This window comes from Breoghania sp., assembly GCF_963674635.1.
GTDB lineage: Bacteria > Pseudomonadota > Alphaproteobacteria > Rhizobiales > Stappiaceae > Breoghania.
This window is the reverse complement of sequence record NZ_OY771475.1, coordinates 3,492,223-3,542,500: the sequence shown is the minus strand read 5'-3', so window position 1 is coordinate 3,542,500 and position 50,278 is coordinate 3,492,223. Positions and strand designations below refer to the sequence as shown.

At 62.2% G+C, this 50,278-nt stretch carries 47 protein-coding genes (2 of these 47 running past the window's edge); 23 read left to right on the top strand and 24 right to left on the bottom strand.

The window, feature by feature from the left end:
- The 3 genes from ABGM93_RS15470 to ABGM93_RS15460 all read right to left on the bottom strand — a co-directional run.
- Positions 1-751, bottom strand: partial view of a TRAP transporter substrate-binding protein gene (locus ABGM93_RS15470; protein ID WP_321501017.1) — the 5' portion only. It extends 287 nt beyond the left edge of the window; the window shows 751 of its 1,038 coding nt (coding positions 1-751); its start codon is at positions 749-751; its stop codon lies beyond the left edge, outside the window.
- A 182-nt stretch (positions 752-933) separates the two neighbouring features.
- Positions 934-1,434, bottom strand: a complete 501-nt coding sequence (locus ABGM93_RS15465) for a MarR family transcriptional regulator (RefSeq protein WP_321501015.1) — start codon at positions 1,432-1,434, stop codon at positions 934-936.
- A gap of 48 nt (positions 1,435-1,482) precedes the next feature.
- A complete protein-coding gene (locus tag ABGM93_RS15460; RefSeq protein ID WP_321501013.1) occupies positions 1,483-2,283 on the bottom strand; it encodes a crotonase/enoyl-CoA hydratase family protein in 801 nt (266 codons plus the stop codon).
- Between the two features lie 351 nt (positions 2,284-2,634).
- Between ABGM93_RS15460 and ABGM93_RS15455 the strand changes: the two genes are divergently transcribed.
- Positions 2,635-3,861 (top strand): lytic murein transglycosylase, encoded by a 1,227-nt coding sequence (locus ABGM93_RS15455; RefSeq protein ID WP_321501011.1) that lies wholly within the window; start codon positions 2,635-2,637, stop codon positions 3,859-3,861.
- 18 nt (positions 3,862-3,879) lie between these two features.
- Here ABGM93_RS15455 and ABGM93_RS15450 read toward each other — a convergent pair whose 3' ends face one another.
- The 4 genes from ABGM93_RS15450 to ABGM93_RS15435 all read right to left on the bottom strand — a co-directional run bounded on the left by ABGM93_RS15450 (position 3,880) and on the right by ABGM93_RS15435 (position 6,605).
- A complete protein-coding gene (locus ABGM93_RS15450) occupies positions 3,880-5,052 on the bottom strand; it encodes a M20 aminoacylase family protein (protein WP_321501009.1) in 1,173 nt (390 codons plus the stop codon).
- Between the two features lie 147 nt (positions 5,053-5,199).
- Positions 5,200-5,892 carry a methyltransferase gene (locus ABGM93_RS15445; protein WP_321334153.1) on the bottom strand — a complete coding sequence of 231 codons (693 nt, stop codon included), beginning with the start codon at positions 5,890-5,892 and terminating at the stop codon, positions 5,200-5,202.
- A complete protein-coding gene (locus ABGM93_RS15440) occupies positions 5,889-6,314 on the bottom strand; it encodes an EVE domain-containing protein (protein WP_319774497.1) in 426 nt (141 codons plus the stop codon). Before ABGM93_RS15440 ends, ABGM93_RS15445 begins: the two co-directional genes overlap by 4 nt.
- Positions 6,315-6,317: 3 nt before the next feature.
- Positions 6,318-6,605: a YciI-like protein gene (locus ABGM93_RS15435; RefSeq protein ID WP_321501007.1), complete on the bottom strand. Its 288-nt coding sequence runs from the start codon at positions 6,603-6,605 to the stop codon at positions 6,318-6,320.
- Positions 6,606-6,816: 211 nt separating this feature from the next.
- On the opposite strand from ABGM93_RS15435, the gene ABGM93_RS15430 reads away from it, so the two are divergent.
- Positions 6,817-7,644 carry a hypothetical protein gene (locus ABGM93_RS15430; RefSeq protein WP_321501005.1) on the top strand — a complete coding sequence of 276 codons (828 nt, stop codon included), beginning with the start codon at positions 6,817-6,819 and terminating at the stop codon, positions 7,642-7,644.
- A gap of 30 nt (positions 7,645-7,674) precedes the next feature.
- Here ABGM93_RS15430 and cysN read toward each other — a convergent pair whose 3' ends face one another.
- The 4 genes from cysN to galE all read right to left on the bottom strand — a co-directional run bounded on the left by cysN (position 7,675) and on the right by galE (position 12,659).
- Positions 7,675-9,585, bottom strand: a complete 1,911-nt coding sequence (cysN, locus tag ABGM93_RS15425) for a sulfate adenylyltransferase subunit CysN (RefSeq protein ID WP_321501003.1) — start codon at positions 9,583-9,585, stop codon at positions 7,675-7,677.
- The gene (gene cysD, locus ABGM93_RS15420; protein ID WP_319774929.1) at positions 9,585-10,436 is read right to left on the bottom strand and encodes a sulfate adenylyltransferase subunit CysD; all 852 of its coding nucleotides are present in this window, start codon (positions 10,434-10,436) and stop codon (positions 9,585-9,587) included. The genes cysN and cysD overlap by 1 nt, the downstream gene beginning before the upstream one ends.
- A 211-nt stretch (positions 10,437-10,647) precedes the next feature.
- Positions 10,648-11,394, bottom strand: a complete 747-nt coding sequence (cysQ, locus tag ABGM93_RS15415; protein WP_321505938.1) for a 3'(2'),5'-bisphosphate nucleotidase CysQ — start codon at positions 11,392-11,394, stop codon at positions 10,648-10,650.
- Between the two features lie 275 nt (positions 11,395-11,669).
- Entirely contained in the window at positions 11,670-12,659 is a 990-nt protein-coding gene (gene galE, locus ABGM93_RS15410) for a UDP-glucose 4-epimerase GalE (RefSeq protein ID WP_321501001.1), read from the bottom strand.
- A 178-nt stretch (positions 12,660-12,837) separates the two neighbouring features.
- Here galE and galU point away from each other — a divergent pair, with 178 nt between their 5' ends.
- The 4 genes from galU (at position 12,838) to ABGM93_RS15390 (ending at position 16,821) form a co-directional block, all read left to right on the top strand.
- Positions 12,838-13,713, top strand: coding sequence for a UTP--glucose-1-phosphate uridylyltransferase GalU (gene galU, locus ABGM93_RS15405; protein WP_319774502.1), 876 nt, complete (start codon positions 12,838-12,840; stop codon positions 13,711-13,713).
- Positions 13,714-14,249: 536 nt separating this feature from the next.
- Complete coding sequence (locus tag ABGM93_RS15400) at positions 14,250-14,588, top strand: P-II family nitrogen regulator (protein WP_319774503.1); 339 nt, start codon at positions 14,250-14,252, stop codon at positions 14,586-14,588.
- A 21-nt stretch (positions 14,589-14,609) separates the two neighbouring features.
- Positions 14,610-15,980 carry an ammonium transporter gene (locus ABGM93_RS15395; protein ID WP_321500998.1) on the top strand — a complete coding sequence of 457 codons (1,371 nt, stop codon included), beginning with the start codon at positions 14,610-14,612 and terminating at the stop codon, positions 15,978-15,980.
- 196 nt (positions 15,981-16,176) lie between these two features.
- Complete coding sequence (locus tag ABGM93_RS15390) at positions 16,177-16,821, top strand: LysE family translocator (protein WP_321500996.1); 645 nt, start codon at positions 16,177-16,179, stop codon at positions 16,819-16,821.
- A gap of 7 nt (positions 16,822-16,828) precedes the next feature.
- Here the strand turns inward: ABGM93_RS15390 and ABGM93_RS15385 are convergent, their stop codons facing one another.
- A complete protein-coding gene (locus ABGM93_RS15385; protein WP_321500994.1) occupies positions 16,829-18,070 on the bottom strand; it encodes a response regulator in 1,242 nt (413 codons plus the stop codon).
- 248 nt (positions 18,071-18,318) lie between these two features.
- Between ABGM93_RS15385 and ABGM93_RS15380 the strand changes: the two genes are divergently transcribed.
- On the top strand, positions 18,319-19,278 hold the full coding sequence (locus tag ABGM93_RS15380) for an AEC family transporter (RefSeq protein ID WP_321500992.1): 960 nt from the start codon (positions 18,319-18,321) through the stop codon (positions 19,276-19,278).
- Positions 19,279-19,315: 37 nt separating this feature from the next.
- Positions 19,316-20,224 (top strand): LysR family transcriptional regulator, encoded by a 909-nt coding sequence (locus tag ABGM93_RS15375; protein WP_321500990.1) that lies wholly within the window; start codon positions 19,316-19,318, stop codon positions 20,222-20,224.
- 44 nt (positions 20,225-20,268) lie between these two features.
- Here ABGM93_RS15375 and ABGM93_RS15370 read toward each other — a convergent pair whose 3' ends face one another.
- Positions 20,269-20,943: an enoyl-CoA hydratase/isomerase family protein gene (locus tag ABGM93_RS15370; RefSeq protein ID WP_321500988.1), complete on the bottom strand. Its 675-nt coding sequence runs from the start codon at positions 20,941-20,943 to the stop codon at positions 20,269-20,271.
- Between the two features lie 1,274 nt (positions 20,944-22,217).
- Between ABGM93_RS15370 and ABGM93_RS15365 the strand changes: the two genes are divergently transcribed.
- Entirely contained in the window at positions 22,218-23,171 is a 954-nt protein-coding gene (locus ABGM93_RS15365; RefSeq protein ID WP_321500986.1) for a crotonase/enoyl-CoA hydratase family protein, read from the top strand.
- Between the two features lie 58 nt (positions 23,172-23,229).
- On the opposite strand, the gene ABGM93_RS15360 is transcribed toward ABGM93_RS15365, so the two are convergent.
- On the bottom strand, positions 23,230-25,704 hold the full coding sequence (locus ABGM93_RS15360) for an ATP-binding protein (RefSeq protein ID WP_321500984.1): 2,475 nt from the start codon (positions 25,702-25,704) through the stop codon (positions 23,230-23,232).
- Positions 25,705-25,877: 173 nt separating this feature from the next.
- Positions 25,878-27,956 (bottom strand): EAL domain-containing protein, encoded by a 2,079-nt coding sequence (locus ABGM93_RS15355; protein ID WP_321505936.1) that lies wholly within the window; start codon positions 27,954-27,956, stop codon positions 25,878-25,880.
- A gap of 859 nt (positions 27,957-28,815) precedes the next feature.
- On the opposite strand from ABGM93_RS15355, the gene ffh reads away from it, so the two are divergent.
- The 10 genes from ffh (at position 28,816) to ABGM93_RS15305 (ending at position 38,058) form a co-directional block, all read left to right on the top strand.
- Positions 28,816-30,309, top strand: a complete 1,494-nt coding sequence (ffh, locus tag ABGM93_RS15350; RefSeq protein ID WP_321334181.1) for a signal recognition particle protein — start codon at positions 28,816-28,818, stop codon at positions 30,307-30,309.
- 101 nt (positions 30,310-30,410) lie between these two features.
- Positions 30,411-30,821 carry a 30S ribosomal protein S16 gene (rpsP, locus tag ABGM93_RS15345; protein ID WP_319774515.1) on the top strand — a complete coding sequence of 137 codons (411 nt, stop codon included), beginning with the start codon at positions 30,411-30,413 and terminating at the stop codon, positions 30,819-30,821.
- A 93-nt stretch (positions 30,822-30,914) separates the two neighbouring features.
- Entirely contained in the window at positions 30,915-31,496 is a 582-nt protein-coding gene (gene rimM / locus ABGM93_RS15340; protein ID WP_321500981.1) for a ribosome maturation factor RimM, read from the top strand.
- Positions 31,493-31,792: a putative quinol monooxygenase gene (locus ABGM93_RS15335; RefSeq protein WP_321500979.1), complete on the top strand. Its 300-nt coding sequence runs from the start codon at positions 31,493-31,495 to the stop codon at positions 31,790-31,792. Before rimM ends, ABGM93_RS15335 begins: the two co-directional genes overlap by 4 nt.
- Before the next feature lie 3 nt (positions 31,793-31,795).
- A complete protein-coding gene (gene trmD / locus ABGM93_RS15330) occupies positions 31,796-32,509 on the top strand; it encodes a tRNA (guanosine(37)-N1)-methyltransferase TrmD (RefSeq protein WP_321500977.1) in 714 nt (237 codons plus the stop codon).
- 144 nt (positions 32,510-32,653) lie between these two features.
- Positions 32,654-33,007 (top strand): hypothetical protein, encoded by a 354-nt coding sequence (locus tag ABGM93_RS15325; protein WP_321500975.1) that lies wholly within the window; start codon positions 32,654-32,656, stop codon positions 33,005-33,007.
- Between the two features lie 125 nt (positions 33,008-33,132).
- Entirely contained in the window at positions 33,133-33,597 is a 465-nt protein-coding gene (gene rplS / locus ABGM93_RS15320; RefSeq protein WP_319774520.1) for a 50S ribosomal protein L19, read from the top strand.
- A 485-nt stretch (positions 33,598-34,082) separates the two neighbouring features.
- Entirely contained in the window at positions 34,083-35,495 is a 1,413-nt protein-coding gene (gene leuC / locus ABGM93_RS15315; RefSeq protein ID WP_321500972.1) for a 3-isopropylmalate dehydratase large subunit, read from the top strand.
- 260 nt (positions 35,496-35,755) lie between these two features.
- The gene (locus ABGM93_RS15310) at positions 35,756-36,313 is read left to right on the top strand and encodes an HNH endonuclease (RefSeq protein ID WP_319774931.1); all 558 of its coding nucleotides are present in this window, start codon (positions 35,756-35,758) and stop codon (positions 36,311-36,313) included.
- Between the two features lie 317 nt (positions 36,314-36,630).
- The gene (locus ABGM93_RS15305) at positions 36,631-38,058 is read left to right on the top strand and encodes a pilus assembly protein TadG-related protein (RefSeq protein WP_321500970.1); all 1,428 of its coding nucleotides are present in this window, start codon (positions 36,631-36,633) and stop codon (positions 38,056-38,058) included.
- Between the two features lie 107 nt (positions 38,059-38,165).
- Here the strand turns inward: ABGM93_RS15305 and acs are convergent, their stop codons facing one another.
- The 6 genes from acs to ureC form a co-directional block, all read right to left on the bottom strand.
- A complete protein-coding gene (gene acs, locus ABGM93_RS15300; protein ID WP_321500967.1) occupies positions 38,166-40,115 on the bottom strand; it encodes an acetate--CoA ligase in 1,950 nt (649 codons plus the stop codon).
- 270 nt (positions 40,116-40,385) lie between these two features.
- Entirely contained in the window at positions 40,386-41,009 is a 624-nt protein-coding gene (ureG, locus tag ABGM93_RS15295) for an urease accessory protein UreG (RefSeq protein ID WP_319774527.1), read from the bottom strand.
- Complete coding sequence (locus tag ABGM93_RS15290; RefSeq protein ID WP_321505934.1) at positions 41,006-41,719, bottom strand: urease accessory protein UreF; 714 nt, start codon at positions 41,717-41,719, stop codon at positions 41,006-41,008. Before ABGM93_RS15290 ends, ureG begins: the two co-directional genes overlap by 4 nt.
- Entirely contained in the window at positions 41,712-42,269 is a 558-nt protein-coding gene (locus ABGM93_RS15285) for an urease accessory protein UreE (protein ID WP_321500965.1), read from the bottom strand. The genes ABGM93_RS15290 and ABGM93_RS15285 overlap by 8 nt, the downstream gene beginning before the upstream one ends.
- A gap of 72 nt (positions 42,270-42,341) precedes the next feature.
- The gene (locus ABGM93_RS15280; protein WP_321500963.1) at positions 42,342-42,839 is read right to left on the bottom strand and encodes a hypothetical protein; all 498 of its coding nucleotides are present in this window, start codon (positions 42,837-42,839) and stop codon (positions 42,342-42,344) included.
- Between the two features lie 35 nt (positions 42,840-42,874).
- Positions 42,875-44,587, bottom strand: coding sequence for an urease subunit alpha (ureC, locus tag ABGM93_RS15275; protein ID WP_321500960.1), 1,713 nt, complete (start codon positions 44,585-44,587; stop codon positions 42,875-42,877).
- A 231-nt stretch (positions 44,588-44,818) separates the two neighbouring features.
- On the opposite strand from ureC, the gene ABGM93_RS15270 reads away from it, so the two are divergent.
- Positions 44,819-45,115 carry a hypothetical protein gene (locus ABGM93_RS15270; protein ID WP_321500957.1) on the top strand — a complete coding sequence of 99 codons (297 nt, stop codon included), beginning with the start codon at positions 44,819-44,821 and terminating at the stop codon, positions 45,113-45,115.
- A gap of 16 nt (positions 45,116-45,131) precedes the next feature.
- On the opposite strand, the gene ABGM93_RS15265 is transcribed toward ABGM93_RS15270, so the two are convergent.
- From ABGM93_RS15265 to ABGM93_RS15255, 3 genes are all read right to left on the bottom strand, one after another.
- Entirely contained in the window at positions 45,132-45,437 is a 306-nt protein-coding gene (locus ABGM93_RS15265) for an urease subunit beta (RefSeq protein ID WP_321500952.1), read from the bottom strand.
- Between the two features lie 75 nt (positions 45,438-45,512).
- A complete protein-coding gene (locus ABGM93_RS15260) occupies positions 45,513-45,815 on the bottom strand; it encodes an urease subunit gamma (protein WP_321500942.1) in 303 nt (100 codons plus the stop codon).
- A gap of 37 nt (positions 45,816-45,852) precedes the next feature.
- A complete protein-coding gene (locus ABGM93_RS15255) occupies positions 45,853-46,728 on the bottom strand; it encodes an urease accessory protein UreD (RefSeq protein ID WP_321500937.1) in 876 nt (291 codons plus the stop codon).
- Between the two features lie 418 nt (positions 46,729-47,146).
- Between ABGM93_RS15255 and ABGM93_RS15250 the strand changes: the two genes are divergently transcribed.
- From ABGM93_RS15250 to ABGM93_RS15240, 3 genes are all read left to right on the top strand, one after another.
- Entirely contained in the window at positions 47,147-48,499 is a 1,353-nt protein-coding gene (locus ABGM93_RS15250) for a D-alanyl-D-alanine carboxypeptidase family protein (RefSeq protein WP_321500935.1), read from the top strand.
- Positions 48,500-48,534: 35 nt separating this feature from the next.
- Positions 48,535-49,716, top strand: coding sequence for a GTP-binding protein (locus ABGM93_RS15245; RefSeq protein ID WP_321500933.1), 1,182 nt, complete (start codon positions 48,535-48,537; stop codon positions 49,714-49,716).
- Between the two features lie 323 nt (positions 49,717-50,039).
- Positions 50,040-50,278: the beginning of a TylF/MycF/NovP-related O-methyltransferase gene (locus ABGM93_RS15240; protein WP_321500931.1), read on the top strand. It continues 496 nt past the right edge of the window; 239 of the gene's 735 nt are visible here — the first part of the coding sequence; the start codon lies at positions 50,040-50,042; its stop codon lies beyond the right edge, outside the window.

The following is a 50,278-nucleotide window of genomic DNA, read 5'->3' as shown; positions in this document are numbered from 1 at the left end:
CATAGGCGTCCTTGTTCATGGTGAAGACAAAGAAGGCGGTATAGAGCCCCCGGGGCCCGGAAAATTCGGTGTGAGCGTCCACGAGTTCGGTGATGCGCAGGGGCCGGGTCACTTCCCAGGGAACGACCGTCCCGTCGATGACGCCTTTCGAGAGCGCCTCGGGAGCGGCCGTGATCGGCATTCCGACCGGCGAGGCACCGAGTTCCCCCAGGAGTTCATTGACGATCCGCGAAGGGCCACGCAGCCGCTTGCCCTTAAGATCGGCCAGATGCGCCACGGGCTCACCGCGCATATGCAACACGCCCGGACCATGGACGTGAACGGCAAGCACATGGGTATCGGCATATTCATCGCGCAGGTGCTTGTCATAAAACTCCCAGGCGGCTGCGGACGTCGCCTCCGCATTCTGGGCCGTCATGAAGGGCAACTCGAAGGTTTCCGACTTGGCGAACCGTCCGGGTGCATATCCCGACAGTGTCCAGGTCAGCTCCACCACCCCATCCTTGGTCTGATCGTAAAGAGCAGGCGGCTTGCCGCCGAGCTGCATGGCGGGGAAATGCTGGACGGTGATGCGCCCGCCCGATTCCGCCTCGATCTTGTCGCCCCATGGCTTGAGTACCTTGGCCGGGATGGCCGCCTGAGGGGGCAGCATCTGATGGAGCTTGAGGGTGACTTCCTGAGCGCTCGCCACATGGGTGAGCGCCAGCAATGCGGCACCGGCAAGCCCGGCGCGCATGAATGGCATGGTCATAATGTTATCCTCCCAAAGAACCGCAACCGGCAAACACGAACGCAAACGACCGATCCGGTATCCGCGCGCCTCCCCGCGCACGGTGTGCCTTCACTGTAGCGAAGTTTGTTCTGCCAGTTAACAGTTTTAATGGAGAATGTTCGACCGGGTGAAAACACGCCCCGTCCCAGCCTGTGCAGGCCTCAGATCACGCGCATGAGCAAGCCGCGCAACTGCGCCTGCTCTTCCTCGCTGAGGCTCCCAAGCAACCGCGCTTCGTGTTCGCGGATGGCCGTGGCCGCCTTGTCGCGCAGGCGCCTGCCCGCAAGCGTCGCCCGCAACGCATAGGCGCGCCTGTCTCCCGGCACGCGATGACGACCGATAAGCTCCCGTCCCTCCAGATGATCGACGATCAGCACCACACCCGAACGTTCGATTTCAAGCGCGCGCGCGAGCTGGCTCTGACTGATGTCGGGATTGTCCACGATGATGGACAACGCCGAGAATGTCCCCGGCCGCAGGCCCAGATGATCAAGGCTGGCAAGGAAGTCGCCATGGATCGTCAGATAGGCACGCTTCATGACATAGCCGATGAACTCGCCCAGAACGCCGGGCTCAACACTGCCCGGTTCCGTGGAACCGGCATCCTTGAGCTTGTTCCCTGCGGGCTTTTCGCTGCCCGCATTATCCGTCTTTCCGGCCATGGTCCGCTTTTCCGCCTAGGTGCACAGTGTTTTCGGGTTCGTTGAAAGTCAGGTGAAGCTCGGTTTGCGCTTTTCCAGAAACGCCTTCAATCCCTCGCGCGCATCATCGCTCGTCTGGGACAAGGCCGCGCACAGGCTTTCGGTGAAAAGGCCGTCTCCGCGCGCCATGTCGTCAATGCGCGAGAGAGCCTGAATCACGATGTAATTGGACAGGGGCGCATTGCCTGCGATTGTACGCGCCAGGTCGAGCGCCTGAGCCCGCGCGCCGCCCGGCTCGCTCATGTAATGCGCAAGGCCGAGTGAGACGCCCTCTTGCGCACCATATTTGCGCCCCGTCAGCATCATTTCCACCATCCGGTCCGCCCCCAGGATACGCCCGATGCGCACGGACGCTCCGCCGCCGACAAAAATGCCGCGTCGGCCTTCGGGAAGCTGGAACACCGTGCCCGGATCGGCGACCCGGACATGGCAGGCCGCCGCAAGCTCAAGCCCGCCGCCCATGACCGCCCCTTCAAGCGCGGCGACAACCGGCAGGCCGCCAAACTGGATGACATCCATCACCGAATGCCAGTGCCGGGAATGGCGCATGACCGCCTCGGCGGGCCGCTCCACATGTTCGGAAAGATCGAGCCCGGCGGAAAAGTGCCCGCCTGCGCCCGACAACAAGACAACGGCCACGCCTTCAGGCGGCGCGGCAAAGAAAGCCCGCAGAGCTTCAATCAGCGTATCGTTGAGCGCATTGCGCTTCTCAGGACGCTGCAAGGTCAGATGCGCGATGCCCTCCTCCACATGAACGGAAAGAGGTTCGCATGCGACTTCGGCCTTCTCAGCCATCCCGATCTTCGCCATCTGGCATCAGTCTCCCATTTGTTTCAGGCTCTCCCGGCAGGCGCAAAGAGCACTTGCCCCGAACGGCCTTTCCCTCGCCCGTTTCGCCACGATTGTAAATGCAAAATACTGTTAACGCACTGAACAAATTTTATGCCAGCGCCACACGGCTCTGGACGGCGACCGGGTCCGGGCGACCGCACCCGGCATGAAAGAGGAAAAACGTGCGAAGGGCCCCTAATGATGGGAAAACACGGAACCGGAACGTGAACGCCGTCCCTTTCGCCGTCGTTCAGCCGCAATGGACGGTAACCCTTGGTGTGGCGCGATGTTGCGCGCATATGAGCAGTCCCCTCGAAGGAAGAGCAGGTGATGACCGCAATCCGATCCGGCCTTGTTGCCCCCATTGCAGCCCTTGCCGCCACCTTTGCGGGCGGCTTGGCGACATTGCCCCAGCCCGCTTCCGCAGCCTCCGCTGTCGCGCTGGAGGCCTGCGTCAGCGACATCCGCCGCGATGCCGTCGCCGCCGGCGTACCCCAAAAGCTGGCCGATCAGGCCCTCGGTGGCGTCAAATACGACGAGAAGGCTGTTCGATTTTCCCGCACCCAACCGGAATACAAGACCGAGATCTGGGACTACATGGCCTTTCTGGTCGACGCCAAGCGCATCAGGGACGGTCGCGCCTTGATGAAACGACACCAGACGCTGCTTGCGCAGGTACAAAAGCAGGTCGGCGTGGATCGCCATATCGTGGCCGCCCTCTGGGGCGTGGAGACGGATTACGGGCGCAAGAAGGGCGACTTCTTCATCCCCCACGCTCTGGCCAATGTGGTGTGCCTGTCGGGACGACGCGCGTCCTATTTCAAGGGCGAGCTGATCACGGCCCTGAAGATCGTGGCGGCAGGTGATCTGCACCTCAAGGATCTCCAAGGCTCCTGGGCGGGCGCCTTCGGCCAGACCCAGTTCATGCCCTCGACCTATCGCAGGCTGGCTGTCGATTTCGACGGCAACGGACGCAAGGACCTCGTCAACTCCGAAGCGGATGCGCTGGCCTCCGCCGCGAATTACCTCAAGAAAGCGGGCTGGAACAACCGCCTGCCATGGGGCTTCGAGGTGCATTTGCCGAAAGGTTACAGCGGGCCGAGCGGGCGCAAGAAGCGCGCGTCGCTTTCGACATGGGCAAAGCGCGGAATTACCCACATCGATGGCACGCCGGTGCGAGGCGCCTATTCCGCCGGGCTGCTCCTGCCGGCCGGGCGCAACGGACCGGCTTTTCTTGTGACGAAGAATTTCGATGCGCTTTATTCCTACAATGTCGCGGAATCCTATGCGCTCGCCATTGGCCACCTGTCGGACCGTCTGCGCGGCCACGGCCCGCTGGAAGCCAAATGGCCGACCGACGATCCGGGCCTCTCGCGCGCTCAGCGCCTCGATCTGCAAAATCGTCTGCTGCTGAACGGCTACAATATCGGCAGGGCGGACGGGCTCATCGGGCCCGTCACGCAGGATGCAATCCGCAAGGCTGAAATCCGCTTTGGCATGGAACCGACGGGCCGCCCGGGCACGAAGATATATCGCGCCCTTGGCGGAAACAGATAGCCAACGCCCGCTCGCGGCCTAGTTCGCCAGCGGCAGGGCCTTTTCGACCAGCGAAACCCAGAACGAGCAGCCATGCGGAATGGCGCCGTCGTCGAAATCATATTTCGCGTTGTGGAGGTCGGCGGAAGACCCGTTTCCGACGAACACATAGGCGCCGGGGCGTTCTTCCAGCATGAAGGAGAAATCCTCACTCGCCATCATTGGCTCGATTTCCGAATTGACCTTCGTCTCACCGGCGACCGCACGCGCCACATCGGCGGCGAAATTCGTGCATCTGGCGTCGTTCACGGTGACCGGATAGTCGCGCCAATACTGGATTTCACTCGTTGCGCCGTATCCTTGGGCGATGGAGGTCACCAAGGCACGGATTCTCTCCTCGGCGAGATCGCGCATGGCAGGGCTCAGCGTCCGCACCGTTCCGCGCAAGGTGACCCGATCGGGAATGATGTTGAAGGCCGTACCCGCCAGAAATTGCGTGACGGAGAGAACCGCGCTGTCGAGCGGATCGGCATTGCGCGAAACCACCGATTGCAGCGCCACCACGATCTGGGATGCGATCACCACCGGATCCACGCCCAGATGAGGCTTGGCCGCATGGCCGCCGCGTCCGGTGAGCGTGATCTCGAACTTGTCGCCAGAGGCCATGATCGGCCCGACGCACATGCCGAATTCGCCAACCGGCATGCCCGGATAGTTGTGCATGCCATAGACCTCATCGATGTTCCAACGCGGCATCAGATCGTCGTCGATCATCGCGCGCGCGCCGCCACCGCCTTCCTCGGCCGGCTGGAAGATCACCACCACTGTACCGTCGAAGTTGCGGGTCTCCGCCAGATATTTCGCAGCACCCAGCAGCATCGCGGTGTGCCCGTCATGACCGCAGGCATGCATCTTCCCCGGCACCTCGGAGGCATAGTCCTTGCCGCTTTCCTCCGTGATCGGCAACGCGTCCATGTCCGCGCGGAGCCCGATGGTCTTGCCGCCACCGCCATTGCGGCCCTTGATGACGCCGACGACGCCTGTGCGCCCGATCCCGGTGACGATCTCATCAACCCCGAACTCCCGCAGCTTGTCCGCCACGATGCCCGCAGTACGAACCGTGTCATAGAGCAGCTCCGGATTGCGATGGAAGTCGCGACGCCAGGCGGCGATTTCATCGGACAGTTCGGCAAATCGATTGATGATCGGCATCGGATACCTCGGCACATGAAGCGGGAAACGGGCAGGAGGCCGGAGACGACGTCTCGCCACGTCAAGGCGCGCATTTCACGCTGCGCCGCGATAAGGCGCAAGCCTCGCGCCCGCATTTTTTTTGGCCTGCCCTGCCCGTTCCTTAAGCTACGCTTGGCCCGCCCTGACCGGCTTCAGCCGATAAACGGCGGTGCGCTTGATTTCGGCATCTTCCAGTACCCGCGTCACCGGCACCGAATAGACGGCAATCTCGTCAAGCCGCGTCTTGGGAAGGTAACTGCGCCCCGGACAGCCAACCAGCACCTCGGTGCCTCGGGCCTGCGCCCTGTCGATCCACGCCAGCACCCTTTCGGCAAGCGGACGCTCATAAAAGACATCGCCGCACAACAGCACATCGACATCGGGATCCTCATCGAGGATATCGCGGGTCTCGCGCACGAGATCCACGCCGTTCATTTTCGCGTTGAGCAGGATCGCATCCTGCGCGAAGGCGCAGATATCGACGGCGGTCACCTCCGTGGCGCCTGCCATTGCCGCGGCAATGGAGACCATTCCCGATCCGGCGCCGAAATCGAGCACGCGGCGGCCTTTGACCAGACCGGGATTGTCGAGCACGTAACGCGAGAGAGCCTGCCCGCCGGCCCAGGCGAATGCCCAGAACGGAGGCGGCAGGGCCATATCCTCCAGCTCCGCCTCAGTCTTCTCCCAAAGTTCCACCACCTCGGTTGCCAGATGCAGGGAAATTTCCGGCACCAGAGGCGGGGTCAGCAGTTCGGTGTTTTCAAGAATGAAGTCGCGTCGGTCTTCCGCGGTTCGAATCGTTCCCAGAACGCCATTCATGGAGCCTCCGTCAGTCCACCCATCTCACAGACAATCTTCCACTCTTCTTCTGTAACAGGCTGCACCGAGAGGCGCATCGACGTGACCAGCGACATTTCCGCCAACCGCGGCTCTTCCTTGACGGCGGCCAGGGTCACAGGTTTGGGCATGTCACACACGGCCTTGATGTCCACGCATTCCCAGCGCGGGTCGTCGGTGGTGCTGTCGTGGTGCGCTTCGGCGCACACTTCCACGATGCCGACGACCTCCTTGCCCTCGTTGGAATGGTAGAAGAAGCCCTTGTCGCCGATCTTCATGGCCCGCATGTTGTTGCGCGCCTGATAATTGCGGACCCCGTCCCACTCCTCACCCTGTTCGCCCTTGGCCTTCTGCATTTCCCACGACCACTTGAAGGGCTCTGACTTGAACAGCCAATACGCCATGGATCAGGCCTCCGGGTTCTTGACCGCCCAGACCCACGGCCGGGCCTCGACGCCGGAAAAAAGTCCCGCCTTGGCGTAAGGATCGCTGTCGGCGATGGCCAGCGCCGCGTTCTTGTCGGCCGCCTCCACCATAACAAGTGAGCCGCAGGGCTTGCCGTCTTCTCCGAGGAAAGGGCCTGCGAATTTCAGCGCATCGCCAAGACTTTCCAGAAAGGCCAGATGGTCGGGGCGGGTATCGAGCCGGATCTGAAGGCTGTCCGGTTTGTCGGTGCACAGAAGCGCAAAAAGCATGAAGGTTCTCCCGAAATGTGTTTCGGCACACGCTAGAGCATGCGTCGTGCGAGTGAAATCACCTCCAGCGGCAAAAGCGTCTTTCCGAAAGAAACTGCCCACACGTTCTGTTGCGGCACCTCCTGTGTGGGCGGCTATTCCGGCACCATTGCGGCCCTCCGGTTATTCACCGATGATGCAGCCGCAACAGGAATCATGCCTCGGGGGACCGATGTTCAAGGCCATTCTGAAGGGGAGTGTTCAGCTCTGCCTTTCCAATTTCGACAATCTCATCAAGGCGGCAGGCACATGGACCGTGATCCTGATTCTCGGCGGATTGGCATTCGGAGCCCTCGGGTCCATTGGCGGCCCGATTGCAAATGACACCATGATGGTACGGAACGTGGGGGCATCCCTCATCCAGACCCTGCCCATGCTCTTGTTGCAGGTTGTCGCGGCGTCCTCGATCGCGGTTGCCTGGCACCGGTTTGCATTGCTTGGAGAAGCCCCAGCCACCTTCCATGTCAGGTTCGGCAAGTCCGAGTTTCGCTATGCTTTGTATTACCTCCTGTTCCTGCTCTGCGTATTTGCGATGTCAGCAGTCTTCCTCTTGTTTGCCAGCCTGGTGGCAATGCTCACAGGTGGTGGCAATCTGGAAAGCACAGCATTTACCGGTTTGGGGATCGCCATGATCCTGAGTTGCCTCTTCATGGTTCCGATCTGGGCCCGCGTGAGCCTCATGCTGCCCGCAGCAGCCGTCGATGAACCGATGGGTCCCGTGCGAGCCTACCACTTCGGACAGGGCATGGGCTGGGCCATGACCTTTGCCAGCATCTGCCTATTGATCCCGTTCGTCCTGCTGGATCTCGCCATTCTCTGGATATTGGCGACCATTGGCGCAGGCTTGCCCCAGCTTTTCGTGGTGATCCAGTTCCTCCTGCTCAAGGGACTTGAGCAGATCATCATCACCGTCCTGCTTCTCTCCGTGATCACCGTCGCCTACGCCCTGGCACGGCGCAGATACGAAGCGACCGCCGGACCCATCGATCCGGCGGCCTGATTCTCGATCGGTGCTGAATGAAGCCCGCGGCTAGTTGATGATGCCCCGTGCCTTCAGCTCCTCGATGATCGTGTCGGCCAGCACCTCCGGATCGGTCCCGGTGGTGTCGAGGCGGATCTCGGCGTTCTCCGGTGCCTCATAAGGCGAATCGATGCCGGTGAAGTTCTTGATCTTGCCTTCGGCGGCCTTCTGATAAAGCCCCTTCGGATCGCGCCGTTGGCATTCGGCCAGCGGCGTATCCACGAAGACCTCGATGAACTCGTCCTCTTCCACCAACTCGCGCGCCATCCGGCGCTCGGACTTGAACGGCGAGATGAAAGACACCAGCACGATCGTGCCGGAATCGACGAAGAGCTTCGCCGTTTCCGCCACGCGGCGGATGTTCTCCACCCGGTCCGCATCGGTGAAACCGAGATCGCGGTTGAGACCGTGGCGGACATTGTCGCCATCGAGCAGATAGGTGTGGTTGCCCGAAGCCAGCAGCTTGCGCTCAACCGCATTGGCGACCGTCGACTTGCCCGACCCGGAAAGCCCGGTGAACCACAGGACCGCCGGCTTCTGCCCCTTCAGCGCCGCACGCGCGTTCTTGTCGACATCCAGCGCCTGCCAGTGAATGTTCGTGGCGCGGCGCAGGCCGAACCAGATCATGCCCGCCGCCACGGTCGCGTTGGTCAACCGGTCGATCAGGATGAAGGACCCGGTGTCGTGGTTCGATTCATACGGATCGAAGGCGATCGGGGCAGACAGCGACAAGTTGCAGAAGGCGACCTCGTTGAGGTCGAGCTTCTTCGCCGCCAGATGCTCGAAGGAATTGATGTCGATGCGGTGCTTCAGCTCGCTCACCGTCGCGGTGACCGTGCGCGATCCTGACTTCAACAGATAGGTGCGCCCCGGATAAAGCGGCTTGTCCGTCATCCAGATGATGTGGGCGGCGAACTGGTCGGACACTTCAGGACGGCTTGCAGCCGACGCGATGATATCGCCGCGCGAAATATCGATCTCATCGGCAAGGGTCAGCGTGACCGCCTCGCCCGCTCGGCCCTCTTCCAGATCGCCATCCATCGTGACGATCCGGTCGATGCGGCTGGTCTTGCCCGATTCGGCCACCACCACGTCATCGCCCGGACGCACCACACCGGAGGCGATCGTGCCGGAATAACCGCGGAAATCCAGATTTGGTCGGTTCACCCACTGCACCGACATGCGGAACGGACGCCGGTCGAGATCGTCGGCGACTTCCACCGTCTCCAGATGCTCGATCAGCGTCGGGCCGGAATACCAGGGCGTTTTCTCGCTGCGCCGGGTGACATTGTCGCCAAAGCGCGCCGAAATCGGCACCGCGACAAGGCTGTCGAAATCGAACGAGGCGGCGAAATGCGAGAACTCGTCGCGAATCTCCTCAAAGCGCGCTTCGCTGAACTCCACCAGATCGATCTTGTTCACCGCCAGCACCACATGACGGATGCCGAGCAGCGAGGCGATGAAGGCATGGCGACGCGTCTGGGCCTGAATGCCGTGACGCGCATCGACCAGCAACACCGCCAGATCGGCGGTCGACGCGCCGGTCGCCATGTTGCGGGTGTATTGCTCGTGGCCCGGCGTGTCGGCCACGATGAACTTGCGCGCTTCGGTGGCGAAGAAGCGATAGGCCACATCGATGGTGATGCCCTGCTCGCGCTCGGCCTCAAGGCCGTCCACCAGCAAGGCAAAGTCGATGTCTTCGCCCACGGTGCCGTGTTTGGCGGAGTCCTTTTTCAAGGAGGCGAGCTGATCCTCAAAGAGCAGCTTGGAATCATAAAGCAGCCGCCCGATCAGGGTGGACTTGCCGTCATCGACCGAGCCACAGGTGAGAAAGCGCAGCAAACCCTTGGTTTCCTGGCCTGCGATGAATTCGGCAAAGGCTTCCGGCTCCGCCGCCGCGATGGTGTCGAGCGTCGCCATCAGAAATACCCCTCGCGCTTCTTCTTCTCCATGGAGGCCGCTTCATCGTGATCGATCAGACGACCGGACCGCTCCGACGACCGGGCGATCAGCATCTCGGAGACGATTTCCGGCAAGGTGGTGGCCTCCGATTCGATGGCCCCCGTCAGCGGATAACACCCCAGCGTACGGAAGCGGACCATGCGCTCCTGGGCAACCTCGCCCGGGTTCATCGGCAGGCGCTCGTCATCGACCATGATCAGCATGCCGTCGCGCTCGACCACCGGTCGGCGCGCCGCATAATAGAGCGGCACGATGGGAATGTTCTCCGCCAGGATATATTGCCAGATGTCGAGCTCGGTCCAGTTGGACAGCGGGAAGGCGCGGATCGATTCCCCCTTGGCGACGCGCCCGTTATAGAGCCGCCACAGTTCCGGGCGCTGGTTTTTCGGATCCCAGCCGTGCGACGCGGAGCGGAACGAGAAGACGCGCTCCTTCGCCCGGCTCTTTTCCTCGTCGCGGCGCGCGCCCCCAAAGGCCGCATCGAAACCGTGTTCGTTGAGCGCCTGCTTGAGCGCCTCCGTCTTCATCACATGCGTATAGAAGGACGAACCGTGATCGAACGGGTTGATGTTGTCGGCCAGCCCTTGCGGATTGGTGTGCACGATCAGGTCCAGCCCCAGGCGCTTCACCGTTTCGTCGCGAAACGCGATCATCTCGCGAAACTTCCACGTGGTGTCCACGTGCAGAAGGGGAAACGGCGGCTTGGAAGGATAGAAGGCCTTCATGGCAAGATGCAGCATGACGCTGGAATCCTTGCCGATGGAATAGAGCATCACCGGGTTGCGGAACTCTGCCGCCACCTCACGCATGATCTGGATGCTCTCGTTTTCGAGACGCTTCAAATGCGAGCTGCGATCAACCGACACGGGATAACAAACCTGTTTTCTTGGCCCCCTCACGAAAGCGCGAGGACGGGGCGTGCACCGGAGCTCCGGCGAAATACGACATGACCACGTTGTTCAATTCGTAATCCTAGTGACCATTGTGCCTGTATCAAAGGATGCGAAACGGCACAGTTTCTCACGAGGAAGAAACAATTTCCCGGTCGCCGGCGGCAATGAAGTATGGATTTGCGAAGTCGCTGTCATGCGACTGATTGCGCTTGCCATAGTTGAGCGGCGCGCCATCCTCGGTAACGACCACGCCCCCCGCGGCCCGCAGAACCGCATCGGCGGCAGCCGTATCCCATTCCATCGTGCGCCCGAAACGCGGATAAAGATCAGCCGCACCTTCCGCGACACGGCAGAACTTGAGCGATGATCCGGCGGATTTCAGATCCGCAACGTGCAGGCTGTCGATATAGGTGGAGGTCTGCTGGCTCATATGCGAGCGGCTGGCCAGAACCGTCAGACCGGCTTTGGGCGCGGCGCGGACCGAAATCTGTTCGGCTTTCCCGCACACCCCGTCCGCAACGCGGGCCCGCCAGGCCCCTTCGCCGGAAACACCCCAGAAGATCTCGCCAAGCGCCGGGGCATAAACGACCCCCGCCATCGGCGTACCGCCTTCGACCAGGCCGATATTCACCGTGAACTCGCCATTGCGGGAAATGAACTCGCGCGTGCCATCCAGAGGATCGACAAGAAAGAAGGCATCGCTGGGCGGCGGCACGCGGCCCGCGGAAACAGCCTCCTCCGCGACGACCGGAATATCCGGCACAAGCCGCGCAAGCCCTGCCAGAATGATCGCCTCAGCCTCCGTGTCGGCCTTGGTGACAGGTGACCCGTCTCCCTTCTCGGTAACGTCAATCGCATCCTTGTAGATGTTCATGATCGCCGCACCGGCCGCTATCGCGACATCGCACAACGCGGCCACATCGCGTTTTCCGATGGGGGTTCCGTCTGCTCCGGCAGACGTCGAGGGGGTCGGGGTTTCTGTCTTTTCGAGCGTCAAGACACTCTCGCTCCAGTGTTTTCGGGCCCGCAAGGGCGCCAGGGCGCAGACCCGCCGCAAGCAGCGAACCTAAGCTCTGGCGGGAGCCTCTTTCAAGTCTTCAAATCCGCACCCGCGCTCGCAGACAGCGCAGCACATGCGGCGTTTCCGCTTCAGCAAGCCTTGTTGCGTTGCGCAAGATGCCTCTCCCAAGCCAGTGCGTGGCTTACGATGGTGTCGAGATCATCGTAACGCGGGCTCCAGCCGAGCTCATGCCGCACCGCTTCGGCAAGCGCCACGACCTTTGAGGAATCACCCGCGCGGCGGGGTTCTTCCAGAACCTCGATGTCGCGGCCCGATACACGCCGGACCGCATCAATCACCTGTCGCACGGAATAGCCTTCGCCATATCCGCAATTCAAGACGACGCTCGACCCACCGGCGCGAAGCCGGGCCAGCGCGAGGCGGTGCGCTTCGACGAGATCGGCCACATGAATGTAGTCGCGCACACCCGTGCCATCCGGGGTGTCATAGTCGGTACCGAAGATGGACAGCCGCTCCCGTTTGCCAAGGGCCGCCTCGCAGGCAACCTTGATCAGATGGGTGGCCTTCGCGGTCGACTGGCCTGTCCGTCCCTCCGGGTCGGCCCCGGCCACATTGAAATAGCGCAGCGCGGTATAGGCGAAATCATGGGCAGCGGCAGTGTCCGCCAGCATGATCTCGCTCATGAGCTTGGACGAGCCATAGGGCGAGAGCGGGCGCAAGGGCGCGGTTTCGGCCACCGGCACCGTTTGCGGATCGCCATAGACCGCCGCCGTGGAGGAGAAAATGAAGTTCTTCACGCCCGTCTCCACGCAGGCCTCGATCAGGCTGCGCGTGTTGGACGTGTTGTTGCGATAATATTTGAGCGGATCGGCAACCGATTCCGGCACGATCACGGACCCGGCGAAATGGATGACAGCATCCACGCCCTCAGCAAGCACTTGATGCACGAGGTCAGTATCGGCCAGATCCCCCACAACCAGCCGGGCCGCACCGGCAACGGCCCAGTCGAAGCCGGTGGACAGATTGTCGAGAACGACAACCTCTTCGCCGGCCTCGACAAGGTTCACAACCATGTGGCTGCCGATATAGCCGGCACCGCCCGTCACCAGTACTGCCATTTCATTCTCCCGATGGCCCAAACTCGGCCCGTATTTTTCCTTAGCACGGTTTTCCCGCCAATCGGCAGTTGCCAGCTTGTCCCACGGAACGGTATGGCCTGCCGCTTGTTATTCTTGAGCCGCCTGATTAGCTTGCGCTGAACCGGTGGTCCAACACCGAATTAGTCAGGACATTCTAATGCCCGCACCCATCCGCAAAGCCGTTTTTCCCGTTGCCGGCCTCGGCACGCGCTTCCTGCCCGCCACCAAGGCCGTGCCCAAGGAAATGCTGACCGTGGTCGACCGCCCGATCATTCAGTACGTGGTGGATGAGGCGCGCGAAGCCGGGATTGAACACTTCATTTTCGTCACGGGCCGCAACAAGCACGTCATCGCCGACCATTTCGACATGGCCTATGAGCTGGAGCAGACCCTACGCGACCGTGGAAAGCAGGAGGCGCTGGATCTTCTGGAAGAAATCCGCCCCGCTCCGGGCACGGCCAGCTTCACCCGGCAACAGGAACCGCTCGGCCTTGGCCACGCGGTGTGGTGCGCGCGCGAGATGATCGGACACGAGCCCTTCGCGGTGCTGCTGCCGGATGTGCTGGTGAAAGCCGGACGCGGCTGCCTTGGCCAGATGATCGACGCCTATGAGAAGACGGGCCGCAACATCATTGCGGTGGAGGAAGTTCCCGAAGACCAGACCCACCATTATGGTGTCATCGACATCGAAGGCGAAGGCAAGGACGGCCTCTATGAGGTGCGCGGTATGGTGGAAAAGCCGAAGCCCGGCACGGCACCCTCCAACCTCATCATTACCGGGCGCTACATTCTTCAGCCGGAAGTCTTCGGGTTCCTCGAAAACCAGGAAACCGGTGCGGGCGGCGAAATCCAGCTCACCGATGCGCTGCTGAAACTGATGGAAACGCAGGGCATGAGCGGCCTCGCCTTCGAAGGCAAGACCTATGATTGCGGCTCCAAGATCGGCTTTCTCGCGGCCAATGTCGCCTATGCGCTGGGCCGAGAGGATATCGGCGAGGAATTCCGCGCGACCTTGAACGAGCTGCTGGACTGACCTTTCCGTAAACCCCGACTGCGAGCGGGCGCGATTGCCACCTTGGTGTCCGCTCCGCCACACCGATACGCTTTGAGTGCGAAGCGCCCGGACCTCGGTCCGGGCGTTTTTTTTCGCGCTCCGCGCCGGGGATTTCGCGATGCACCCCGCACATTCGTGAATATCACGATGCAAATCCTGCGATCGCCCAGTTTTTAATCACACGCCAAAGCGCATTTTGCATATTTTTCGTGCAGCCCGCAGGCCCTGCCGCTTTTTTGGCCACCCCCCATCCCCCCTCTCCGCAAAACTCATCCATTTCTCTTTTCATTCAGAGACTTGGGTCTGCTTTTCCGTGCCCATTCCGACGGATTTCCGTACGGGAATCCGACTTGGCACGGACCTTGTTAGAGAAGGGACGGTAACAGCCGCGAGGCTGGAGCCCGGGGGGGCGGTGTCAGGGGGCACTGGTCCTGGATGAAGACGACCAAGGGAACACCATCCGGAACAGGCCGCAGCGGCTGCGGGCGGCAGCAGGAGAGTAACGGGAACCAATCATGAAAATCGTCATGGCCATTATCAAGCCGTTCAAGCTGGACGAGGTGCGCGACGCCCTCACGGCAATCGGCGTGCAGGGACTCACCGTCACCGAAGTGAAGGGCTACGGCCGCCAGAAGGGCCACACCGAAATCTATCGCGGTACGGAATACGCGGTCAGCTTCCTTCCGAAGCTCAAGATCGAAGTCGCGGTTGCGAGCGGCATGGTCGACCAGGTGCTGGAAGCCATTTCCGGCGCGGCCAAGACCGGCCAGATCGGCGACGGCAAGATCTTCGTCTACTCGATCGACCAGGCCGTCCGGATCCGAACCGGCGAAACCGACGCCGAAGCACTGTAATCGCTCAACGAGGAAACAGTCATGAAGACCTCCATTTCATTCGGTCGCTCCGCGTCGGCACTTGCCGCCAGCGCTTCGGCCGTAGCCATTGCCGGCCTTGTCGGCGTCTCCGCCGCCTTTGCCCAGGACACCACCGCCGAGGCCGCAGCCGCGCCCGCGGTCGGCCCTGAAGTCGCCTACATCCTCAACACCCTGCTGTTCCTCATCGGTGGCTTCCTGGTGATGTGGATGGCCGCGGGCTTCGCGATGCTCGAAGCCGGCCTGGTGCGTTCCAAGAACGTGTCCATGCAGTGCCTGAAGAACATCGCCCTCTATTCCGTCGCCGGCCTGATGTTTTGGATCACCGGCTACAATCTCATGTATACCGGCGTCGACGGCGGCTACATGGGCTCCTTCGGCCCCTATTCCTTCGATCCCGTCGGCGGCAACGCGCTGGATACCGGGTATTCGACCGCGTCGGACTGGTTCTTCCAGATGGTGTTCTGCGCCACGACCGCCTCGATCGTCTCCGGTACGCTGGCCGAGCGCATCAAGCTGTGGCCGTTCATGATCTTCACGGTCATCCTGACCGGCATCTTCTATCCGATCACCGGTTCCTGGCAGTGGGGCGGCGGCTGGCTGTCCGAGATGGGCTTTTCCGATTTCGCCGGCTCCTCGCTGGTGCACTCCGTTGGCGGCTGGGCGGCTCTGTCAGGTGCCGTGATCCTCGGCGCGCGCAAGGGCAAGTACGGCCCCGGTGGCCAGGTGACCCCGTTCCCGGGCTCCTCCATGCCGCTGGCGACCCTCGGCACGTTCATCCTGTGGCTCGGCTGGTTCGGCTTCAACGGCGCTTCGCAGCTTGCCATGGGCACGATCGGTGACGTTTCCGACGTCTCGCGCATCTTCGCCAACACCAACATGGCCGCCGCCGCCGGTGTCGTCGTCGCGATGGTTCTGACGCAGATCCTGTACAAGAAGGTCGACGTGACCATGGCGCTCAACGGTGCGCTGGCCGGTCTGGTCTCCATCACCGCCGAGCCGCTAGCCCCGACCGTGCTGCAGTCCGTCATCATCGGCGGCGTCGGTGCCGTGATCGTCGTCTTCGCCGTGCCGATGCTCGACAAGCTCAAGATCGACGACGTCGTCGGCGCAATCCCGGTTCACCTGCTTGCCGGCATCTGGGGCACCTTCATCGTGCCGTGGTCCAACGCCGAAACCTCCTTCGGTACGCAGATCGTGGGCATTGCCGCCATTGGCGCCTTCACCACGGTGGCCAGCGTCATCGTCTGGCTCATCCTGAAGGCCACCGTCGGCATCCGCGTCGGCGAGGAAGAAGAAGCCCTCGGCCTCGACAAGGTTGAAATCGGCGTGGAAGCCTATCCCGAGTTCGGGACCGGATCCCAGCGGATGTAACGTTCTCTCCAAGCGAATCGAACCAGTTCGTTCGATCACCTGGCCCGGGCTCTCAAGCCCGGGCCTTTTTGCTTTCTCGGGCGCGCCTGAGAGCCCTCGCCCACGATCACAGCCGCGTTGCACCGCCTGTCGGTGGAGCGTATGTTCCGCTTCCGCAAATATCCTGGAAAATCGTGAAAGAAGGGCGGGCGCCCCCATGGACTTTCTTCCCGACACGACCGTTCTGCTTGCCTTTTCGGCTGCCGCGATCACCCTGACGCTGACGCCGGGACCCGACATGACGCTGTTTTTGAGCCGCGCGCTCATTCACGGTCGGCGCTCTGGCTTTGCCGCTCTTGCGGGGGCCTCGACGGGGCTGATCATTCACACCTTGCTGGCGGCCTATGGCCTCTCCGCCCTTCTGGCAGCCTCGGCCACGGCGTTCCGGCTCGTCACCATCGCCGGTGCGGTCTATCTGGCCTGGCTGGCCTTCCAGACGCTGCGCCATGGCTCGGCCCTGACCCTTGAGACGGCAGACACCACGTCAAGCGGGGGACTTGCGCGGTCATGGGCAACGGGCCTCGGCATCAACCTGCTCAACCCGAAAATCGTGCTGTTCTTCGTGACCTTCCTGCCCCAGTTCGTGAATGCCCACGATGAAAACGCCCGCAGTCAGCTTGTCTTTCTGGGTCTCTATTTCGTGGTGCTGTCCCTGCCCTTCACGATCACGATCATCGCGCTTTCGGAAAGGTTCTCCGCGGCTCTCAAGCGCTCGCCGCGCGCCATGCGGGTAATGGACTGGACCTTTGCCGGGATCATGGGCGCCTTCGCGCTGCGCATTGCAGCCACGCTGACACGCTAAGGGCGCGTCAGCCTGCGGGCTGTTTCCCTGCCCGTGACGCCGCCGCTGCCGTCAACGCCTTGAACAGATCCGCCGGAGCGAAGGGCTTGCCGAGAACGCAGCAAAAGCCCGCCTTGCGGCTGCGGGCTGTGTCGGCAGGCCGCATACCCGCCGTCAACGCAACGATCGGAATATCGCCGTCTTCCGTTCTTTCGCGCAGCCGCATGGCCGCCTCGATGCCGTCCATGCCGGGCATCTGAAGGTCCATGATCACGACATCGAAAGCCTCCTGACCGGCAGCCTCAAGCGCCGCAGCACCGCTGTCGACCGCCTTGAAGGACATGCCGAAGGAATCGAGAAAGGTCGTGATCAGGAGCCGGTTGACCGAATTGTCGTCGACCACCAGGACCTTGAGCCTGACCAGCTCCGGCGCCACGTCATCATCTGCAATCGCGTCCGCGTCCTTGACGAGATCCCCGACAGGCACACAAGGCACCTCCAGCGTGAAGGTCGTGCCATGGCCGTAGTCGCTCTCGACGTCGAGGCGACCGCCGAGGCGCTGCGCCAGCGTCCTGGAGATCCAGAGCCCCAGCCCCGATCCGCTCCGCAGGCGCTGTCCGGACGCACCCTGCCGGTAGGGCAGGAAAAGCGTCGAAAGCTCCTGCGGGTCAATCCCTGGCCCCTCATCGCAGACCGTCACCAGAAGATGGCGCTCTTCGTCGCCCAGATAGCGCGCATTCACCTTCACATGCGGCTTGCGGCCATCGGGCCGCCTGCCCCCCGCCTTGCCGCCCCCCGGTTCGCCGCGCGGCTTTCCGGTGAACTTGATCGCATTGTCGATGAGATTGGTGAGAATCCGGCGCACGGCATGCGGATCTCCCGTCGCAGGTCCGTCGAGCCCATCGGCAAGGGTCAGCTTCAGCTCCACATTGCGTTCGTCTGCAAGGGGGCGGAACAATGCTGCCAGACCCGTGAGCGCTTCTGCAGGGTTCCACACCAGCAGCCCGGTCGGCTCCGGTGGAACCTCGCCCGCCTGATCGAGCAGTTCCGTCGTCAGCTGGTTCAAAGCGGCGGCGGCCTGCTGCAGTGTATCCACATAGGCGCGCTGGTACTGATCCAGCTCGGTTGCGGCCAACAGGTCAGCCGTCGCCGAAACGGCCCCCAGCGGAGTGCGGATATCATGCAGAATGACGGCCAGCGCCAGCGCGGTCTTGGTTTCGTCCTCCGGCGCCAACGTCGTTTCGTTTGATCCGGTTTCGCCCTCTTGCACGGATGCCCGGCCTTTTCTGATTTGAGATCTGCGCGAATCGTACCAGCGCAAGGCCTTCGTTGCGAGGCCACACACCGTGGTATGCCTTATTTGACGCGTGTTACATTCTGACCTAATCCATTTAATTGATAAAATGGACATTTTGCCCAACCGCCAGGCGTACGGCACCGGGCTGTTAATCGCTGTTCGTGCAGTAGGCACCCTCAAGACAGGCGCGCTTTCCCAAAGCCCCACTGACCCGGCCCAAGATGTTCTCGTTCGATATCCTCACCATCGTCTTGCCGATCTTCCTGTTGATCGCGGTCGGCTATGCGGCTGCGTTCAGTGGCGTGCTCGACGTATCTGTCGGAGATGCCCTCAGCAAGTTCGTGAACACGATCCTGATCCCGGTTCTGCTCTTTCGCACACTGGCAACGGCGTCCTTCAACGGGGCGTCCCCATGGGCGCTTTGGGGAGCCTATTTCTCCGCAGCAGGGCTCGTCTGGGCGGTTGCGACCGTCCTGAGCCGAAAGCTCCTGCGTCGTGAGGCGCGTTACTGCGTCATTGCGGGGATCGTGTCCGCCTTCTCCAACACCGCGCTTGTGGGAATTCCCATTATCTCCACGAGCTTTTCCGAGGCCGGTCTCGTGCCGCTTTTCGTCATCATGTCGGTTCATCTGCCATCGATGACGATCGCCAGCACGTTGCTGATGGAGCGCGCGGCGGTCGCGGACGGAACGAAGGCTGCGGCTCCCCTCGGCCAGACGCTGGTTGCCATCGCGCACAACCTCCTGACCAACCCCATCGTGATCGGAATCATCTGCGCGGTGGCCTGGCGGCTAACCGGACAGCCCATCCCCGAATTGCCCGCCAACGTCCTCAGGCAACTGGCCGGAGCGACCATTCCCGTCGCCCTGTTCTCCCTCGGCATGAGCCTGCGTCGATACGGGATCCGCGGCAATGTGGCGCCTGCCATCCTGGTCAGCGCCCTCAAGGTCATCGTCATGCCGGCCATGGTCTGGGCCTCCACCACCTATGTGTTCCACCTGCCCGCGCTGTGGGTGCAGGTCGCGACCCTGACGGCCGCCTGCCCGACCGGCGTGAACGGGTATCTTTTCGCCGCAAGCTTCGGCACCGGCCATGCGCTTTCCGCCAACACGATCAGCCTGACGACGGCCACCTCCATTGTTAGTATTGGTTTCTGGATGCATTTCGTCGGCGTGATGTGATGATTCGCCGGAACACAAGGAGAGCGCAGCAACACCCATGGACCAACTGACCCGCATGCGTTGTTTCATTCAGGTGGTCGATGCCGGCGGTTTTTCCGCTGCTGCCCGTGAAATGGGGCGCTCCAAGGCGCTCGTTTCGAAATATGTCGGCGAGCTGGAGGACGAACTCGGCGTTCGTCTGCTCAACCGCACCACCCGCAAGATCTCCACCACCGAAGCTGGCCAGGCCTATTACCGTGAGGTTTCGGATATTCTCCAGCGCATCGACGATCTCCAGAACGCGATGCAGGACACCAGCCAGACCGCTCGCGGCCTGTTGCGCGTCTCCGCCTCACGCGCCTTCGGTGATCACGATCTTTCGCGCGCCGTCATGGCCTTTCTCTCCGAGAACCCGGACATTTCCGTCGATCTGAAACTGGAAGACCGATTCGTCGATCTGGTGGAGGAGGGGTTCGACGTCGCCATCCGGCTGACGGAGCTGTCCGATTCGAGCCTGATTGCCCGCAAGCTCGCCCCGTTCAGGCAAGTGACCGTCGCCTCACCGCAATTGCTGGCGATCCATGGTGTGCCCCAGGAGCCGACCGATCTCGCCGATCTGCCCTGTATCATCGACACCAATTATCGCTTTCGCGCCAACCTTGCCTTTCGCACGCCCGAAGGCGAACGCACATCCGTCACGATCAAGGGTCGGGTGGAGGTGAACAGCGCGGAAGCCGCAAGACAGGCGGCCCTTGCCGGACTGGGGTTCGCCCGCACACCCCATTTCATGGTTCGCGACGACATCTCAGCCGGACGACTGGTTTCCATGCTGGAGGACTATCAGTCGAACGATGCCGCAATCTGGGTCGTCTACCCCCATCGCAAGCACCTGTCGGGCAAGGTGCGCGCCTTTGTCGATTTCCTGGTGGCGTGGTTCGAGCGCGAACAGTTGCGCGGGGCCTACTGACGGGCGTCCGGGGCGCTGTTGCCGCCTGACGCTGCGCGGGATCTTCAACCGGCGGAGAAGGCCCGCATCCGCGCGATCACTTCCGGCAAGGCGATTCGCTCCACGTATTTCACGCGCTCCGCCTCCAGCCCGCGGGCGATTTCCAGGCGCCTGTCCTCAGACCGGATCAGGGCGCGCGCAGCGACCAGCGCGCCAGTTTCCTTGGCGCGCAATGTCTCCACCTGCTGGCGAAGCTCCGCATTGAATTCCTCGCGCGCGGGAACCGCCGTCACCAATCCCAGCGCATGGGCCCGCCACGCTTCCACTTTCCGGTTCAGGAGCTGGATCTCAAGCGCGCGCGCTTCCCCGATTCGCTTGGGCAGGATCGCCGTCCATCCACCGATGGGCGCAAAGCCCATCTCCGCGCAATAGGGCTGCGCAAAGGTCCCCTCGCTCATCACCACGATGTCGCTGGCAAGAAGAAAGCCGATCGACCCGCCGGTCACTGGCCCGCGTACGGCGGTCACAACCGGCGCCGGGAAGGCCATGAGGTCGAGAATTGCGCCGTTCAAATGCCCAACGAGCTGATCGGCATAGGCGCGCAGCCGGTCCGGGTCATCGGCATGCTGGAGATGACCGGAAATGTCCGTGCCTGTCGAAAAGGCCTTGCCGGACGCATCAAGGATCAAGACACGCGGAGACTGAGACGCGGCTTTCGCGAGTGCATCCCGGAATCGCATAATCAACGCCGGCACCAGAGCGTTCGCGCGCTCGGGCCGGTTCAGCGTCAAACGCACACAATCGGATTCACACCTGTAAACAACGAGATCATCGGCATGTTCCGGCCCGGAAGCCGCGTTTGCCTCGGATGCGACCTGCATAATCACCTACCGTTACCAATCATTGGCAAAATGTCCTTGAGCGGGTCTGCCCCGATCCTCGGCCTGATCCCGCATCAGATCATCGACCGGGCCGCCCGCCCCAAACGTCCCTCGCCCCGCGCGGTTCTGCGACGTCGGTCAGGACAGGACCACAACTCGCCCTCTATCCTGGCTCCTGTCGTAGCACACCCGCCACCCGGCTTTGAACCTGAGCAAGATATCCGGACACCGCGGGTTGAATGAGACGGTTCGCAAATGCTCCTCCCGTCCTGACGCGCCCTTGACGTATTACCCGCCAAGCGGCCGCCTTCAGCGCCTCGGCCAGGAGGCTTCACCGTCAACCCATCCCGAAATATCGAGGATTCAAGCCAGACAGGCCCCGTCGGCGCGCTGTCCGCGAACGAGACCGCTCATCCAACATGATACTATCCTCAAGGGCTTGCGATAAACACCAGAAATGCAAAGCAGCCTTTCTTATACGCATGCGCCAGAAGACACTGCCACGTCACCCCCCGCGCCTCCCCACCAGCCTCTTTCACCACATAAGGCCCGCATGCGTTCCCTTCCGACCATCATGAGGGGAAAAATGATTCAAGGTTAACGCGCGGAAAGATCAGTCATCACGGCCACAAGCCCCGCCCTTGACGATGAATTTGACCGGACCAATCAACCCCAATCGCTGCGACTGCCGCACTGGAAACGCGCAAGATCGAGGGTAAGGATATTTCCGGAATAAAACTAAACACGCGTTTAAAATTTAATAATAACAACATCTTACACTGTTTTTCTGACAAAGTCGTACCTCTGATCTACCCACGGCTTCTCTGCAACATATTCGTCACGACGTAACTCTAGGTGGTTTTCCGTCAGATAGTCGTATGCACATGTTTTGACCAGACACTGCGATTTCATAACAAGTACTCCCACTTGCTTTTATTAACCTTTCGTGCACCATAAATCGTGACTGCCGGAGACTGTTCGACGGCGCCCGAGGGCGTATGGGGACAGGAGGTGTGGCGCCAACCGGCAAGATTATCCATTCGGTGACGTGACCGGTCCGCCTGTGGGGCGCAGCGCGTTTATATTCAGTACCGACCCGGATCGGGCCGGATCATGTTGGGTGTGAGGTTCCGATGACGCCCCCTTACCGTCCTGACGGCGCAGATGCCGTTCCTGTTCCGGACGTGGCTGCGTTTCCCCGCAGCACGATGGAAGAGGACGTCGCGGCTGAGCATTACGACGAGATCGACGTCCGGCTCGATCCACGCACCAAGACCTATTGGTGCATGATGCGTCCGGACGGGCGTCCGAGCTATACGCCCGGACTTTTGGCCGACCTGAGCCGCATGCAGGGTTCCATTCCCAGGCTCTTTGCCCGTCACGCACGCTCCGGCGAAGAGCCGATGCGCTATTTCGTCGTCGGGTCCCGAATTCCCGGAATTTTCAATCTGGGCGGAGATCTGGCCCTGTTCGCCCATCACATACGGCAGGGAAACCGCAAGCACCTGTCCACCTATGCCCGCGCCTGCATCGACGTCGTCTACAACAATGCCGTCAACTACGAGTTGCCCATCGTGACGATCGCGCTCGTTCAGGGCGACGCACTGGGAGGCGGCTTCGAGGCGGCATTGTCCTGCGATATCATCGTGGCTGAGCGCGGCGCGAAATTCGGCCTTCCGGAAGTCCTGTTCAACATGTTTCCCGGCATGGGAGCCTATTCGTTCCTCGCCCGTCGGCTGGATAGCGTGCAGGCGGAACGCATGATCATGAGCGGCAAACTCTACACCGCGCAGGAGCTTTTCGACTTCGGGCTCATCGACATTCTGGCCGAGGACGGCAAAGGCCGACTGGCGGCGGAGGAATATATCCGCCGCAACACCAAGCGGCAGAATTCCCACAGCGCAATCTATCGCACCCGTCGGCGTGTCAATCCGATCACCTATGAGGAGTTGCGCGACATCACGGATATCTGGGTGGACACCGCCTTGCGCCTCAGCGAACCGGACCTGCGCAAGATGATGCGCCTCACCATGGCGCAGGACCGTCGTCGGTCGGCTGTCGAAACCCACGCCGCAGAGGCGGTCTGAACAGGCGCCCAGATCTCTCAAGGGTCTGAAAACCGAAGGCCTCGCGCGCAGCGCGCGCTCAATCGCCGAGGTTGGACTGGCTCGTGTCGCGCAGGCGTTCGTTGAGCACCTCGCGCACACTGGAGACCTCCAGTTGCAATTCGCGCAGGCGTTCAAAGCCGTGACGCATGAACTCGTCCTCGTCGATCACTTCCAGACGGGAGCAGATCGAGTAGATGCCCTGCGCACCGATATTGGCCGCCCCGCTGCGCATGGCATGCGCCTGGCTCTGGAAGCCCTCCAGATCGCTCTCCTCGCAAAGGGCGGACAGCTGGTTCAACGTCTCTTCCGTATCACTGACGAAACCGCCGACAACTTCCTCGACGAATTCGGCCCCGCCAAGCTCCCAGAGGTTTTCCAGCGTATGCAGGTCAACCACGGCGCGACCGCTTGCGCGGAATTTCGGGTGCGCCGAAAGTCTCGCGACATTTTCGCCCTCCGTATCGGGAATGGAGTCCACATGTCCGACATCGTCGGCAATGATCTGCTCCATCTTGCTCAGCAGAACGGCCGGTTCGACCGGCTTGGTGATGCACTCCACCATTCCCGCCTCCAGACAGCGCTCCCGCGCGCTCGGCGTCGCATCCGCCGTCAGCCCGACAACCGGCACCGCCCTGCGACCCAGCGAGGCAAAGGCATAGAGCTTCATCGCCTCGATCCCGTTCATCACCGGCATGTTGAGGTCCATCAACACGATGTCGAAGCTGTGTCGGCTCAGCGCATCGAGCGCCACCTCGCCATTCTCGGCGATCTCCACATCATGACCGGCCTTTTCCAGGATCTTGGCGATGACCTTCTGGTTTGTCGGATTGTCATCAGCAACCAGAACCGCGCGCCGGCGACTTGAGATCAGCGGCGCGTTCTCGTCGCCGGACTTGCGGCTGACCCCCGTGACAACGGACATCTGCAAGGCCCGGCGCACCAGCGCGGGGTCCGGCTCTCGCGGAAGAATGGTGACAAATGCGCTGCGCCGCCAATCCGCAGGAATATCGTCGATTTTGTCCGAGATCAGGACCAGCGTGGGCGCAATCATCGGATCTTGCCCCGCCATCGCCTCGGCCAGGCTGCGCGCATCGTCGCCCAGGTCCCGCTCGTCGAGGAAGACGATGCAGCGACGGATCCCCTCCTGCGCCGCCTGTCGCATCAACCCCACCAGATCGGCCGCCCGGTCCGTCAGGGAAACGCCAACACCAAATTCGCTGAGCTGCTCCTTCAGAAGATCCTGCAGCCCGACATCTTCGCTCAGGGCGATGACCTGCCCGTCCCGCAACCGCGGCAGCCAGACGGCTTCGTTCTTGGTTGCCCCGAACTCCAGTTCGAACCAGAAGGTGCTGCCGCAATCCGGCGCGCTTTCAACCCCGATGGCGCCACCATGCAACTCGATCAGGCGCCGAACGATCGCAAGCCCCAGCCCTGTGCCCCCGAAGCGGTTGATGATCGTGTTGTCGGCCTGACTGAAATGCTCGAAGATCCGCGACTGCGCTTCCTTGGCGATGCCGATGCCCGTATCCGTCACCTCAAATCGGAGCCGCAGGCGCTCATGCGCATAGATCGGTTCTCTGTTCAGCACCGAGATGGCGACATCGACGGAACCGCTATCGGTGAACTTCACCGCGTTTCCGGCCAGATTGATCAGAATGTCGGACAGATGCCGCGCATCGCCGCTCAGGCGTTGGGGGGTGCGCGCGCTCATGTGGATCGAAAAGCGCAAGCCCTTGGCCTCCGCCTGTACCGCCACCGTGGAACGCACCTTGGCGAGCACGTCATAAAGCTCGAAGTCATTTGCCGTGCTCGGCATCTGCCCGGCCTCGATTCGCGAGAAATCGAGCACTTCGTTGATGAGGGTCAGAAGCGAATTGGCGGAGTTGCGAACCGTGGCCGCCATGTCTTTCTGTTCATCGTCCAGGCGCGTGCGCTGAAGCATGTCCGTCATGCCGAGGATGCCGTGAAGCGGCGTCCGAAACTCATGACTGACAGCGGCCAGAAACTGGCTTTTCGCCTCACTCGCCTGTTCCGCCGCCTTCTTGGCCTGCGACAGATCCCGGATAAGCTTGCTGGCGTAGAGCGGCAGGGCGATGATGCCCAGCAGAAGGCCGACCGCGATCCCGGTATTCGCCATCCAGTATGGTGAGTTCACCAGCGCGACGATGAAACACGGCACTCCGATGGCCATCGCGATGCGCAGGCTGCGCACGCCGAAACGAAAACCGTTGCCGAGAATGACCCACAGGTAGATCGGATAAAGCGCGGCGGTCGCCTCGCCGCCCACATAGAGACCGTAGCTCAAGCCCCCCAGATCGCAGAGCATCGCAACGATCCGGCGTGGCTCGTGCCGCTTCGGGTGATGGACCAGATGCGCCAGCAGGGCGAAGGACGCCACCGCATAGACAATATTGGTGATTACCGGCCCGGTCAGATCGACATCGTAGAGCGTCTTGGTGGCAGCGAGATAGAGCCCGATCAGCGAGGAGATGGCCACGCGATTATAGGCCATCTCATGTTCGCGATCGTCACTGGAACGCAATCGCGCCCACAGGGCCCTCATGCGGGCACAACACACGATTGCAACGCCGGCTGTGCGCCTGTCGAATTTTCTGCGATCCGAAGACATGCTACTCGTATCCTCAGCTCCCCCACCAACAACACGGTGTGAAAGCGCGTTTCTCCTCAGGCGGAATGGACGAGCCGGGCTTTGGGCCTGAACAGCTCGACGAACGTCTCCGACGGCTGAGGCCTTCCGAAATAGTAGCCCTGGACCTCGTTGCAGCCTTCCTTGCGTAGGAAGTCGGCCTGCTCCTCGGTCTCCACGCCCTCTGCCGTCACCGACAGGTTGAGGCTCTTTCCAAGACCGATAATCGCCTTGATGATTGCCGCGTCGTTGGGATCGGTCTCAAGATTGCGAATGAAACCCTGATCGATCTTGAGCCGGGCGACCGGGAACCGCTTGATGTAGCCGAGCGAGGAATAGCCGGTGCCGAAATCGTCGATGGAGAACCCGACGCCGAGCTTCTGCAGATAGAGCAGGTCCTCGGTCACCACGTCGGAGTTTTCCATCAGGATGTTTTCCGTCAGTTCCAGATCGAGCCGCTCCGCCGGAAGGCCGCTGGTCTCCAGCAATTCGATCACCAGCGCGCGCATGTTCTGCTTGCGGAACTGAACCGGCGACAGGTTGACCGCAATACGAAGCGGCGGCAGTCCCTCATCGGTCCACGCCATCGCCTGCCGACAGGCTTCGCGCATCACCCATTCGTTGATCGGAACAATCTGTCCGTTCTGCTCGGCCAGCGGCAGGAACACACCGGGCGAGATCAGGCCCTTTGTCGGGTGTTGCCAGCGCAAGAGCGCCTCCGCGCCGACGATCTCTCCCGTCGCCAGATCGACCTGCGGCTGGTAGAAAAGCCGGAATTCCTCGCGCTGAAGCGCGCGGCGCAGGTCGGCCTCCAGCACGATCGCATCGCGTGCCCGGTCGGCCATCCCCGCGGAGGAAAACTCGTATCCGTTGCCGCCATTCGACTTGGCCCGGTACATCGCGAGATCCGCGCTCTTCATGAGCGAATCCACATCCCCGCCGTCATCGGGATGCATGGAAATGCCAATCGAGGCGGTCGGGTTGATTTCGTGCCCCTCAAAGAACAAGGGCTGGCCGATTACGTCGATGATCTTTTCGGCCAGTTGCGTGGTCTCCGACGGCCCTTTCACGTCGCCCATCAGAATGGCGAATTCGTCTCCGCCGAGCCGGGCGACCATGTCGCCTTCGCGAACCGTCACGCGCAAACGCTGCGCGATCGCCTTCAGGAGCCGGTCGCCGACCGAATGGCCGAGCGCGTCGTTGACGCTCTTGAAGCGGTCGATGTCGAGCATCTGCAGACCGACCTTGCGATCGCCGCGCCGCGCCCGTGCGATTTCCTTGCGCAGCTGATCGCGGATCAACGTGCGGTTGGGAAGCCCCGTCAGCGCATCATGACGCGCGATATGCTGGAGATGGTTTTCGGCCGCCTTGCGATCGGTGATGTCGAGCGAGGAGGTCAGGATGCCGGTAATCGTGTTGCTCTGGTCCTTGAGCGGCGACTTGGTGGTCAGGAACACCCGCCGCTTGCCCTGCGCGTCGTTGAGTTCTTCCTCATAGGAGTTGAGCGGCTTGCCGCTGGTCAGGACCATGCGGTCCAGCGCCTTGTTGCGGCTGGCAGCCTCTTCGCCCAGCACATGGGACGAATCGTGGCCGACCACGCGTTCCGGATCGAGACCGGTGACCTTGCTGTGATAGGCGTTCACGAAGAGAAACTTGCCGTCGCAATCGGTTGCGCTGATCAACGCGGGCACAGTGTCGATGACCTGGGCCAGCTGATCGCGGCTGTCGCGGATGGTGCGCGCCAGTTCCTGCTCGCTGACTTCCAGCTCCCGTTCCAGATTGTTCGCCCTGTCCGCCAACAGAAGCTGCTGTTGACGCAATTTCAGCAGATTGCGTGCCCGCGTCACGAATTCACGATGATCGACCGGGCTTTGCAGGAAATCGGTCGCGCCCGCATCGAGCGCGGCGATCCGGTAGGCACGATCTTCGAAAACGGTGATGACGATGACCGGCACGTCGACAAGAGCGGAGATCCGACGCATGGCCGAAATGAACTCCGCCCCGTCCATGTGCGGCATGTTGTAGTCGGTGATAAGCAAATCGGGCGTATTCTCGCCCAGCCATTCCAGCGCCAGGCGCGGGTCGGCAAAAGCCTTCACCTCGGTTCCCGCCTCGATCGAGGCGGCAATTCGGGTGAAGATCTGCCGGTTGGTCGGTTGATCGGTTGATCGTCAACGATTACGACGAGCGACATCGAACAAACCTGCTGCTTTCGGCGGCCCGTCTTTCCCAAAGAAAGGTCGGGTGCGGTTTTAAAGATAAATCCGGCAGAAATCCTGCAAGACTGCCAGCGTTCCAAGCACGGAGCGCAACAGCACGCTCACGCAATTCATCGCGAGGCTGACACAAGAACCTTAAGAAGTATTACCGAGCAACGTCATAAGGACGATAGTTTGCGATCTTATCTATGAGGTCGGTTTTCATCTTTCTCTTCATGCGCGTTGTCCGTACAGATTCAGATGAAACGCCCCCTCTGTTTCGGCCCCTTCAGTCTCCCCGCCCGCCCGTTTCGACATATGATGGCCCGGGACGCGAGAAATTGACGGGCGCGGCAAGGAAACACACGGGGATCCGGCGCGCGCCCCGCGCCGTGTCCCTCACCCCGCCCTTTGGCTTGACTCCGGGCCGCCCTGCCCGTATTTTCCGCGCAACTCCTCACATGGAGAGACAATTCGACCAGCCGACCGGGGCCCGCTCAGGTATAAACAGAGCCCGGAGGTCAACATCCGCCAGCGAGTTTCGCCCGCGGATGTCGTCGTCGTTTGTGCATTGTCGCGTCCGGGAAATGCCCGGATCGTCGGACACGCACTTGCGGCGAAAACCCCGTGGCTGGTTGCAGGTCTCTTCCAGGGAACCACATTCAGGCATGCGGGCCTCCCGCCTTCCTGAAACAGCCGACCGGCTCTTTGACGGACCTCACGCGAAACACAGCGTGCCATTGAAGAGCGATCGACCAGACAAAGACTTGAGACGGATATGTTCGAGAGCCTGTCAGACCGCCTGAGCGGTATCTTCGACACCCTGACACGCCGCGGCGCGCTGAGCGATGCGGACGTGACAACGGCGCTGCGCGAAGTTCGCCGCGCGCTGATCGAAGCCGATGTCTCGCTCGATGTTGTCCGCTCCTTCACCGACAAGGTCCGCAACCGCGCCATCGGCCACGAAGTGGTGAAATCCGTCACCCCGGGCCAGATGGTGGTCAAGATCGTCCACGATCAGCTCGTGGAAATGCTGGGCTCCGAAGCCGCTCCCATCGATCTGAATGCCGCGGCTCCGGTCGCCATCATGATGGTCGGCCTTCAAGGTTCAGGTAAGACGACGACTTCGGGCAAGATCGCGCTCCGGTTGACCAACCGTGAGAAGCGCAAGGTCCTGATGGCCTCGCTCGACACCCGCCGTCCCGCCGCCCAGGAACAGCTGAAGGTTCTGGGCGAGCAGAACGGCATCGACACCCTGCCGATCATTGCAGGTCAGTCGCCGACCGAGATTGCCCGGCGCGCCGAAACCGCCGCCCGCCTCGGTGGCTATGATGTCGTGATCTTCGATACCGCCGGCCGCACCCACATCGACGAACCGTTGATGGTGGAGATGGCCGAGATCAAGCAGATCGCCAAGCCGCACGAAATCCTGCTGGTGGCCGACAGCCTGACGGGTCAGGACGCCGTGAACCTTGCGCGCAGCTTCGACGAACGCGTCGGCATCACCGGCATCGTGCTGACCCGTATGGACGGCGACGGGCGCGGCGGCGCGGCCCTCTCCATGCGTGCTGTCACCGGCAAGCCGGTCAAGCTTGTGGGTACGGGCGAAAAGTCCGACGCGCTGGAAGAGTTTCACCCCGGCCGGATCGCCGACCGTATCCTCGGCATGGGCGACATCGTCTCGCTGGTGGAAAAGGCTTCCGAGGCCATCGACGCGGAAAAAGCCGCGAAGATGGCGAAGAAGTTCAAGAAGGGCGAATTCGACCTCGACGACCTGTCCGACCAGCTCCAGCAGATGGAAAAGCTCGGCGGTATGTCCGGCATGCTCGGCATGCTGCCCGGCATCGGCAAGATGAAGAAGCAGCTCGACGCCGCCAATCTTGATGACAGCGTCCTCAAGCGGCAGCGCGCCATCATCTCCTCAATGACCAAGAAGGAGCGTCAGGCCCCGAAGCTGCTCAATGCCAGCCGCAAGAAGCGCATCGCGGCAGGCTCCGGCACCCAGGTGCAGGACGTCAACAAGCTGCTGAAGATGCACCGCCAGATGGCCGACATGATGAAGGCCGTCGGCAAGAAGAAGGGCGGCATGATGGGCGCGCTCGGCGGGATGATGGGCGGCGGCGGCATGCCCCAGATGGATCCGGCCGAGATGGAGCGCCTGGCAAAGCAGATGGGCGGCCCCGGCGGCATGCCAAGCCTGCCTCCCGGCGGGCTGCCTGGCATGCCCGGAGGCGGCTTTCCCGGCCTTCCCGGCATCGGAAAGAAGAAATAGCCCGATTTGGAAATTCCGCCCTGTCGCGATCGATCGTGACAGGGCGGCACGTGAATACCGAAACAAGACACAGATAACGATCTCAAGAAGGACTGATATCCATGGCCCTCAAAATCCGCCTCGCCCGTGGTGGCTCCAAGAAGCGCCCCTACTACCGTATCGTCATTGCCGACGCGCGCTCCCCGCGCGATGGCCGTTTCCTGGAAAAGGTTGGTTCCTACAACCCGCTGCTGCCGAAGGATTCCCCGGAGCGCGTCGTGCTGGTGACCGAGCGCATCCAGCATTGGCTGGACAACGGCGCACAGCCGACCGATCGCGTCCTGCGCTTCCTTGATGCTGCCGGCCTTGCCAAGCGTCCGGCCCGCAACAACCCGAAGAAGGCCCTGCCGGGCAAGAAGGCGCAGGAGCGTCTCGAAGCCAAGCGTCAGGCCGAGGAAGAAGCGGCTGCCGCTGCTGCCGAAGCCGCCGCGGCTCCGGCCGAAGAGGGTGGTGAGGAAGCTGCCGCCAGCTAAGCGGCTCTTCATAACTGCACGATTTGAGACGGCGCCCGCGTCCGGCATTCGACCGGCGCGGGCGTTGTTGCCTTGAACGGGAAAACACAGCCCATGGCCTCTTCCGACCGTGTCCTGATGGCCGAGATCGGTGCTGCCCACGGCATTCGCGGCGAAGTCCGGGTCAAGCCTCACGGTGACGATCCGATGGCTTTGGCGGACTATGGGCCGCTGGAGACCGAAGACGGATCCCGCAGCTTCGAGATCCTGTCATTGCGCCCGCAAAAGCACATGCTGATCGTCCGCTTCAAGGGCGTGAATGATCGCAACGCTGCCGAAGCCCTGACGCGCACGAAGCTCTATGTGGCGCGCGAAAGGCTCCCCGAGCCGGACGAGGACGACTTCTACCACGCCGACCTCATCGGGCTGCCGGTCTATGACGAAAGTGGTGAGCTTCTCGGCAAGGTCGCGACCATCGCGAATTTCGGCGCAGGCGATCTTCTGGAAATCCGCCCCATCGGTGCCACCAGCTTCTTTCTGCCCTTCACGCGCGAGGCCGTGCCGGAAATCGATCTGGCGAACGGACGCATCCTCGCCGTCCCGCCCGAAGGCCTTTTCGCCCCCGGGGAGCCGGAGCCGCAGGATGGCATGCAGGGCGATGAAGCGGCGGACGATGCGGGAACGCCTGCGTCATGATCATCGTATCCGGCACGTTTCGCATGGATCCGGAACGGATCGAAGACTGGCGTTGCCACGCATCGGCAATGCTGGCCGCAACGCGAGCCGAGCCCGGTTGCCGCGTCTATTCCTACGCCCATGACGCGGAAGACCCCGGCCTCATCCGGGTCTACGAGGAATGGGAGAACCGCGAGACGCTGGCCGCCCATTTCAAGACCCAGCACATGAAGGTGTGGCGGGAAGCCCTTGAAGAACTCGGAGCCTATGCGCGCAATCTGCGCGCTTATGAGACCGACGAAGGGGAACCTGCCTGAGCCATGTTCCGCGCAACCGTCCTCACCCTCTATCCGGAAATGTTCCCCGGACCTCTTGGTCTCAGCCTGGCCGGAAGGGCGCTGGAAAATGGCGCCTGGTCGCTTGAGGCCCGCAACATCCGCGATGTGGCGACCGACCGTCACCGCACGGTCGACGACACGCCCGCCGGAGGTGGCGCCGGAATGGTGCTCAAGCCCGACATCGTGGCCGCGGCAATCGATGCCGCCTGCCCGGATGGCGACACCCGCCCCCGCCTCCTGATGAGCCCCCGCGGCAAGCCCCTTGACCAGACGCGTGTGCGCGAACTGGGCGCGGGGGAAGGAGCGGTCATTCTGTGCGGACGGTTTGAGGGCGTGGACGAGCGGGTGATCGAGGCGCGCGGATTGGAAGAGGTCTCCATCGGAGACTACATCCTGTCCGGCGGCGAACTCGGTGCGATGGTGTTGCTGGATGCGATCGTGCGCCTCTTGCCCGGTGTGATGGGCAATGCGGAATCCGGCGAGACGGAGAGCTTCGAGACGGGCCTTCTGGAACACCCTCATTATACGAGGCCGCAAGTCTGGGAGGATCGGCCAATCCCGGACATTCTCCTTTCCGGCGACCACGGCCGAATTGCCAAGTGGCGGCTGGAAAAGGCTCAGCATCTGACCCGGCAGCGCCGCCCGGACCTGTGGCAGAATTACGCACCCCCTCAAACCGGCAAGAAACGCAAATAGAGCCTGCCCGGTCCGCCAAGACACGGGATCTTGAGAGAATTTTCTTATCCTTTTGCGCCCATGATGCTCTGACAAGGCGCTTTCGCCCATGCCAAGGCGTTTTCCCCGGCATCGGCAAAGGACATTTTTCTCAAGGATACTGCGATGCCCATCATTCACGACGCCCCGGACTTCCCCGGTTTTTCCCGTGCATTCCTGGAGAAATTCGTCGATTCCATTGCCCTCGCCCTCGCCCTCAGGAACCACTTTCATTCCAGCGGGGACAACATCGTTCAGGATGATCTGGATACCCTGCATTCCATCTGTTTCAATGGGTTGACGACATTGGAGGATCCCCAGCCGCTGGAGGTGGACGGCAGGCAGGCCCATGTTCATTACGGGTTTTCGGATGCCCTGCATCAGCCATCGGAAATCCGCCTTTCCGACGACCGCGCGCTGCTTCATGGCGCACTGGATGACGAGCTGCTCGCCAACGCCATTCGAAAAGCGCTGCTCTAGGCGGTTTTCCGCGAAAAACCGCATGACTTTGGCACAAAGCTCCTGTATACGACGCGCCTTGAGCCCCGCCGTGTTCTCACGTTGGGGGCCAATCCTATCGTGACACGAAGAACGAGAGACTTGTCATGAACATCATTGAACAGCTCGATGCCGAGCAGATGGCGGAGATCGCCGAAAAGCGCCAGATCCCGGCGTTTTCCCCCGGCGACACGATCCGCGTGAATGTCCGCGTTACCGAAGGTACGCGCACCCGTGTGCAGGCCTATGAAGGCGTCTGCATCGCCCGTTCCGGCGCCGGCCTGAACGAGAGCTTCACGGTCCGCAAGATTTCCTATGGCGAAGGCGTCGAGCGTGTCTTCCCCATCTACTCGCCGCTCGTCGAGGGCGTCGAGGTCGTGCGCCGCGGTAAGGTCCGCCGCGCCAAGCTCTATTACCTGCGCGGCCGCCGCGGCAAGTCCGCCCGCATCGCGGAAGCCACCAACGTTCGCGCCAAGCGCCTGAACGAAGAGCAGCGCAACGCCGCTATCGAAGCCAAGGCTGCCGCCGAAGCTGCGAAGAAGGCCGCTGCGGAAGAGACGAGCGCGGAATAAGCGCCGTTTGAGGTTTGAGCCGGGCCACGGCCCGGTTCGCACCAGCGCCCGCCCTCACCCGAGGCGCGGGCGCTTTGTTTTTGGCGAGACGCATGATGCGCTCGCTCACCGCCTGAAGCTTTGGCGCGCCAGCCTTGCGCAGCGGGCCACAGACACGCGGTTATCCTTGAAACTGCTGCGCCGGACAGTCATATTGCCCGCCAGTATCTCAAATGGGCAGCCCCATGAACCGGGTCATGACACAGAGCTTGAATGCGAGGCGGGCGAGCCAATGCGCCTGCCCGGGTGCGTGTGCGCCGTCGGCATTCGCCCTGTTTCACGATCACGCACGCCTGCCCTGGCGTTTTCACGCCCTTCTCAACGTCTCCAACGGCATCCTTATCGGCTGACTTTTTGCCGGGCTGCGCCTTTTCATCAGCGCCGCGGCCCGAACCGCGCTGCCAGTGGATGCCGTGCATTCAGAATTTTCCGGGAGAGAAAGACCCATGAGTGAAGCCAAGACGCTGTATGACAAGATCTGGGACGACCACTTGGTCGATATGCAGGAAGACGGAACGGGCCTGCTCTATATCGACCGCCATCTCGTCCATGAAGTGACCTCGCCGCAGGCCTTTGAGGGCCTGCGCATGACCGGTCGCGAAGTCCACGCGCCGGGCCGTACGCTCGCCGTCGTCGACCACAACGTGCCGACCACCGACCGCTCGCACGGCATCGACGATCCGGAATCCGCGCTGCAGGTCCAGACGCTGGCCGACAACGCCAAGGAATTCGGCGTCGAGTACTATTCGGAGACCGACCGCCGTCAGGGCGTCGTCCACATTGTCGGTCCCGAACAGGGGTTCACCCTGCCGGGCATGACCATCGTGTGCGGTGACAGCCACACCTCCACGCATGGCGCTTTCGGCGCGCTCGCCCACGGCATCGGCACCTCGGAGGTGGAACATGTTCTCGCCACCCAGACGCTGATCCAGAAAAAGGCGAAGAACATGCGGATTACCGTCGACGGCAAGCTGCCGGACGGCGTGACCGCCAAGGACATCATCCTCGCCATCATCGGCGAGATCGGCACCGCCGGCGGCACCGGCCATGTGATGGAATATGCGGGCGAAGCCATTCGCGCGCTGTCCATGGAAGGCCGCATGACGGTCTGCAACATGTCCATCGAGGCGGGCGCCCGCGCCGGTCTGATCGCGCCGGACGAGGCCACCTACGCCTATATCAAGGGTCGCCCGAAGGCCCCCACGGGTCAGGCCTGGGACATGGCCAAGGCCTATTGGGAAACGCTCTATTCCGACCCGGACGCCAAGTTCGACCGGGAGGTGCATCTGGATGCGGCCAACTTGCCGCCCACCGTCACCTGGGGCTCGTCGCCGGAAGACGTTGTGTCCATCACCGGCGTCGTGCCGAACCCGGACGACATCCAGGATGAGGGCCGCCGCACCTCCAAGCATCGCGCGCTCGACTATATGGGCCTGACGCCAGGCACGAAGATGACCGACATCGAGATTGATCGTGTTTTCATCGGATCCTGCACCAACGGTCGCATCGAGGATCTGCGCGCCGCGGCGGAGATTGCAAAAGGCCAGAAGGTTGCCGAGCGCGTCAGCGCGATGGTGGTGCCGGGCTCCGGTCTCGTGAAGGCGCAGGCCGAGGCGGAAGGTCTCGACAAGATCTTCATCGAAGCGGGCTTTGAATGGCGCGAGCCGGGCTGCTCCATGTGCCTTGCCATGAACGCCGACAAGCTTGCTCCCGGTGAGCGTTGCGCCTCCACCTCCAACCGCAACTTCGAAGGCCGTCAGGGCTTCAAGGGCCGTACGCACCTCGTCTCTCCGGCCATGGCGGCAGCGGCTGCGATTGCCGGCCGTTTCGTCGATGTTCGCGAGTGGCCGAAGGCCTGATTCGCTTGCTTTGACAGCACAAAACGACACTTGCGGGCGCCTTAGGGCGCCCGTTTTTCATGCGCGCCGCCCGGCAGCGCACAAAGCGCCGAATTTTCGAATTCGGATTCGCTCAGGATTTCAAGCCACAAGCGCGCGGTAAAACAGCGACGTCGCCGCCACGCGCGCTCACCCCTATGTGGCTTCACAACAGCGTCACGCTGGCCTTACACTATCCCTGCGCCTTTAGGGCGGCTTATGCCGGAAAAAGGAGCGTGGGTGTGAATATCGCCGTGCCGACGGGAGCCCATCCGGTTCTCGTGCTCAACGCGGACTACAGACCCTTGAGCTATTATCCCCTGTCGCTGTGGGCGTGGCAGGATGCGATAAAGGCTGTCTTTCTCGACCGGGTCAACATCGTCTGCGAATATGACGTCATGATCCGAAGTCCGAGCTTCGAGATGCGCCTGCCAAGCGTCGTGTCGGTGAAGAATTACATCCGGCCGACCAGACACCCCGCCTTTACCCGCTTCAACGTTTTCCTGCGCGATCGTTTCCAGTGCCAGTATTGCGGCTCCCGCAACGATCTCACCTTCGATCATCTCATTCCGCGCTGTCGCGGAGGACAGACCACCTGGGAAAACATCACCACCGCGTGTTCCCCCTGCAACCTGCGCAAGTCGCACAAGTCCTGCCGCGAAATCGGCATGTCTCCGGCCCTCCCCCCCTATCGCCCCACCGTGCAGGACCTGCACAGAAACGGCCGCCTGTTCCCGCCGAATTACCTGCATGAGAGCTGGCTGGACTTCCTCTACTGGGATACCGAACTGGAACCCTAGGAAACGACCACAGCCGCCCCCAAAGCCCGGTTTCCGCGCAGGGAGTATGGGCGCGCGAAGGGGATGGTCAGATTTCGATAGATAAAACCACGCTCTGCGTCTCCCCCATTGCCGGTTTTAACGGCAATGAAGGGGTTTGTGTGACAGTTTTCATCGAAGACAACGTTGAAGACTTGGCGAACCACTCATTCTGACCGTTACAGAGCCCCGCGTTTTTCCCAACAGCACGCGAGAACCAGCGGCCCGCCGCCGCGCTGACGCTAGGTTTGGCGGAAACCTTCGGGCTCTGGACGGCGCAGCTCTGGAAGAGGACGACAATGCGCTCTGGCAATTCGACTGCGTTTACGGCCCTGCTCAGGCGGTTTGCCCATGATACGTCAGGCGCGATCGCCATCGTATGGGCGCTGGCCTCAATCGTCGTTGTGGGCATGGTTGGCGCGGCAATCGACTATTCGCGAACCGTCAACGTCAAGGAAGAGATGACGATGGAACTCGACGGCGCGGTGCTCGCCGGGGCACGTTTTCTCGCAAGCTCCACCAACATCGCGGCTTCCAAGCAGCATATCGTCGACACATTCACCCAGACGGCAGCCCTCGCCATCGGAGACGCGGCGAAGTTTGAGATTTCACCTGCCGATGTGACCATCAACGAGACCGAAGGAACAATCACCGCCACGGTGAGGGGACAAGTCCGGACCGCCTTCATGAAAGTGCTCGGCATCGAGACCATGGACGTCTCTGTCACATCGCAAGCCAATTATGCCGACAAATATCTGGAAATCGCGCTGGTCATCGACGTGACGAGATCCATGTTGGACTCTGACGGCAGCGGATCGACGCGCCTCGCATCGCTCAAGAAGGCCGCAAGGGCGCTTATCGACACGCTTATTCCCGACGACACCTCTGACCGTGTGCGCATCTCCATCATTCCCTACAGCCAGGGCGTTCGCCTGAGTTCGTCTGATGCCTCCACCGTCACGAATGGCTATTCGGCACGCTGCGTGACCGAACGCGTCGGCAGCGAACGTTACACCGACGCTCCCTACACCGCGGAATTCATCGGTGGGGGTTCTGGCTACATGATCGACCGGTCACCCGACTATATGAAACCGGAGGACGTTCCGGAGTACTATGATCGCCGCGGAGCCAGCTTTGGTGCCTGCCCATCACAAGAGGTTCTGCCTTTGACGCAGAACCGTCAGACGTTGCTGGACACGATCGACGCCATATCAGCGGTCGGCGGCACTGCGGGGCAGACCGGAATTGCCTGGGGCTGGTACACTCTGTCTCCGAACTGGAACAATCTCTGGCCGACAGCCAGCGAACCACTCCCTTACGGCAATGAAGAAACGCTCAAATACATGATCCTGATGACGGATGGTGAATTCAACGACGTCTACAAGACCATCGACATCACGGAAAGGCACTGCACCTGGTACTATCCCTTCAGATGTACAACAACGACCAAGACCTGGTGGTACGAGCACTACGACCAGAACTGGGACTCAGCGAACCGCGCAAAAAATCTTTGCTCAGCGATGAAATCATCGGCCGCCAACCAGGGCGAGGGGATCGCGATCTATTCCGTCTATTTCAACCCGACGTCGAACGCGGCGGCCGAAGCAACGATGAGTGACTGCGCCAGCAGCGACTCCAAGTTCACCTACGCTGCAAACGGTCAGGCGCTGACCCAGACATTCGTCAAATACGCCAAGGAAATCCAGCAGCTCTACCTGTCGAAATAAATCAAAGCAGCCGACACGCAAAAGGGGGCGCAGCCGGATCATCGGCTGCGCCCCCTTTTCGTTTCACATGTTCCTGAACCGGCTCAGGCGCTGGCGCGGTGAAGTCCTCAGGCGCTGGCGCGGTTCTGGCGGTTATCGATCAGATCGCCAACCACACCCGGATCGGCAAGCGTCGAGGTGTCGCCCAGATTGTCGAAGCTGTCCTCGGCGATCTTGCGCAGGATGCGGCGCATGATCTTGCCTGAACGGGTCTTCGGCAGGCCCGGCGAGAACTGGATCAGATCCGGCGAGGCGATCGGACCGATCTCCTTCCTGACCCACGTCACCAGTTCCTTCTTCAGCTCGTCGGTCGGCTCCTCGCCTTCCATCAGGGTGACATAGGCATAGATGCCCTGCCCCTTCAGATCGTGCGGATAACCCACAACCGCGGCCTCTGCGACCTTCGGATGCGCGACCAGCGCCGATTCCACTTCCGCCGTCCCCATGCGATGGCCGGACACGTTGATCACGTCATCGACGCGACCGGTAATCCAGTAATAGCCATCCTCATCGCGGCGGCAGCCATCGCCGGAGAAATACATCCCCTTGTAGGCGGAGAAATAGGTCTGCATGAAACGCTCGTGGTCACCATAGACGGTGCGCATCTGACCGGGCCAGGAATCCAGCAGAACCAGATTGCCTTCCGTCGCCCCTTCCAGGATGTTGCCTTCCGCATCGACCAGCGCGGGCTGGACGCCGAAGAAGGGCAAGGTCGCGGAGCCGGGCTTGAGATCGATCGCACCGGGAAGCGGCGTGATCAGGATGCCGCCGGTCTCCGTCTGCCACCAGGTGTCGACAATCGGGCAACGCCCTTCGCCAACCACGTTGTAGTACCACATCCAGGCTTCCGGATTGATCGGCTCGCCGACCGACCCGAGGATGCGCAGCGACTTGCGCGAGGTCTTGGTCACCATTTCCTCGCCCGCCCCCATCAAGGCGCGGATCGCGGTGGGCGCGGTGTAGAAGATGTTGACCTTGTGCTTGTCGACCACCTGCCAGAAGCGCGAGGCGTCCGGGTAGGTCGGCACACCCTCGAACATCAGCGTCGTCGCGCCATTGGCGAGCGGACCGTAGACGATGTAGCTGTGGCCCGTGACCCAGCCCACATCCGCCGTGCACCAGTAGACCTCGCCGTCATGGTAGTCGAAGATATACTGGTGGGTCATCGAGGCGTAGACGAGGTAACCGCCGGAGGTGTGCAGCACCCCCTTGGGCTGGCCCGTCGAGCCGGATGTGTAGAGGATGAAGAGCGGATCTTCCGCGTTCATCTCCTCCGGCTCGCAGCGGCCGGACACATTGGCGACCGCGTCGTGGTACCAGATATCCCGGCCATCCTTCATGGCGATGTCGCCGCCGGTGCGCTTGACGACAATGACCTTCGGCTGCGCACAGGAAAGCCGTTCGCAAGCCGCATCCACATTGGCTTTCAGCGGCACCTTGCGTCCACCGCGCAAGCCTTCATCGGCGGTCACGACCAGCGAGGATTCGCAGCCCTCGATACGACCGGCAAGGCTGTCGGGCGAGAACCCGCCAAAGACGATGGAGTGAATGGCGCCGATACGCGCGCAGGCCAGCATCGCATAGGCCGCTTCCGGGATCATCGGCAGATAGAGCGTGACCCGGTCGCCCTTCTTGACGCCCGCGTCCTTGAGCACGTTGGCGAACTTGTTCACCTCCGCATGAAGCTCGCGATAGGTGATCACCTTGTGCTCGGACGGATCATCGCCTTCCCAGATGATCGCCGGTTGATCGGCCTTTTTTTCAAGATGCCGGTCAACGCAATTGGCCGAGACGTTCAGCGTGCCGTCCTCGAACCACTTGATCGACACGTTATGCGGGTCATACGAGGTGTTCTTCACCTTCGTGTAGGGCTTGATCCAATCGATCCTCTTGCCATGGCGGCCCCAGAAGCCTTCCGGGTCTTCCACGGACTGCTGATAGAGGTCGCGATAGGCGTCCTTGTCGATCAGTGCGTTCTCGGCAATGTCTGCGGGGACCGGAAATACGGTATCGGACATCGGCAACCTCCCAATTGCGTCTTGCATGCTCCTGTCTCGACGGCATGCTGTCTATCGTGGGCATTATGCTTGCCCAAGCAAATGGCGTCCATATCGCGTGCCAACAACTTTGGTAGGAAATCACCTCCGTCCGTTTAGACGGAAAACGATCCCGCAATTCCAAAGCTGGACCCATACAGAGCATATGGAGCGCGGACCTGAACCTGCCACTCCTTCATGCTTGCCATGGTCACGGCTTCGCGATTGCAGCCACCGGGACTGCACACAAAATCAGGCGGCGCGCGCCAGTCCGCCCTTGGCGAGGATGAAGTCGACGACCTCTTGCACCCCTTCCCCCGCCTTGGTGTTGGCGAAAACGAAGGGCCGCGCCTTGCGCATCATCTTTGCATCCCGGTCCATGACGGCAAGATCCGCGCCGACCAGCGGGGCGAGGTCGATCTTGTTGATGACGAGGAGATCGGAGCGCGTGATGCCCGGCCCGCCCTTTCGCGGGATCTTGTCGCCCGCCGAGACATCGATCACATAGATCGTCAGATCCGCAAGTTCCGGCGAAAACGTCGCCGCCAGATTGTCCCCGCCGGATTCGATCAGGATGATGTCGAGATCGGGAAAGGCCGCGTTCAGTTCCGCAATGGCGGCGAGATTGATCGAGGCATCCTCGCGGATCGCGGTATGCGGGCAGCCCCCCGTCTCCACCCCGCGAATGCGTTCCGGTTCCAGCGCGCCGGAGCGGGTCAGAAACTCCGCATCTTCCTTTGTGTAGATATCGTTGGTGATCGCCGCGATCTGGAACGTGTCGCGCAGGCTCTTGCACAGCGCATCCATCAACGCAGTCTTGCCGGAGCCGACAGGCCCGCCGATACCGATGCGCAGGGGTCCATTGGGAGACGTCATGAGCGAAACAGCCTCGTGTACTGGGTTTCGTGGAGCTGAGAAGAGATGTCGGCGCGAAAGGAGGCCGATCCGAGATCGTCGAGCGACGCCACCAGCGCCTCGCCAGCCACATCCGCAATAACGGGTTCAAGGGCGGCAAGCACCCGCTGGCCGTCGCTCTGACCAAGCGGCACGGCCCTTACGGCAGCGGAGACAAGATTTGCGGCAAAGGCATGCAGATAGGCGGAAACGGCAAGCTCGGCATCGATGTCATGGGCCGCACAGTGGACACCGACAGCGATCGCATAGGCCCAGCGGTCAATACCATCGCCGCCCTTCAGGGCCAAGAGCCGGTCTGCCATTGCCTCACCGGCCGGCCATGCGGCCTCCAGCGCGACGACAAAGGCCGCGCCCTGCGCGGTCGCTTCCAGATGGCGCTCCCTGGAGGGCTGGAGGGCCACGGCGAGGTCCGCCATCTCGCGCACGGCGATCAGATCCCCCGCCAGAAAAGCCTCATGCACCCGCGCCAGCAGGATCGCATCGCTGCGCCCGGAGCCGTGGCGCATCATGTCCGAGATCCAGGCTCGCAGACCCTGCGCATCCGCGACCGTGCCCTCCTCCACCGCCCATTCCAGCCCGTGGCTATAGGTGAAGGCCCCGACAGGAAAGGAAGGCGACATCCAGGCCAGCAAACGGTAAAGCGCCGCGTCTCGTCTGGAAGCGTCAGTCATGGTGATGATGATGGTGCCCGTGATCGTGATTGTGATCGTGGGAATGACCATGCGCGTGATCATGCGAATGCCCATGCTCGTGGCCATGCGCGTGCCCGTGATCGTGGCCATGCACGGCGCCGTGGCCATAGGCGCCGCCTTCGGGATCGAAGGGCGCGTTGATGACCGCGACATCGCCGCCGAGCTTGACCACCATATCCTCGATCACATGATCGCGCCGGATCCGCAGCCGGTCGCCCAGCAACTGGGTCGGCAGGTGGCGGTTTCCCAGATGCCAGGCGATCTTGACCAGATGCCCCATGTCGTGGGCGGCGATCTCCACCAGGGCTTCCGGCGCGGCGGCCACCTCCACCAGTCGACCATCCTCCAGCTCCAGCGCATCGCCCGCCCGCAAGGCCACCGCCTTGGGCAGATCGAGCAGGAATTCCAGCCCGCCGTCCCCCGTCATCGCCATGCGGCGACGGTGACGGTCATCGTGGTCGAGTTCGACCTTGTCTGAAGGCGAGCCCGTCCACGCCCCGGCGTCATGCACCTTCGTTGCCCGGATCATCATTCTTCCTCACATGTTGGCGACGTTTCCCGCCGCGCGCCTGTTATTCTTGGATCGAGACGGAGCACTGGCCTAGCGCCACTCCGCCGCCTCGACTTGAAACCGTTGCACCGTGCCGGGTCGGCGGCTCAAGCGCAAAGAGCAGCTTGCCGGACCGGCCAGAGCATCGGCAATGCGCGCGTCCCTTTCCGCAATGGCCAGCGCCAGTGACCGGAATTCCGCCAGATCGGGGTCGCGTTCCGCCGTCGGCTCGTCCAGCATCGTGCCTGCAAAATCGACCGAGCCCCAACGCGATTTCCGCGCATCCACCAGTTTCATCACGACCCCGTCCGCACCGGGCGTCAGCCGGAACGCCATGGCGCGACGGTCTTCCGGCTTCGACAAGGCGTCCCAGCGCCCGAGGGAGATGACGAGGTCGGCATTGGGCACGGGGGTTCGCATCCAGTCCGCGAAATAGACCGCCGTCGGCTCCCCGTTCCGGCTGATATAGCCTTGCGGAGCCGCGGCCTCCGGATCGCAGCACGGGCATCCCATCGTGGGCTCACTCGCCATCTCGATTTCCAGGCTCACGGGGCCGCCCCTCCTTTTGCGGGTTTCAGATCGGATCAGAACAGGAAATAGCGTTGAGCCATGGGCAGGCTCTCCGCCGGTTCGCAGGTAATGAGTTCGCCGTCGCACCGCACCTCGTAGGTTTCAGGATCGACCTCGATCTGCGGCGTCGCGCAATTATGGATCATGGAAGCCTTGGAGATACCAGAGCGCGTGTTCTTGACAGGCAGGATGAGCTTGCCGAGCTCAAGCGATGCGCCGATCCCCGCCTCATAGGCCGCATTGGAGACAAAACTCACCGCTGATGCCTGAAGCGATTTGCCGAAGGCGCCGAACATGGGACGGTAATGGACCGGCTGCGGCGTCGGAATGGAGGCGTTCGGATCGCCCATCGCGGCAGCGGCGATTGTGCCCATCTTGAGAACCAGATCCGGCTTCACGCCGAAAAAGGCCGGATCCCACAGAACCAGATCCGCCAGTTTGCCGACTTCCACCGATCCGACATGGCTGTCCATGCCATGGGCGATGGCCGGGTTGATCGTCACCTTGGCCATGTAGCGCTTCACGCGCATGTTGTCGTTGTCACCGGTCTCTTCCGCCAGGGCCCCGCGCTGCACCTTCATCTTGTGCGCGGTCTGAAGCGTACGGATCAGCACCTCGCCCACGCGCCCCATCGCCTGACTGTCGGACGCGATGATCGATAGCGCGCCCATGTCATGGAGAATGTCTTCCGCCGCAATCGTCTCCTTGCGGATGCGGCTTTCGGCGAAGGCCACGTCCTCGGGGATCGACGGATCGAGGTGGTGGCACACCATCAGCATGTCGAGATGTTCATCGATGGTGTTGCGCGTATAGGGCCGCGTCGGGTTGGTGGAGGAGGGAATGACGTTCGGATGGCTCACCACCTTCAGGATATCCGGCGCATGCCCGCCGCCCGCTCCTTCGGTGTGAAAGGCGTGGATGGTGCGTCCCTTGAAGGCGCCGAGCGTGTTTTCCACGAAACCGGATTCGTTCAGCGTGTCGGTGTGGATCATCACCTGCACGTCATAGGCATCCGCAACCGAGAGACAGCAATCGATGGCCGCAGGGGTCGTGCCCCAGTCCTCGTGCAGTTTCAACGCCATGACGCCTGCGCGTACCTGCTCTTCCAGCGCAGCCGGAAGCGCCGCATTGCCCTTGCCCGCGAAAGCGAGATTCATCGGGAAGGCTTCCGCCGATTGCAGCATTCGCGCGATGTGCCAGGGGCCGGGTGTGCAGGTCGTGGCGTTGGTGCCGGTGGCAGGCCCGGTGCCGCCGCCGATCATCGTGGTGACACCGGAATAGAGCGCCTCGTCGATCTGCTGCGGGCAGATGAAATGAATGTGGCAGTCGATGATGCCCGCGGTCAGGATCTTGCCTTCACCGGCAATCGCCTCCGTTCCAGGCCCGACGATGATGTCCACGTCGGGCTGAACATCCGGATTGCCCGCCTTGCCGATGGCGACGATGCGGCCGTCCTTGAGGCCCACATCGGCCTTCACGATGCCCCAGTGATCGACGATCAGCGCATTGGTGATGACGGTATCGACGGCCCCGCCCGCCCGCGTGACCTGCGATTGTCCCATGCCGTCGCGGATGACCTTGCCTCCGCCGAATTTCACTTCCTCGCCATAGGTGGTGAAATCCTTCTCCACCTCGATGAAGAGCTCGGTATCGGCAAGCCGCACCCGGTCTCCGGTCGTCGGTCCGAACATGTCGGCATAGGCCGCTCGCGGCATCTTGTAGGGCATCTGGAACAGCTCCTCTCACAACCATCGCGCCGGAACACAGGGGCCTTGATCCGCCCGCAACCGCGTTCCTCTGTGCGTATTCATATTTCGGGCAAAGCGGGCTCAAGATTGCCCAGAAATGAACCCGCTTCGGTCAGTCCCTGACCATCTTTTGCCGCCCATATGCCATCCGCGAACTTACCCCCGGCCCCTGGCTTCCCATGGCCCGATGACACACAGAGACACAAAGCCATGCCCCGAGCGTTGAGACGACTTTGGCTTCTTCTTGCCATTGCGGCGGTCGCCGTCACCTATCTCGCGATTGCGCCGGGTGGCCCCTTGAGCCCGGAATACCAGGCCCCCCAAAATGATGCCCTCAACCGCATGACGACCGACGCACCAGCCCAACTCCATCTTCCCGGCTTCGGCGCGGACAGGCTTGCATTCGACCTGACCGAGGCCGCGCGCGGCGGTGGCGACCCGATCATCGGTGAAACCATCGACCGGTTTCTGGGGCTCGTCGCCGCGCCGTCATCCGACAGAACCTAGCGCCGGACGCCCCGCGCTACAGTTTTCCCATCACCGCCTGGTTGAACCCGTAAACGGTCCGCGCGCCGCGAAACGGTACCAGCGTGACGGAGCGGGTCTGGCCCGGCTCAAAACGCACCGCAGTTCCCGCCGGTATATCGAGCCGCATGCCCTTCGCCGCCTCGCGGTCAAAGGAAAGCCCCGGATTGGTCTCGGCGAAATGATAATGGCTGCCGACCTGAACGGGCCGGTCTCCTGTATTGGCAACCTCCAGCGTCAGCGCCTCCAGACCGGCATTGAGTTCGATCTCGCCCGATGCGGGCAATATTTCTCCGGGGATCATCCCGATCACTCCTCGATTGCGTCCCGTTCGCAGGGCTGCCGATCGCCGCCCCGGCAAATCGGCTCTGAGCCCCGCTCAGCGGATCGGCTCATGAACCGTCACGAGCTTCGTTCCGTCGGGAAACGTCGCCTCGACCTGCACGTCGTGGATCATCTCCGCCACGCCGTCCATCACCTGGTCGCGCGTGATGACCTTCGCCCCGTCCCGCATCAGTTCGGCCACCGTCCGTCCGTCGCGCGCACCCTCGGTCACGAAATCGGAGATCAGCGCGATGGCCTCCGGATGATTGAGCTTCACGCCCCGCTCAAGCCGCCTGCGGGCGACCATCGCAGCCATGGCGATCAACAGCTTGTCCTTCTCTTTGGGCGTCAGATTCATGCCTGGTCCTCAACTCTCATCACCCGTGCCCGTCTTGTCAGCAGGACCAGACCCGCGGCAGATCCTCACCGCGCCAGCCCTGCAGAAATTTCATGATCGTCTCGCGCAAGGCGCGCGCATCGCGCGACAGGAGCCGGACGACCAGCACACCATTCCACGCACTCACCCCGCATGAAAGCCCTTCGGCGCGCGGATGCGTTCGGGCCGCCTCAAGCAGGTCTCTCGCCCGCTCGACGTCGCCTTCAATTCCTTCAGCCACGTCGAGAATGGTGGCAAAGGCACGCGCCCCATCGCCCGTCGCCGGCCCGGCCAGGATCACTTCGGGATCCCCCACCAGCCGCACGTCATCGGCATAGACGAGGCGACCGTCACGTCGGATGCGCCAGTGATCGCGAAAATGCGCCCGCCTCACGGTCTCCCCCATGGCGGCGCGCCCCAGAACGACCGCTTCCACCGCGCAAAGACGCGCCCCGCCTGCCAGATCGACGTCGAGCCGACGCTGCAGGTTTGCGCCATCGAAGACGATGGTATCCTGGGGCAGCCAGCTTGCCTGCGCGCCTTCGCCCACTTCAAGCCGGTTCATGACGCGGCCCGCCGCGCCGAGGCTGCGATAGACCCGCTCCGCCGCCTGACTGGTGACCGTCGCCCTGGCACCCGCTCCCCACGTGGCGGAATAATCCAGTTCATCCCCGCCCGCGATGCCGCCTGCGGTATTCAGGAGCACCGCCTGACGCTCCCCGCTCCCCCGTGGCAAGCGCACCTTGGCCGAACCGCTCTGATAGAGATCCGCAAGCCGTGTCTTGCCATCGCAAACCGCGAACCCCACATGCGCCACGCCACGAGCGCGCTGAAGCGTGCTGCCATCGGGGCCGCTTGCCGGGCTTGGTGTCTCTGGGAGGGTGGGCGCTAGCATGAGGGGCCGAATACTGTGTGGTGCCGCAGATGAGATTTCTTACGAGCAAGGCGCGGGCCAATCCCGAAGCCGCCTGTTTTTCCGCCGCAATTGTGACAACTCCGTCAGGCTTTGACCAGATCTGCGGCAAATGCCCGATTCTTGTGCGTTTCAGTCGATAGGGTGGTACCGACACAGACGGCGCATCCGGATATGCTGGGGAAGGTTCGCGCAGCCGTGAAGGCATCGCGGCGGCGAAGACTTTGCAATCCGGGGGCCTGATCGGTTATTGATGCGGGATACCAGACGCAAGATCCGGCATGCCCACCACAGTGACGCTAGGAAAACCGGCGAGGTTGCATTGCCCAATTCAGCATATTCGCGAGACGGACGCCGATTGCGACATGCCCGGAATTCGCCGGTCCTTCCGAGCGGGATCATGGCGCTGCTGGTTCTTGTCCTGAGTGCTATACCCCGGCCCGCACATGCCGAGATCGCAGCCTGGATGGTTTTTGAAGTCGGTTCCGGCGAAGTGATCGACCAGCATGAAGCGTTCCGGCGTTGGTATCCGGCATCCCTGACCAAGCTGATGACGGCCTATGTCGCCTTTTCCGCGATCAAGCAGGGGCGCATCACGCTGAAATCTCCGGTCATGGTCTCAGCCCATGCCGCAGCTCAACCCCCGAGCAAGATGGGCCTGAAAGCCGGTTCGACGCTCAGCCTCGACGCGGCACTCAAGGTCATGCTGGTCAAGTCGGCCAATGACATCTCGGTCGCGGTCGCAGAAACCATCGGCGGATCGCAGGCCGGTTTTGCCGACGTGATGAACAAGACCGCCCGCGAGCTGGGCATGCGCGACACGCATTTCGTCAATCCGCACGGCCTGCCCGCCTCAAACCACTATTCGTCCGTCCATGACATGGCGCTCCTGTCGCGCGCGCTGTTGCGCGACTTTCCGCAATACAAAAGGCTCTATGGCTATACGGGTGTGCAATACGGCAAGCGGTTGCTGCGGTCCGCGAACCGCGAATATCTGCGCCGCGTGCGGGGCGCGAACGGGCTGAAAACCGGCTATGTCTGCAATTCCGGCTACAATGTCGCCGTGTCCGCCACGCGCGGCGGGCGCACCATGGTCGCCATCGTCTTCGGCGCTGCCTCAGGGCTTGAGCGCGCAGCAAAGGCAAGCGCCCTGATCGAGAAGGGCTTCGATGGTGGCGGAGTGTTCAAGAGCCACCCAAAGCTCGACAACCTCAAGCGTCCGGGCTCGGTCAAGGGCTTGCCGCCCGACGGCTATTGTCGGCGCAACGCCAAGCCCAAGCTTGAAAAGCTCATGGCAGACTATGCCGGCTCCGCCCCCATGCGCGCGGCCAATTCCGGCCTTCCGGGCGTAAGGACAGCCTTTGCGCGCGAAAGCGGCCGCACACGGGCTGCGGGCATCGCCACTTCCCGCGCCGACACCACGATCCCCCGGACGCGCGACAAGAAGGTGGATTGGGGCGTGGTGATGGATCGGCTTATCGGCGCACAGCGCCGCAGCGACAATCTCGTGCGCATCACATTGGCGATTGATCCGAACGCCAAACGTGCGGTACCGCTCAGCGCGCCAAGCGCGGATGACGCCTCGAAGAACGTCGCCGACGCGTTCGGCATCGTCATGCCACCGCGCGGCAAACCGGATTCAAGACCAGCGACACAGCCCGCAGATACGAATACGAATGCGGTCCCTGTCATCGTCACTGTGCCGACGCGCGCCAGTGACGGCACCCCCACACCCAGGCCCGCGCCGCGCTGATCCGCGGTCCGGGCGCAACCGGATCTGCCTCAAAAATGAATGACACGCCTCGCCGGAGACCACCCGAACCCGTGCCGCTGACCGTGGTCACCGGCTTTCTCGGATCCGGCAAGACCACGCTGCTGAACCGCATTCTCAGCGACCCGGCGATGAAGGATACGGCTGTCATCGTCAACGAGTTCGGTGATATCGGGCTCGATCACCTCCTGGTCGAGGCGGCTGATGAGGGTGTGATCGAACTCTCCTCAGGCTGCCTGTGCTGCACCATTCGCGGCGATCTCATCAACACGCTGGAAGACCTGCTCCGCCGTCTCGACAATGGCCGCATCGATGCCCTGAAACGCGTGGTGATCGAAACGACCGGACTTGCAGATCCAGCCCCGGTTCTGCATGCGGTCATGCTTCATCCCTACCTCGTCATGCGCTACCGGCTCGACGGCGTGATCACCACCATCGACGCCATCAACGGCGCCTCGACCCTGGATCAGCATGCCGAGGCCGTGAAACAGGTCGCGGTTGCCGACCGGCTGGTGCTCACCAAATCGGATCTTGCGACAGACGAGAAATCCCGCGCGGCGCTGGAAGCCCTTCATGAGCGTATCCACCGGCTGAACCCCACAGCCCCCGTGCTGGATGCGGCCGCGGGCGAAGCGACGCCTGCCAGCCTTCTCAATTGCGGGCTCTACGATCCCGACACGAAAATCCCCGATGTCCGCCGCTGGCTCGGCGAGGAAGCCGCCGCCGACAAGGCCGGCTCGCATAGCCACGCGCATCATCACGGGCACGGGCATGATCATCATGGGCATGATCATCATCACGACGTGAACCGCCACGACAATCACATCCGCGCTTTCACATTGAGAAGCGACAAGCCGATCCCGGCAGCGGGACTGGACATGTTCCTCGATCTGATCCGCTCGGCGCATGGGCCCAACCTGCTGCGGCTGAAGGGCATCGTCGCGATCGCCGAAGACCCCGACCATCCGGTGGTTCTGCATGGGGTGCAGCACGTCTTCCACCCACCCGCACGGCTGCCCGCCTGGCCAGATGACGATCACGGCACCCGGCTGGTCTGCATCACCCGCGACATGCCAAAGGGCTTCGTGGAGGGGCTTTTCGCAGCCTTCACCGACACCGCACAGCCAGACACGCCGGATTCAACCGCCATGCTCGAAAACCCGCTGGCAGTGACCGGTTTCAAGGGGGATTTCAGATAGGGCCGGGCCGGCCAATAGCGGCCTCAAGATCGTGGGGGACGATGTAGATCCGAAACATCGGAACCTGCCCCGCAGCCCTCAACAGCGCAAACAAATGCTCAGGTCGATGGATTTGCGATTGGAGCGCCCCTCTAGATTGCCCCCTGAATCGCGGAAACCAGCCTTTCGGACTGGTCGTCGGCCGTCGAGGGCCTGTTTTTTGATTTCGCGTCGCATTGCGTAACAGTGGCGTCCGATCATGCACGAAGGCATCTTGCCCTAGCGTCACTTTCTGGACAGTGATATTTCAAACCAGAGCATTCAAATAATTGCGAGTGACATTTATGGCATTTGGGATCGGGCGGGCCCTTCGCGGAAAAAGCCGCAAGGCCAAGGCACAACCGTACGAGTACGAGGCCGACAACCTCGCGGTGCGCAAAAAGAACCTCGGATTTTTGCGAAATCCTGATTTTGCCAGGGCATGGCAACAAGCCGCTGATGGGAATGCGATTGCCTGGAGTGGCAGACGCAAGGATGTGCGGTGGCGCGCTCACACTGCTGTCTGGGCTGCTCGGCACGGACT

Excerpts from the sequence above, each read along its gene's own strand:
- ABGM93_RS15465 (WP_321501015.1), bottom strand. The coding sequence starts at position 1,434 with ATGGCCGGAAAGACGGATAATGCGGGCAGCGAAAAGCCCGCAGGGAAC.
- ABGM93_RS15460 (WP_321501013.1), bottom strand. The coding sequence starts at position 2,283 with ATGGCGAAGATCGGGATGGCTGAGAAGGCCGAAGTCGCATGCGAACCT.
- ABGM93_RS15455 (WP_321501011.1), top strand. The coding sequence starts at position 2,635 with ATGACCGCAATCCGATCCGGCCTTGTTGCCCCCATTGCAGCCCTTGCC.
- ABGM93_RS15450 (WP_321501009.1), bottom strand. The coding sequence starts at position 5,052 with ATGCCGATCATCAATCGATTTGCCGAACTGTCCGATGAAATCGCCGCC.
- ABGM93_RS15445 (WP_321334153.1), bottom strand. The coding sequence starts at position 5,892 with ATGAATGGCGTTCTGGGAACGATTCGAACCGCGGAAGACCGACGCGAC.
- ABGM93_RS15440 (WP_319774497.1), bottom strand. The coding sequence starts at position 6,314 with ATGGCGTATTGGCTGTTCAAGTCAGAGCCCTTCAAGTGGTCGTGGGAA.
- ABGM93_RS15435 (WP_321501007.1), bottom strand. The coding sequence starts at position 6,605 with ATGCTTTTTGCGCTTCTGTGCACCGACAAACCGGACAGCCTTCAGATC.
- ABGM93_RS15430 (WP_321501005.1), top strand. The coding sequence starts at position 6,817 with ATGTTCAAGGCCATTCTGAAGGGGAGTGTTCAGCTCTGCCTTTCCAAT.
- cysN (WP_321501003.1), bottom strand. The coding sequence starts at position 9,585 with ATGGCGACGCTCGACACCATCGCGGCGGCGGAGCCGGAAGCCTTTGCC.
- cysD (WP_319774929.1), bottom strand. The coding sequence starts at position 10,436 with ATGCGTGAGGTGGCGGCAGAGTTCCGCAACCCGGTGATGCTCTATTCC.
- cysQ (WP_321505938.1), bottom strand. The coding sequence starts at position 11,394 with ATGAACATCTACAAGGATGCGATTGACGTTACCGAGAAGGGAGACGGG.
- galE (WP_321501001.1), bottom strand. The coding sequence starts at position 12,659 with ATGGCAGTACTGGTGACGGGCGGTGCCGGCTATATCGGCAGCCACATG.
- galU (WP_319774502.1), top strand. The coding sequence starts at position 12,838 with ATGCCCGCACCCATCCGCAAAGCCGTTTTTCCCGTTGCCGGCCTCGGC.
- ABGM93_RS15400 (WP_319774503.1), top strand. The coding sequence starts at position 14,250 with ATGAAAATCGTCATGGCCATTATCAAGCCGTTCAAGCTGGACGAGGTG.
- ABGM93_RS15395 (WP_321500998.1), top strand. The coding sequence starts at position 14,610 with ATGAAGACCTCCATTTCATTCGGTCGCTCCGCGTCGGCACTTGCCGCC.
- ABGM93_RS15390 (WP_321500996.1), top strand. The coding sequence starts at position 16,177 with ATGGACTTTCTTCCCGACACGACCGTTCTGCTTGCCTTTTCGGCTGCC.
- ABGM93_RS15380 (WP_321500992.1), top strand. The coding sequence starts at position 18,319 with ATGTTCTCGTTCGATATCCTCACCATCGTCTTGCCGATCTTCCTGTTG.
- ABGM93_RS15375 (WP_321500990.1), top strand. The coding sequence starts at position 19,316 with ATGGACCAACTGACCCGCATGCGTTGTTTCATTCAGGTGGTCGATGCC.
- ABGM93_RS15370 (WP_321500988.1), bottom strand. The coding sequence starts at position 20,943 with ATGCGATTCCGGGATGCACTCGCGAAAGCCGCGTCTCAGTCTCCGCGT.
- ABGM93_RS15365 (WP_321500986.1), top strand. The coding sequence starts at position 22,218 with ATGACGCCCCCTTACCGTCCTGACGGCGCAGATGCCGTTCCTGTTCCG.
- ABGM93_RS15360 (WP_321500984.1), bottom strand. The coding sequence starts at position 25,704 with ATGGCCTATAATCGCGTGGCCATCTCCTCGCTGATCGGGCTCTATCTC.
- ffh (WP_321334181.1), top strand. The coding sequence starts at position 28,816 with ATGTTCGAGAGCCTGTCAGACCGCCTGAGCGGTATCTTCGACACCCTG.
- rpsP (WP_319774515.1), top strand. The coding sequence starts at position 30,411 with ATGGCCCTCAAAATCCGCCTCGCCCGTGGTGGCTCCAAGAAGCGCCCC.
- rimM (WP_321500981.1), top strand. The coding sequence starts at position 30,915 with ATGGCCTCTTCCGACCGTGTCCTGATGGCCGAGATCGGTGCTGCCCAC.
- ABGM93_RS15335 (WP_321500979.1), top strand. The coding sequence starts at position 31,493 with ATGATCATCGTATCCGGCACGTTTCGCATGGATCCGGAACGGATCGAA.
- trmD (WP_321500977.1), top strand. The coding sequence starts at position 31,796 with ATGTTCCGCGCAACCGTCCTCACCCTCTATCCGGAAATGTTCCCCGGA.
- ABGM93_RS15325 (WP_321500975.1), top strand. The coding sequence starts at position 32,654 with ATGCCCATCATTCACGACGCCCCGGACTTCCCCGGTTTTTCCCGTGCA.
- rplS (WP_319774520.1), top strand. The coding sequence starts at position 33,133 with ATGAACATCATTGAACAGCTCGATGCCGAGCAGATGGCGGAGATCGCC.
- leuC (WP_321500972.1), top strand. The coding sequence starts at position 34,083 with ATGAGTGAAGCCAAGACGCTGTATGACAAGATCTGGGACGACCACTTG.
- ABGM93_RS15305 (WP_321500970.1), top strand. The coding sequence starts at position 36,631 with ATGCGCTCTGGCAATTCGACTGCGTTTACGGCCCTGCTCAGGCGGTTT.
- acs (WP_321500967.1), bottom strand. The coding sequence starts at position 40,115 with ATGTCCGATACCGTATTTCCGGTCCCCGCAGACATTGCCGAGAACGCA.
- ureG (WP_319774527.1), bottom strand. The coding sequence starts at position 41,009 with ATGACGTCTCCCAATGGACCCCTGCGCATCGGTATCGGCGGGCCTGTC.
- ABGM93_RS15290 (WP_321505934.1), bottom strand. The coding sequence starts at position 41,719 with ATGACTGACGCTTCCAGACGAGACGCGGCGCTTTACCGTTTGCTGGCC.
- ABGM93_RS15285 (WP_321500965.1), bottom strand. The coding sequence starts at position 42,269 with ATGATCCGGGCAACGAAGGTGCATGACGCCGGGGCGTGGACGGGCTCG.
- ureC (WP_321500960.1), bottom strand. The coding sequence starts at position 44,587 with ATGCCCTACAAGATGCCGCGAGCGGCCTATGCCGACATGTTCGGACCG.
- ABGM93_RS15270 (WP_321500957.1), top strand. The coding sequence starts at position 44,819 with ATGCCCCGAGCGTTGAGACGACTTTGGCTTCTTCTTGCCATTGCGGCG.
- ABGM93_RS15265 (WP_321500952.1), bottom strand. The coding sequence starts at position 45,437 with ATGATCCCCGGAGAAATATTGCCCGCATCGGGCGAGATCGAACTCAAT.
- ABGM93_RS15260 (WP_321500942.1), bottom strand. The coding sequence starts at position 45,815 with ATGAATCTGACGCCCAAAGAGAAGGACAAGCTGTTGATCGCCATGGCT.
- ABGM93_RS15255 (WP_321500937.1), bottom strand. The coding sequence starts at position 46,728 with ATGCTAGCGCCCACCCTCCCAGAGACACCAAGCCCGGCAAGCGGCCCC.
- ABGM93_RS15250 (WP_321500935.1), top strand. The coding sequence starts at position 47,147 with ATGGCGCTGCTGGTTCTTGTCCTGAGTGCTATACCCCGGCCCGCACAT.
- ABGM93_RS15245 (WP_321500933.1), top strand. The coding sequence starts at position 48,535 with ATGAATGACACGCCTCGCCGGAGACCACCCGAACCCGTGCCGCTGACC.